The organism is Allobosea sp. OK403, from assembly GCF_900113835.1.
GTDB lineage: Bacteria > Pseudomonadota > Alphaproteobacteria > Rhizobiales > Beijerinckiaceae > Allobosea.
In genome coordinates this window covers 336,954-394,442 of the sequence record NZ_FOQV01000003.1, presented here as the reverse complement: position 1 = coordinate 394,442, position 57,489 = coordinate 336,954, and the positions used below count along the sequence as shown (strand labels likewise).

The 57,489-nt window shown below is 66.4% G+C and carries 48 protein-coding genes (2 of these 48 running past the window's edge); 30 read left to right on the top strand and 18 right to left on the bottom strand.

Features of this window, described 5'->3' with window-relative positions:
- Positions 1–485, top strand: partial view of a phosphatase PAP2 family protein gene (locus BMZ97_RS13135; protein WP_175525543.1) — the 3' portion only. 196 nt of this gene lie to the left of the window's left edge; 485 of the gene's 681 nt are visible here — the last part of the coding sequence; the start codon falls outside the window, past its left edge; it ends in the stop codon at positions 483–485.
- Positions 486–580: 95 nt separating this feature from the next.
- A complete protein-coding gene (locus BMZ97_RS31240) occupies positions 581–733 on the top strand; it encodes a hypothetical protein (RefSeq protein WP_175525542.1) in 153 nt (50 codons plus the stop codon).
- 74 nt (positions 734–807) lie between these two features.
- On the opposite strand, the gene phaZ is transcribed toward BMZ97_RS31240, so the two are convergent.
- Complete coding sequence (phaZ, locus tag BMZ97_RS13130; protein WP_092169894.1) at positions 808–2,022, bottom strand: polyhydroxyalkanoate depolymerase; 1,215 nt, start codon at positions 2,020–2,022, stop codon at positions 808–810.
- A gap of 182 nt (positions 2,023–2,204) precedes the next feature.
- On the opposite strand from phaZ, the gene BMZ97_RS13125 reads away from it, so the two are divergent.
- The 3 genes from BMZ97_RS13125 (at position 2,205) to BMZ97_RS13115 (ending at position 6,534) form a co-directional block, all read left to right on the top strand.
- Positions 2,205–2,861, top strand: a complete 657-nt coding sequence (locus BMZ97_RS13125) for a glutathione S-transferase family protein (RefSeq protein WP_092169892.1) — start codon at positions 2,205–2,207, stop codon at positions 2,859–2,861.
- Between the two features lie 118 nt (positions 2,862–2,979).
- Positions 2,980–4,425, top strand: a complete 1,446-nt coding sequence (locus BMZ97_RS13120) for an aldehyde dehydrogenase family protein (RefSeq protein WP_092169889.1) — start codon at positions 2,980–2,982, stop codon at positions 4,423–4,425.
- Positions 4,426–4,722: 297 nt separating this feature from the next.
- Positions 4,723–6,534, top strand: a complete 1,812-nt coding sequence (locus BMZ97_RS13115) for a chloride channel protein (protein WP_092169886.1) — start codon at positions 4,723–4,725, stop codon at positions 6,532–6,534.
- 80 nt (positions 6,535–6,614) lie between these two features.
- On the opposite strand, the gene BMZ97_RS13110 is transcribed toward BMZ97_RS13115, so the two are convergent.
- Positions 6,615–7,628, bottom strand: coding sequence for a zinc-binding alcohol dehydrogenase family protein (locus BMZ97_RS13110; protein WP_092169884.1), 1,014 nt, complete (start codon positions 7,626–7,628; stop codon positions 6,615–6,617).
- 101 nt (positions 7,629–7,729) lie between these two features.
- On the opposite strand from BMZ97_RS13110, the gene BMZ97_RS13105 reads away from it, so the two are divergent.
- The gene (locus tag BMZ97_RS13105) at positions 7,730–8,086 is read left to right on the top strand and encodes a winged helix-turn-helix transcriptional regulator (protein WP_092169881.1); all 357 of its coding nucleotides are present in this window, start codon (positions 7,730–7,732) and stop codon (positions 8,084–8,086) included.
- A gap of 41 nt (positions 8,087–8,127) precedes the next feature.
- Here the strand turns inward: BMZ97_RS13105 and pobA are convergent, their stop codons facing one another.
- The 4 genes from pobA to BMZ97_RS13085 form a co-directional block, all read right to left on the bottom strand.
- Positions 8,128–9,300 carry a 4-hydroxybenzoate 3-monooxygenase gene (gene pobA, locus BMZ97_RS13100; RefSeq protein ID WP_092169878.1) on the bottom strand — a complete coding sequence of 391 codons (1,173 nt, stop codon included), beginning with the start codon at positions 9,298–9,300 and terminating at the stop codon, positions 8,128–8,130.
- Positions 9,301–9,450: 150 nt separating this feature from the next.
- Positions 9,451–10,329 (bottom strand): transglutaminase family protein, encoded by an 879-nt coding sequence (locus tag BMZ97_RS13095; protein WP_092169874.1) that lies wholly within the window; start codon positions 10,327–10,329, stop codon positions 9,451–9,453.
- Positions 10,326–12,863 (bottom strand): circularly permuted type 2 ATP-grasp protein, encoded by a 2,538-nt coding sequence (locus BMZ97_RS13090; protein WP_244546390.1) that lies wholly within the window; start codon positions 12,861–12,863, stop codon positions 10,326–10,328. Before BMZ97_RS13090 ends, BMZ97_RS13095 begins: the two co-directional genes overlap by 4 nt.
- Before the next feature lie 159 nt (positions 12,864–13,022).
- On the bottom strand, positions 13,023–16,427 hold the full coding sequence (locus BMZ97_RS13085) for a transglutaminase family protein (RefSeq protein ID WP_092169869.1): 3,405 nt from the start codon (positions 16,425–16,427) through the stop codon (positions 13,023–13,025).
- Between the two features lie 255 nt (positions 16,428–16,682).
- Between BMZ97_RS13085 and BMZ97_RS13080 the strand changes: the two genes are divergently transcribed.
- From BMZ97_RS13080 to eda, 8 genes are all read left to right on the top strand, one after another.
- The gene (locus BMZ97_RS13080) at positions 16,683–18,272 is read left to right on the top strand and encodes an ABC transporter substrate-binding protein (protein ID WP_092169867.1); all 1,590 of its coding nucleotides are present in this window, start codon (positions 16,683–16,685) and stop codon (positions 18,270–18,272) included.
- Positions 18,273–18,559: 287 nt separating this feature from the next.
- Complete coding sequence (locus BMZ97_RS13075; RefSeq protein WP_092169865.1) at positions 18,560–19,606, top strand: ABC transporter permease; 1,047 nt, start codon at positions 18,560–18,562, stop codon at positions 19,604–19,606.
- A 9-nt stretch (positions 19,607–19,615) separates the two neighbouring features.
- Positions 19,616–20,506 (top strand): nickel transporter permease, encoded by an 891-nt coding sequence (nikC, locus tag BMZ97_RS13070; protein ID WP_092169862.1) that lies wholly within the window; start codon positions 19,616–19,618, stop codon positions 20,504–20,506.
- 13 nt (positions 20,507–20,519) lie between these two features.
- Positions 20,520–21,383 (top strand): ABC transporter ATP-binding protein, encoded by an 864-nt coding sequence (locus BMZ97_RS13065; protein WP_244546389.1) that lies wholly within the window; start codon positions 20,520–20,522, stop codon positions 21,381–21,383.
- A complete protein-coding gene (locus BMZ97_RS13060; RefSeq protein ID WP_175525541.1) occupies positions 21,380–22,150 on the top strand; it encodes an ABC transporter ATP-binding protein in 771 nt (256 codons plus the stop codon). Before BMZ97_RS13065 ends, BMZ97_RS13060 begins: the two co-directional genes overlap by 4 nt.
- Positions 22,151–22,351: 201 nt before the next feature.
- The gene (gene zwf, locus BMZ97_RS13055; RefSeq protein WP_092169857.1) at positions 22,352–23,854 is read left to right on the top strand and encodes a glucose-6-phosphate dehydrogenase; all 1,503 of its coding nucleotides are present in this window, start codon (positions 22,352–22,354) and stop codon (positions 23,852–23,854) included.
- On the top strand, positions 23,854–24,543 hold the full coding sequence (locus BMZ97_RS13050) for a 6-phosphogluconolactonase (protein ID WP_092169854.1): 690 nt from the start codon (positions 23,854–23,856) through the stop codon (positions 24,541–24,543). The genes zwf and BMZ97_RS13050 overlap by 1 nt, the downstream gene beginning before the upstream one ends.
- Before the next feature lie 40 nt (positions 24,544–24,583).
- The gene (gene eda / locus BMZ97_RS13045; protein ID WP_092169851.1) at positions 24,584–25,228 is read left to right on the top strand and encodes a bifunctional 4-hydroxy-2-oxoglutarate aldolase/2-dehydro-3-deoxy-phosphogluconate aldolase; all 645 of its coding nucleotides are present in this window, start codon (positions 24,584–24,586) and stop codon (positions 25,226–25,228) included.
- Between the two features lie 15 nt (positions 25,229–25,243).
- Here the strand turns inward: eda and BMZ97_RS13040 are convergent, their stop codons facing one another.
- Genes BMZ97_RS13040 through BMZ97_RS13030 form a run of 3 tightly spaced genes read right to left on the bottom strand, consistent with a single transcriptional unit; the run spans position 25,244 to position 28,183 of the window.
- Entirely contained in the window at positions 25,244–25,897 is a 654-nt protein-coding gene (locus BMZ97_RS13040; RefSeq protein WP_092169848.1) for an IMP cyclohydrolase, read from the bottom strand.
- Positions 25,894–27,000, bottom strand: coding sequence for an NAD(P)/FAD-dependent oxidoreductase (locus BMZ97_RS13035; RefSeq protein ID WP_092169846.1), 1,107 nt, complete (start codon positions 26,998–27,000; stop codon positions 25,894–25,896). Before BMZ97_RS13035 ends, BMZ97_RS13040 begins: the two co-directional genes overlap by 4 nt.
- A 7-nt stretch (positions 27,001–27,007) precedes the next feature.
- Positions 27,008–28,183, bottom strand: a complete 1,176-nt coding sequence (locus BMZ97_RS13030; RefSeq protein ID WP_092169843.1) for a M20 aminoacylase family protein — start codon at positions 28,181–28,183, stop codon at positions 27,008–27,010.
- Between the two features lie 414 nt (positions 28,184–28,597).
- Here BMZ97_RS13030 and BMZ97_RS13025 point away from each other — a divergent pair, with 414 nt between their 5' ends.
- Positions 28,598–29,002, top strand: a complete 405-nt coding sequence (locus tag BMZ97_RS13025) for a peptidoglycan L,D-endopeptidase MepK (RefSeq protein WP_175525540.1) — start codon at positions 28,598–28,600, stop codon at positions 29,000–29,002.
- A 242-nt stretch (positions 29,003–29,244) separates the two neighbouring features.
- On the opposite strand, the gene BMZ97_RS13020 is transcribed toward BMZ97_RS13025, so the two are convergent.
- The gene (locus tag BMZ97_RS13020) at positions 29,245–30,384 is read right to left on the bottom strand and encodes a citrate synthase family protein (RefSeq protein ID WP_092171366.1); all 1,140 of its coding nucleotides are present in this window, start codon (positions 30,382–30,384) and stop codon (positions 29,245–29,247) included.
- Between the two features lie 97 nt (positions 30,385–30,481).
- Between BMZ97_RS13020 and BMZ97_RS13015 the strand changes: the two genes are divergently transcribed.
- Complete coding sequence (locus tag BMZ97_RS13015; RefSeq protein WP_092171363.1) at positions 30,482–31,561, top strand: citrate synthase/methylcitrate synthase; 1,080 nt, start codon at positions 30,482–30,484, stop codon at positions 31,559–31,561.
- 326 nt (positions 31,562–31,887) lie between these two features.
- On the opposite strand, the gene BMZ97_RS13010 is transcribed toward BMZ97_RS13015, so the two are convergent.
- The gene (locus BMZ97_RS13010) at positions 31,888–32,823 is read right to left on the bottom strand and encodes a LysR family transcriptional regulator (protein ID WP_092169838.1); all 936 of its coding nucleotides are present in this window, start codon (positions 32,821–32,823) and stop codon (positions 31,888–31,890) included.
- 98 nt (positions 32,824–32,921) lie between these two features.
- Between BMZ97_RS13010 and BMZ97_RS13005 the strand changes: the two genes are divergently transcribed.
- On the top strand, positions 32,922–34,085 hold the full coding sequence (locus BMZ97_RS13005) for a mandelate racemase/muconate lactonizing enzyme family protein (protein WP_092169835.1): 1,164 nt from the start codon (positions 32,922–32,924) through the stop codon (positions 34,083–34,085).
- A 216-nt stretch (positions 34,086–34,301) separates the two neighbouring features.
- Here BMZ97_RS13005 and BMZ97_RS13000 read toward each other — a convergent pair whose 3' ends face one another.
- Positions 34,302–35,873, bottom strand: a complete 1,572-nt coding sequence (locus BMZ97_RS13000; RefSeq protein WP_244546388.1) for an OpgD/OpgG family glucan biosynthesis protein — start codon at positions 35,871–35,873, stop codon at positions 34,302–34,304.
- 697 nt (positions 35,874–36,570) lie between these two features.
- Positions 36,571–37,539 carry a threonine ammonia-lyase gene (locus tag BMZ97_RS12990; protein WP_175525539.1) on the bottom strand — a complete coding sequence of 323 codons (969 nt, stop codon included), beginning with the start codon at positions 37,537–37,539 and terminating at the stop codon, positions 36,571–36,573.
- 228 nt (positions 37,540–37,767) lie between these two features.
- Here BMZ97_RS12990 and BMZ97_RS12985 point away from each other — a divergent pair, with 228 nt between their 5' ends.
- The 7 genes from BMZ97_RS12985 (at position 37,768) to BMZ97_RS12950 (ending at position 46,728) form a co-directional block, all read left to right on the top strand.
- Complete coding sequence (locus BMZ97_RS12985; protein WP_092169827.1) at positions 37,768–38,808, top strand: NAD-dependent epimerase/dehydratase family protein; 1,041 nt, start codon at positions 37,768–37,770, stop codon at positions 38,806–38,808.
- Positions 38,809–38,923: 115 nt separating this feature from the next.
- Entirely contained in the window at positions 38,924–40,075 is a 1,152-nt protein-coding gene (gene argE, locus BMZ97_RS12980; protein WP_244546387.1) for an acetylornithine deacetylase, read from the top strand.
- Between the two features lie 424 nt (positions 40,076–40,499).
- Positions 40,500–42,041, top strand: coding sequence for an ABC transporter substrate-binding protein (locus tag BMZ97_RS12975; RefSeq protein WP_244546435.1), 1,542 nt, complete (start codon positions 40,500–40,502; stop codon positions 42,039–42,041).
- A 150-nt stretch (positions 42,042–42,191) separates the two neighbouring features.
- Positions 42,192–43,169, top strand: a complete 978-nt coding sequence (locus BMZ97_RS12970) for an ABC transporter permease (protein ID WP_092169818.1) — start codon at positions 42,192–42,194, stop codon at positions 43,167–43,169.
- Between the two features lie 391 nt (positions 43,170–43,560).
- Positions 43,561–44,499 (top strand): ABC transporter permease, encoded by a 939-nt coding sequence (locus tag BMZ97_RS12960; RefSeq protein ID WP_092169813.1) that lies wholly within the window; start codon positions 43,561–43,563, stop codon positions 44,497–44,499.
- 206 nt (positions 44,500–44,705) lie between these two features.
- Positions 44,706–45,707: an ABC transporter ATP-binding protein gene (locus BMZ97_RS12955; RefSeq protein ID WP_092171357.1), complete on the top strand. Its 1,002-nt coding sequence runs from the start codon at positions 44,706–44,708 to the stop codon at positions 45,705–45,707.
- Positions 45,708–45,720: 13 nt separating this feature from the next.
- Positions 45,721–46,728: an ABC transporter ATP-binding protein gene (locus BMZ97_RS12950; RefSeq protein ID WP_092169810.1), complete on the top strand. Its 1,008-nt coding sequence runs from the start codon at positions 45,721–45,723 to the stop codon at positions 46,726–46,728.
- 192 nt (positions 46,729–46,920) lie between these two features.
- Here BMZ97_RS12950 and BMZ97_RS12945 read toward each other — a convergent pair whose 3' ends face one another.
- Positions 46,921–48,183 (bottom strand): hypothetical protein, encoded by a 1,263-nt coding sequence (locus BMZ97_RS12945; protein ID WP_092169808.1) that lies wholly within the window; start codon positions 48,181–48,183, stop codon positions 46,921–46,923.
- A gap of 211 nt (positions 48,184–48,394) precedes the next feature.
- Between BMZ97_RS12945 and BMZ97_RS12940 the strand changes: the two genes are divergently transcribed.
- The 4 genes from BMZ97_RS12940 (at position 48,395) to BMZ97_RS31725 (ending at position 50,971) form a co-directional block, all read left to right on the top strand.
- On the top strand, positions 48,395–48,910 hold the full coding sequence (locus BMZ97_RS12940) for a DUF2478 domain-containing protein (protein WP_092169805.1): 516 nt from the start codon (positions 48,395–48,397) through the stop codon (positions 48,908–48,910).
- 34 nt (positions 48,911–48,944) lie between these two features.
- Entirely contained in the window at positions 48,945–49,826 is an 882-nt protein-coding gene (locus tag BMZ97_RS12935) for a formate dehydrogenase accessory sulfurtransferase FdhD (protein ID WP_092169802.1), read from the top strand.
- A gap of 189 nt (positions 49,827–50,015) precedes the next feature.
- Positions 50,016–50,654, top strand: coding sequence for a molybdenum cofactor guanylyltransferase MobA (gene mobA / locus BMZ97_RS12930; RefSeq protein ID WP_092169800.1), 639 nt, complete (start codon positions 50,016–50,018; stop codon positions 50,652–50,654).
- Positions 50,655–50,845: 191 nt separating this feature from the next.
- Complete coding sequence (locus BMZ97_RS31725) at positions 50,846–50,971, top strand: hypothetical protein (RefSeq protein WP_280141740.1); 126 nt, start codon at positions 50,846–50,848, stop codon at positions 50,969–50,971.
- A gap of 98 nt (positions 50,972–51,069) precedes the next feature.
- Here BMZ97_RS31725 and BMZ97_RS12925 read toward each other — a convergent pair whose 3' ends face one another.
- The 3 genes from BMZ97_RS12925 to BMZ97_RS12915 all read right to left on the bottom strand — a co-directional run bounded on the left by BMZ97_RS12925 (position 51,070) and on the right by BMZ97_RS12915 (position 53,076).
- Positions 51,070–51,468: an SRPBCC family protein gene (locus tag BMZ97_RS12925; RefSeq protein ID WP_092169797.1), complete on the bottom strand. Its 399-nt coding sequence runs from the start codon at positions 51,466–51,468 to the stop codon at positions 51,070–51,072.
- Between the two features lie 227 nt (positions 51,469–51,695).
- The gene (locus BMZ97_RS12920; protein ID WP_092169795.1) at positions 51,696–52,820 is read right to left on the bottom strand and encodes an Mrp/NBP35 family ATP-binding protein; all 1,125 of its coding nucleotides are present in this window, start codon (positions 52,818–52,820) and stop codon (positions 51,696–51,698) included.
- Positions 52,821–52,845: 25 nt separating this feature from the next.
- Positions 52,846–53,076 carry a sulfurtransferase TusA family protein gene (locus BMZ97_RS12915; protein ID WP_092169792.1) on the bottom strand — a complete coding sequence of 77 codons (231 nt, stop codon included), beginning with the start codon at positions 53,074–53,076 and terminating at the stop codon, positions 52,846–52,848.
- A 103-nt stretch (positions 53,077–53,179) separates the two neighbouring features.
- On the opposite strand from BMZ97_RS12915, the gene BMZ97_RS12910 reads away from it, so the two are divergent.
- Complete coding sequence (locus tag BMZ97_RS12910) at positions 53,180–54,454, top strand: c-type cytochrome (RefSeq protein ID WP_092169789.1); 1,275 nt, start codon at positions 53,180–53,182, stop codon at positions 54,452–54,454.
- A gap of 182 nt (positions 54,455–54,636) precedes the next feature.
- Here BMZ97_RS12910 and BMZ97_RS12905 read toward each other — a convergent pair whose 3' ends face one another.
- The gene (locus tag BMZ97_RS12905) at positions 54,637–56,676 is read right to left on the bottom strand and encodes a 4Fe-4S binding protein (protein WP_092169787.1); all 2,040 of its coding nucleotides are present in this window, start codon (positions 56,674–56,676) and stop codon (positions 54,637–54,639) included.
- Positions 56,677–56,829: 153 nt separating this feature from the next.
- On the opposite strand from BMZ97_RS12905, the gene BMZ97_RS12900 reads away from it, so the two are divergent.
- A protein-coding gene (locus tag BMZ97_RS12900; RefSeq protein WP_092169784.1) for a biotin/lipoate--protein ligase family protein crosses the window boundary here: on the top strand, positions 56,830–57,489 show its 5' portion. 84 nt of this gene lie beyond the right edge of the window; 660 of the gene's 744 nt are visible here — the first part of the coding sequence; it begins with the start codon at positions 56,830–56,832; its stop codon lies beyond the right edge, outside the window.

Here is a 57,489-nt window from a genome sequence, read left to right as displayed (position 1 = left end):
TCGGCAGCTTCGTCGGCCTCGGCTTCATGACGATCACGGCGAGCCTGGCGCTCTGGCTGTGCGGTTATCGCCGACTGGCGGTGGTGCTCGCTGTCAGCGTGGTTCTGGCGACGCTCGTCAGCACCGGCCTGAAGATCCTGGTCGGGCGGGACCGGCCCGATATCGTCGGGCATACGGCCCTGACCTTCACCGCGAGCTTTCCGAGCGGCCACGCCTTCCTCTCGGCGGTGACGCTGCTCAGCATTGCGGGTTTCGTCGGCCTGGCGGCGCGGCGCGACGACATCACGCGGGTCTGCCTCGGCCTCGCCTGGACGATGATCATCCTGATCGGCTTCAGCCGGGTCTATCTCGGCGTGCATTGGCCGACCGACGTCCTCGCCGGCTGGTGCCTCGGCGTCGCCTGGTCGAGCGTGGCCGTTGCCCTGGTCGGGCGCGGCATGGCTGTCGACGAGCCGGCCGCCGGCGGGGCGCAACTGGCGCGCTGATGCAGCCTGGCAAGGCGCGGCGAAGCGGAACTTTGCGGCGAAAACAGGGTTGTCTGGTCGTCGCCGCCATCTGCGACGCTCATTCAGGATCCATCATGCTCGTTTCGCGTAACCTTCTGGTCGCCCTCGTCGTGCTTCTCGTTGCTGGCCTCGCCGTCACGGGATACGCGCTCTATCAGGAGAAGAAACAGCCCGACGGCGTGCAGATTTCCATCGGCAAGGACGGCTTGCAGATCAAGGAGAAGTAAGGCCCGTCACGCTGGCCGAGAGCCGGATCGATGCGAAAAGCCGGTTCCCACTTTTTCGCATCCTGCTCTGGGGATCAGCTATTGGCGAGGATCATGTTGCGGACGATCGGGTAGATCTGTCCGTCCCATTTCCGGCCGGAGAAGACGCCGTAATGGCCGACGCCGGCCTGCATGTGATGGCGCTTGCGGAAGGGCTTCAGGCCGCTGCAGAGATCATGCGCGGCCGCGGTCTGGCCGAGCGCGCAGATGTCGTCGCGCTCGCCCTCGACGGTCAGGAGTGCGGTCTTGCGGATGGCGCTGCAATCGACCTTTTCGCCGCGATAGGTCAGCGTTCGCGCCGCCAGCCGCGCCTCTTGGAAGATCCATTGCACGGTCTCCAGATAGAACTCGGCCGGCAGGTCGAGCACGGCGAAATACTCGTCGTAGAATTTCTTGATCGTCGCAGCGCTTTCGGTCTCGCCCGTGGCGAGATGGGTGAAGAGGTCGATATGGGCGTTGACGTGGCGCTGCATGTTCATCGCCAGGAATGCGCCCAGCTGGATGAAGCCCGGATAGACCTTCCGTCCCGCGCCGGGATAGCGTGACGGCACGGTTGCGATCAGGTTCTTGCGGAACCACTCGATCGGCTTGTCGTTCGCGAGCTTGTTGACCGCGGTCGGGTTGACGCGGGTGTCGACCGGCCCGGCCATCAGCGTCATGCTGCGCGGCTGGACGGGACTGCCTGCCTGCGCCATCACGGCAGCTGCGGTGAGCACCTGCACGCAAGGCTGGCACACCGCGACGACATGGGTGTCGGGCCCCAGTTTTTCGATGAAGCTGATCAGCGTATCGACATAGTCGTCATAGCCGAAGGCGCCGGCCTCGAGACTGACGTCGCGGGCATTGTGCCAGTCGGTGATATAGACGTCATGGTCGCGCAGCAGCGTCGCCACCGTATTGCGCAGCAGGGTGGCGAAATGACCAGACATCGGCGCGACCACCAGGACCTTGGCCTGAACGGCGTTCGTGTCCTTGCGGAAGCGCAGCAGGCTGCCGAAGGGTAGCGACAGCACGACCTCCTCGGTCACGGCCGCATCGTGATTACCCGTGTGTATGCTGTCGATCTCATAGGCCGGCCGCTCATGCGTCAGCCCGGCCCGTGCGATCATCTCATAGGCGGCGGCCGCGGCGCGGATGTCGACCGGTTGGCCCATCATCGCCTTGGCGCCGAGGGCGGCCAGGGCGGCCTGGGCCATCATGCGGGCGGGATTGATAAGGTCGGACTGGGCCTGGTAGGCGGCATAGAGCATCAGCGTGCGACCTCGAAACGAGCAAAACCCGGGCTACGGCTGGCGGAGATGCCGTCCGCGGCCTGTCCCCGCATCCCTATGTTGCACTGCAAAAGCAATCTTTCGCAAGATTGTTCTAAAGCGATCACACTTTGGAACATCTCTTGCTACGATGATCACCTCTTCCGAAGAGGATGCCTGCCATGACCGCCGCGACCCTGACCATCAGCAGCAAGAACTATTCGTCATGGTCGCTGCGGGGCTGGCTGCTCTGCCAGATGGCCGGGCTCGCGGTCGAGGAGCGCATGCTCTCGGTCGATGATCCCTCCGCCCGGGCTGAACTCCTGCTGCTGTCGCCATCCTTCCTGGTGCCGTGCCTGACGCATGACGAGATCAAGGTCTGGGACACGCTCGCCATCGCCGCCTATCTCGACGAGATCAGCCCGCAGGCCGGCCTGTTGCCCAAGGACGCCAAGGCGCGCGCCCATTGCCGCGCAATCTGCGGCGAGATGCATTCGGGCTTCGCCAATCTGCGCTCGGCGCTGCCGATGAACCTCAAGGCGCATTACCCCGGCTTCAAGATCTGGGCCGGGGCGCAGGCCGATATCGACCGTGTCACCGAGATCTGGCGCGATTGCCTGGAGACCTATGGCGGTCCCTATCTCTTCGGGGACAAGCTGACCATGGCGGATGCGATGTACGCCCCCGTCTGCCTGCGCTTCCTGACCTATGACGTGCCGCTCGATTCCGTCAGCCAGGCCTATTGCCAGGCGATCGCGCAATGGCCGGCGTTGAAAAGCTGGATCGAGGCGGCAAAATCCGAGCCCGAGGAGCTGGAGGAACTGGACGCGGAATTCTGACCCCGCTCGCCCATGATGCGCAAAAGGACTGAAGCGATAGCGACTGCTGCATTGGCCTTCGCGGCTCAAAGGCGTTACCACCACCCACGAAATCCATAATCGCCGTGGGAGGCCTGAGATGACCGAGATGTTCAAGAACCTGATCGCTGGCGAATGGGCCAGCGCCGGCAACGCCTCGCGCAACATCAATCCGTCCAATACCAATGATGTCGTCGGCGAGTATGCGCAGGGCTCCGTCGAGCAGATGAACGACGCGATTGCGGCCGCCAAGGCTGCTTTCCCGGCCTGGAGCCGCTCGGGTCCGCAGGAGCGCTACGAGATCCTGAAGAAGGCGTCCGACGAGATCCTCGCCCGTAAGGAGGAACTCGGCCGCCTGCTCTCGCGCGAAGAGGGCAAGACGCTCGCCGAGGGCATCGGTGAGGCCGGCCGTGCCGGCCAGATCTTCGCCTTCTTCGCCGGCGAGTGCCTGCGCTTGTCAGGCGAGGCGATCCCCTCCGTGCGTCCTGGCGTCGGCGTCGAAATCACCCGCGAGCCGGTCGGCATCATCGGCATGATCACGCCATGGAATTTCCCGATCGCGATCCCGGCCTGGAAGATCGCGCCGGCGCTGGCCTTTGGCAATTGCGTCGTCATCAAGCCGGCCGATCTCGTGCCGGGCTCGGCCTGGGCCCTAGTCGACATCATCCAGCGCGCCGGCCTGCCCAAGGGCGTACTCAACCTTGTCATGGGGCGCGGTTCGGTCGTCGGCCAGGCGCTGCTGCAGCACAAGGACGTGCATGCGATCTCCTTCACCGGCTCGGTCTCGACCGGCCGCAAGGTCGCCGAGGCCTGCATCGCCTCCTCGCCGATGAAGAAGGTCCAGCTCGAAATGGGCGGCAAGAACCCACTCGTGGTGCTGGACGACGCCGACCTCAAGATTGCGGTCGAGGCCGCCGTCACCGGCGCTTATTTCTCCACCGGCCAGCGCTGCACTGCCTCCTCGCGCCTGATCGTCCAGGCCGGCATTCATGACCGCTTCGTCGAAGCCTGCATCGAACGCCTGAAGGGCGTCGTGGTCGATGATGCGCTTAAAAGCGGCACCCATATCGGCCCGGTCGTCGACCAGAGCCAGCTCGACCAGGATCTGAAATACATCCAGATCGCCAAGGACGAGGGCGGCAAGCTCGCCTGGGGCGGCGAAGTGCTCAAGCGCGAGACGCCCGGCTTCTATCTCCAGCCGGCCCTCTTCACCGAGACGACTAACGCCATGCGCATCTCGCGCGAGGAGGTCTTCGGCCCCGTCGCCAACGTCATCCGCGCCAAGGATTACGAGGAGGCGCTGGCCTTGGCCAACGACACCGAGTTCGGCCTCTCGGCCGGCATCTGCACCACCTCGCTGAAGCATGCGACGCATTTCAAGCGCAACAGCGAGGCCGGTATGGTGATGGTCAATCTGGCGACGGCCGGCGTCGACTACCACGTGCCCTTCGGCGGCCGGAAAGGCTCAAGCTATGGCCCGCGCGAGCAGGGCGCTTACGCCAAGGAAATGTATACTACGGTCAAGACCGCCTACACGCTGGCCTAACCCCCCGGAAGGTGCATCGTTGCGAAAGGGCCGCACCTTCCGGGTGCGGCCCTTTTGCTGTCGGCCTGATTGTTTTGGCTGGGTTGACTGGGCCGGGTTGACTTGGCCTGGCGCCGAACCTACAGCGCGGCGAGGCTGAGGATCGCCGGTCTGTCCGTCCGTGAAGTCTCGCCCTTAGAGTGTTTTCGAGCGAAGTGGCTACCGGTTCGCGTGAAGAAAACGCGTAAAACAAAGTGCTAGAGCAATTGAACGATCCAGTTGGGTCGGAAATAGCTCTAGACTGCGGGCCGTGCTTTGATGACGTGCGTTGCCGAAACCCTCAGTATCAGGACCGCCAGCCGGACCCGGTCGCAGCGCCTCCGTCGCAATGGCCGCGCCGCCTATCTTCGCTTCCGGCGCAATCTGCCGCGCCTGCTGCGCAGCGACGACATCTCGCTCGTGCTCCTGGCTGCGCTGATCGGGACCGGGGCGGGGGTGCTCGTCACGGCGATGGTCGGCGTCTCCAAAGCACTGCATGCCGCCTTCTTCGCGACACGTCATGGCGAGGTCAGCGGGGCGGTCCTCGTCGATCCGCTGCGGGCTGTCGGCATGCCGGTTCTGGGCGGTCTGGTGATGGGGGCGATCGGTATCCTCCTGGCCAGCCGCGGCCGCGGCACGGTGGTTGATCCGGTCGAGGCGAATGCGCTCCATGGCGGGCGCCTGTCGCTGAAGGACAGCCTGATCCTGGTGGTCCAGACCATGGTCTCGAACGGCTTTGGCGCCTCTGTCGGCATGGAGGCGGGCTACACCCAGGGCGGCGCTGCCTTCGCGTCGGGCCTCGGGCGGCTTCTCCGTGTCCGGCGGGCTGATCTGCGCATGCTGGTCGGCTGCGGAACGGCGGGTGCGATCGCAGCCGCCTTCGACGCGCCCCTGACCGGCGCCTTCTATGCCTTCGAGCTGATCATCGTGACCTATACGGTCGGCTCATTGGCGCCCGTCGTCGTCGCCTCGATCTGTGCGGTCGGCGTCACCAGACTGTTCCTCACCCCCGTCACCTTGCAATTCGGCTTTTCCGGCCCGCTCTCGGGCTCGGACTACGTGCTGGTGATGATCATGGGCATCCTCTGCGCCGGTCTCGGCATCGTGCTGATGCGCGGCGTCGCGCTCGCCGAGAGCCTGTTCCGCCGCAGCCGGATTCCGCTGGCGCTGCGGCCTGCGGTCGGCGGCCTGCTCGTCGGGTTGATGGCGCTGGTGACGCCGGCCGTCCTCTCGTCCGGCCATTCGGCGCTGCATGTCGGCTTCGATGCCTATTATCCGGCGGGCTTTCTCGTCCTGCTGATCGTGCTGAAGTCGCTGGCATCGGCGATCTCGATCGGCTCCGGCTTTCGCGGCGGTCTTTTCTTCGCTTCGCTGTTCATCGGCGCGATGTTTGGAAAACTCATCGCCGTGATCTGGATCACCGGCTTCGGCCTGCAGACGCCCTCTGTGGTCATCGCCGTCATCGGCATGAGCGCGATGGCCACCGCGGTCGTCGGGGGGCCATTGACGATGTCGTTCCTGGCGCTGGAGACGACGGGCAGCCTGCCGCTCACGGTCGCGGTGCTCGCAGCGTCCGTCCTGTCCTCGATGACGGTGCGCCGGACCTTCGGCTACTCTTTCGCCACCTGGCGCTTCCATCTACGCGGCGAAACCATCCGCAGCGCCGCCGATATCGGCTGGATGCGGGAGCTGAGCGTCGGCCGGATGATGCGTCGGGATGTGCGCACCGTGCCCGCGACCCAGACGCTGGAGCAGTTCCGGCGCGATTTCCCGCTCGGCGCCAATCAGCGCGCTGTGCTCGTCGATGAACTGGGGCGTTATACCGGTATCGTCCTCGTCGCCGATGCCTATGGCGCCGATGTCGCGGTCGAGACGATTGCGGAGCTCGCCCGCAATCGCAAGGATATCCTCTTGCCCCATATGAACATCCGCGAGGCCGCCAGCTTATTCGCGACCTCGCAGACCGAGGAGCTCGTCGTCGTCGACGGCCGCGAAACCCTGCGGGTCCTCGGTCTGCTTACCGAGCAATTCGCCTTGCGCCGCTACAACGCCGAGCTCGATCGGCAGAGCCGCGACCTGACCGGCATCTGACTGGCGCTTGAGTGGCGCAGAGCATGCCGCGAAAAAGTGGGTTTCGGTTTTTCGCAGGAGCAATGCTCTAGCTGTTAGCGTCAGAATCCTTCCAGCACGATCTTGCCCTTGGCGCGGTTGGTCTCGATCAGGGCGTGGGCCCGCTTGAGATTGCTTGCATTGATCGTCCCGAAGGTTTCGGTCAGCGTGGTGCGGATCTTGCCGGCATCGACGAGCCGGGAGACCTCGTTGAGCAGATCGCCCTGCGCCTGCATGTCGGCGGTCTGGTGCAGCGAGCGGGCGAACATCATCTCCCAATGCAGCGACAGGCTCTTGCCCTTCAGCGGCATGACATCCAGCGCCGGAGCATCGTCGATCACTGCAATCCGGCCCTGCGGCGCGATCAGTTTGATGATCTCCGGCAGATGGTCGAGCGTATGGGTGGTGACGAAGACGAGGCCGGGCGCGCCGATCCGCAGCGCCTCGACTTCTGCGGCAAGCGGCTTGCCGTGGTCGATGACGTGCTGGGCGCCAAGCGCGCGAGCCCAGGCCTGCGTCTCCGGCCGCGAGGCGGTGGCGATCACGGTGAGGTCCGTCAGTTGCCGCGCCAGCTGAATCGCGATCGAGCCGACGCCGCCGGCCCCGCCGACGATCAGCAGGGCCTTCGCCGCGCCTGGAACCGCATCCGCGATCTTGATCCGGTCGAACAGGGCTTCCCAGGCCGTGATCGCGGTTAGTGGCAGGGCGGCGGCTTCCGCGAAGCTCAGGCTGGCGGGCTTGATGCCGACGATGCGCTCGTCGACCAGCTGGAACTCGGCATTGGAGCCAGGACGGTCGATCGCGCCGGCATAGAACACGGCGTCGCCCGGCTTGAAAGCCTTCACATCGGGGCCGACCGCCTTGACGACGCCGGCTGCATCCCAGCCCAGCACGCGCACCTCGCCCTCAGCCGGGCGCGCATTCTTGCGGACCTTGGTGTCGACCGGGTTGACCGACACGGCCTTCACTTCGACCAGCAGGTCGCGCCCGGCCGCGACGGGCATGGGCAGGTCGAGATCGATCAGGCTGGTTTCCGAGCTGATGGGCTGCGGTTCACGATAGCCGATGGCGCGCATAGCTTTTGTCTCCTGCGTTGCGATGCAGGCGAGATGCGCCTTACAAACAGGCTGTGCAAGAACGCACAATTTTCGCATATAGTATCGAAAAGGATACTGTCATGCCGCCTCGTTTCCTGAAGCCGTTCAACTCTCCGGCCTGCCCTGTGGAAGCCGCCCTGGGCCTGATCGGAGGCAAGTGGAAGGGGATCGTGCTCTACCATCTGCTCGGTGGCACGCTGCGCTTCAACGCCATTCGCCGCAGCGTTCCCGGCGTGACGCAACGCATGCTGACCGCCCAGCTGCGCGAGCTGGAGGCGGACGGCCTCATTGTCCGCGTCGTCTTTGCCGAGGTGCCGCCGCGCGTCGAATACAGCCTCTCGGCCAAGGGCCGGACGCTGGAGCCGGTCATCATGGCGCTCAGGGCCTGGGGCGAGGAGCATGTGATGCCGTCGGCTGATGCGGAGGCCGCGGCCTGAGGCTCAGTCGGCGGCCTGGAAGTCAGTAGGCGGCCTGAAAATCAGTAGGGAAGACCGACATAGTTCTCCGCCAGCGCCGCCATGGCGTGGTCGGAGGAGACGAGATAGTCGAGTTCGGCGCGCTGCATGCGCTGGGCGAAGGCGCCGTTCTCCGGGAAATAGTGCATCAGCGAGGTCAGCCACCAGGAGAAGCGCTCGGCCTTCCAGATGCGCGCCAGCGCCTTGGCCGAATAAGCGTCGATGCCGGCGCTGGAGCGCTCGACGAAGAACTCGATCAGCGCCTGCGACAGGTAATGCACGTCGCTGGCGGCGAGGTTCAGCCCCTTGGCCCCGGTCGGCGGCACGATATGGGCGGCGTCGCCAGCCAGGAACAGGCGTCCGAACCGCATCGGCTCCGCCACGAAGGAGCGCAATGGCGCGATCGATTTCTCGATCGAAGGGCCCGTCACCAGCGCTTCCGCCGAGGCCGGGTCGAGCCGGCGGCGCAACTCGTCCCAGAAGCGCTCGTCCGACCAGTCCTCGACCCGCTGATCGAGTGCGCATTGCACATAATAGCGACTGCGTGTGGCCGAGCGCATCGAGCAGAGTGCGAAGCCGCGCTCGCCGCCGGCATAGATCAGTTCATGCGAGACCGGCGGCACATCGGCGAGGAGGCCGAGCCAGCCGAAGGGATAGATGCGCTCGAAGCTCGTGATCGCGCTCTCGGGCACACTGGCGCGCGAGACACCGTGATAGCCGTCGCACCCGGCGATGACATCGCAATCGAGGCGCTTGGCGACACCGTTCTCGAGATAGCTGACGAAGGGCCTGTCGCGGTCGAAATCATGCAGCGCGACGTCTTTGGCCTCGAAGACAGTCTGCCCGTTCTGGGCGGCGCGCTGGTCCATCAGATCGCGCGTCACCTCGGTCTGGCCGTAGACGGTGACATGCCCGCCTCCCGTCGCGCGGTCGAGCGCGATGCGGTGGCGCTGGCCGCCGAAGAGCAGATCGAAGCCGTCATGCTTCAGCCCTTCCGCCTGGAGGCGCGCGCCTGCGCCAACCTTGTCGATCAGCCCGACCGTGCCTTGCTCCAGCACGCCGGCGCGGATGCGGGCGAGCACATAGTTGCGGTCCCTGCGCTCGAGGATGACGCTGTCGATGCCGGCCTGATGCAGCAATTGGCCGAGCAGCAGCCCGGCCGGGCCCGAACCAATGATGGCGACCTGTGTGCGCAAGCCGGCGTCTCCTCATGGCGCTGCCCGGCGCGAGCGCCCTCTGGAACGGGGCGCATCGCGAATGGCCGGCGGCGCGGCGGCAGATAAGTTGCCATAGCAACTAACTTCTGGAAAGAGCCTCCTCCAGGCCGTGCCTGACGGCGGGCTGGATCATCCGATGGGGATGACGTCGACAGCGACGCCGACCTTCTGCGATCCGGGCCCGATCAGCACGCCGTCGAGCGGCGAGACATCGGCATAGTCGCGGCCGAAGGCGGTGACGATGTGGTCGTCGGCGACGATCAGGTCATTGGTCGGGTCGAGCCCGACCCAGCCGGTCTCCGGTCCACACCAGAGCATGACCCAGGCATGGCTCGCATCCGAGCCCTCGAGACGCTTCTGGCCCGGCGGCGGGATTGTGCGGATATAGCCGCTGACATAGGCGGCGGGCAGGCCGAGCCCGCGCAGGCCGGCGATCATGATATGCGCAAAATCCTGGCAGACGCCGTGGCGTTGGCGGAAGGCCTCGGCCAGCGGCGTCGTAACCTCGGTCGCATCAGGGTCGTAGGTGAAGTCGGCACGGATGCGCGCCATCAGCTCGGAAGCCGCCTCCAGCACCGGCCGCAGCGGCGAAAAGCTCTTGCGGGCATAGTCGACGACCTCGCTCACTGCAGGCACCAGCCGGCTCGGATAGAGGTGGTGCGTCGGGGAATCGGGGGCGAGGCTCGTCGAGGCCAGGGCCAGCGCGCCGACCTCCTCCCAATGCCGGGTCAGGCCCGGAAAGGGTGGCGCGGGCCGGTTGACCTCAACGCGGGCGCGCATCTCGACCTTCAATTCGCGATGAGCCTTGGAGATCGTCAGCGTCGTCATCTGGTTGCCGAAGAAGCAGATCCCGTCGATGCGCTCGGCCGGGCGCGGCGTCACGACGAGCTCGCTCCTCCTCACCGTCTGGCCGCCATCGTTACGCGGCAGAAGGCGCAGGATGCAACGCGCGAAAGGCACCGGACGGCTATAGCCGTAGGTGGTCAGGTGACGAACGTCGTAGATCACGCGATGCCTGTCAGCCTCGAGCCTTCCGGCCCGCTGTTCTGGAGGAAGTAGCGGTCGGCGATCGCGCTCGACAGCCCCATCAGCAATTGCTCGAATAGCAGGATGCTGGTGCGGTCGAGCCGGCTCGCCTCCGATGTCCGGCATTCGGCCGCAAGCTTCAGCACGAGCCGGCGCGGCGCTTCCAGCATGCCGTCCTCCGTCAGCGACGGAAGATGCGCGATCTCGATGTCGAGGCGATCGACCTGGAAGGCGACGGAGCGAGGATTATAAGGGTCGAGCATGACCAGATCGAGCACCGGCTGCAGGCTCGCGCCGAGCATGTAGCGCGAGCGGTAGGTGATCTGTGAATCGGTCAGGTCGAGCAGGGCGTCGAGGCCGTCGCTCTGGGCCGTCGTCTCGGCGAAATGGCGGGCGAAGCGGCAGGTCGCGATGCCGCGCTCCAGTCGCCGGCCAATGTCGAGGAAGCGCCAGCCCGCGCCGCGCACCATGTTCTCCTGGCTCAGGCCGGAGAAGGCGGCGAGCGTCTTCAAGGCGCGATCGGCAACCTCGTAAACTTCGCCTTCGCTGGGCTGCCGTCCGGGCTCAAGCGTCAGCTGACGCTGCAGATCGCCGAACAGCCGCCAGGCGTCGATCGAAAGCCGCTCGCGGATGACAGAGGCAGTGCGCCGCGCCTCGCCGACATTGGCGCGGGCCGAGCCGTATTCGGCCGCGTCATAGAGCGCGGAGGTCGCCTGCGCCAGAACCGGCGAGCCCTTGGCACCAGCGAGATTGCGGGCTGCCGCGCCTCTCCCTGTCGCGGCTTTGGCCGCAGGTGCCGCGCCCCAGGCGACCAGGAGATTGGCAAGGCGGCGCACTGTGTCGGGCCGGGCGGGATTGGTCGTGTCGGCGTCGATCAGGCGGCCGAGCAAAGCGCGCACGAGCCGGAGTGTCGCCTCCGTCCGCTCGAGATAGCGCCCGAGCCAGAACAGGTTGTCGGCGGCGCGGCTCGGCAAGGTTCCGACGACGCGGCGGATCGCGATGCGGTCGCCGGTGGGCAACAGGCTGACCTGCTCGACCGGCGTATCCGAGGTGACCCAGACATCGCTGGAGCGCACGCCGCTGCGCATGCTGACGGCGCGGGCATCGGGCTCGTCGGAAATGCGGCAGAAACCGCCGGGCATGACCTTCCAGCCATCGGGCGTGGCGGCTGCGAAGACGCGCAAGGTGACAGGGTGCGGCTGCAAATGGCCGTTCTGGAAGACCGGCATGGTCGAGAGCCGCACCACCTCCTGGCCGACATAATCCATCCCGCGCGCCTCGATCCGTGCCCGCAAGGCGGCACGCTCGGCCGCCGGCAGTTCTCCCGCCAGGATCGGATCACTGTCGAGCCCGCTCCCGGCGGAGCGGAAGGCCGGCGCGATGCTCATCTCGTCCAAGCGGTCGAGCACGGCGGCGCGCTCGCGCGGCTGGCCGCACCACCAGGTCGCGACATTGGGCAAAATCATCTCCTCGCCGAGAAGCTGCTTGCCCAATTTGGGCAGGAAGCTCATCAGCGCGCGCGCCTCGACGACGCCGGAACCGAGCCCATTGGCGACATGGACATGGCCCTGGCGCACCGCCTGCACGAGCCCCGCCACGCCCAGCGCCGAGCGCGCATTCAGTTCAAGCGGATCGGAGAAATCGCCGTCAATGCGCCGCCAGATCACGTCGGCGCGCTTGGGGCCGGCGATGGTACGGACATGGATGCGGCCGTCGCGCATCATCAGGTCGCCGCCCTCGACGAGCAGGAACCCGAGATAGCGCGCGAGATAGGCCTGCTCGAAATAACTCTCGTTCATCGGCCCGGGCGTCAGCAGGCAGATGCGCGGCTCGACGCGCCTGGACTTGGCGACGAGCCCGGCGCGGAAGCCCTGGAAGAAGGTGGCGAGCCGCTCGATGTTCATCGTCCGAAACAGGTCTGGAAAGGCGCGCGCCAGCGCCAGCCGGTTCTCCAGCGCGTAGCCGGCGCCCGACGGCGCCTGGGCGCGGTCGCCCAGCACCCACCAGCGCCCGTCCGGCCCGCGGCCGAGGTCGGCGGCGTAGAGCTGCAGGGAGCCGCCATCCGGCGCGTCGTGGAGCGGGCGCAGATAGTCCGGGCTTCCCGTGACGACAGCCGCCGGGAGCAGGCCTTTCGCGACCATTTCGCCGGGGCCGTAGATGTCGTCGAGCAATGAGGCCAGCAATTGCGCGCGCTGCGCGACCCCGGCCGCGATGGTCTGCCACTCCGCGCCGGTCATCACCAATGGCACATGGCTCAGCGGCCAGGCGCGCTCGCCGGCCTGCGGATCGCGCTCGTCGATATCGCCATGGACGCGGTAGGAGACGCCGGTGTCGCGGACATGGCGATCGGCGAGGCCGAAGCGCTGGCTGAGCTCGTCCTGCGAGAGCGCGCTCCATTCCGTCAGGAACGGCTCCCAATGCGGGCGGATGCTGCCATCCTGCGCCATGAACTCGTCATAGGCGCCCGGCAGCGGGCGATAACCGGCCAGCAGAGCGTTGCGCCGCTCCGCTTTCACGCGCGTCGACGGTGATCGGCCCTGCAACGCCATCGCTTGCGTTTATACTCCTCTAGAGCCGGATGATTTTAGGTCGATTCGACCTAGAATCTGAATCCGTCTCTACAACAAAAAACGGGCGCATGATGTCGTCCGAAAACCGGTTTCCACTTTTCGGCATCATGCTCTCGGGCGTCGCAAATCCAGGGTGAGCGGGAATTCGACGCTGCGCTCTTCTGGCGGAATCGCCAGCGCGCCCGGACTATGCCCGATCGCTTCGAAACGCGCGAGCCGGCGCGCCTCCGCTTCGTAGGAATTCACGGGAGGAGTTTCATAATTGCGCCCTCCGGGATGGGCGACATGGTAGACGCAACCTCCGAGCGAGCGTCCGACCCAGGTGTCGACGATGTCGAAGGTCAGCGGCGCATGCACCGGAATCGTCGGATGCAGGCCCGAGCTCGGCTGCCAGGCCTTGAAGCGCACGGCGGCGATCGCCTCACTGGTGCTGCCGCTCGGCGTCATCGGCATGCGGCGGCCATTACAGGTAATGAGGTGGCGGCCGGGCACGAGCCCCTTGGCCTTGACCTGCAGCCGCTCCACGGAGCTGTCGACATAGCGCACCGTGCCGCCGATCGCGCCTTCCTCGCCCATGACATGCCAGGGCTCGAGCGCCTGGCGCAGTTCGAGCTCGACCCCGCCATGCTCGACCTTGCCGTAGAACGGGAAGCGGAACTCGGCCTGCGCCTCGAACCAGACCGGATCGAAGGCGTAGCCGGCGCGGCCGAGATCGGCGAGCACGTCCTTGAAATCCTGCCAGACCAGTTCGGGCAGCATGAAGCGGTCATGCAGTGTCGTGCCCCAGCGCACCAGGCTGCCGCTCTGCGGCTCGCGCCAGAACCAGGCGACCAGCGCCCGGATCAGGAGCTGCTGCGCCAGGCTCATGCGCGCATCCGGCGGCATCTCGAAGGAGCGGAACTCGATCAGCCCGAGGCGGCCGGTCGGCCCGTCCGGCGAGTAGAGCTTGTCGATGCAGATCTCGGTGCGGTGCGTGTTGCCGGAGACGTCGACCAGAAGGTTGCGGAACAGCCGGTCGACCAGCCAGAGCGGGATGCTCGGTGCGCCCGGTCCCGGTACTTGCGCGAGCGCGATCTCCAGCTCGTAGAGCTGGTCGAAGCGCGCCTCGTCGATGCGCGGGGCCTGGCTCGTCGGCCCGATGAAGAGCCCCGAGAACAGGAAGGACAGGGACGGGTGCCTGTTCCAGTACAAGATGATGCTCTTGAGCAGGTCCGGTCGGCGCAGGAACGGGCTATCGGGCGGCGTCACGCCGCCGAGCACGACATGGTTGCCGCCGCCGGTGCCGGTGTGGCGGCCATCGACCATGAACTTCTCGGCGCAGAGCCGCGACTGCCGCGCCTCCTCATAGACGCCGCGCGTGATGTCCACCGCCTCGCGCCAGCTCTTGGCCGGGTGGATGTTGACCTCGATCACGCCGGGATCGGGCGTGACCTTGATGACGTTGAGGCGCGGATCGTTGGGCGGCGAATAGCCCTCGATATGGACGGGCAGGTTCAGCTCCTGCGCCACGGCCTCGACGCTGGCGATCAGCTCCAGATAATCCTCCAGCTTCTCGACCGGCGGCAGGAAGACGCACAGGATGTTGTCGCGGACCTCGAGGCTCAGCGCCGTGCGGACATGCTCGCCGCCGATCTCCTGCTCGGTGCGGTCCTGCGCGCTGCCTTCGCCCTGTGTCTCGACCGGGCGCGACATCTGGTAATGCGCGGGCGGCGCGGCGACCGCAGGCGTGGCTTGCGCGCCGTTCATAGCCGCAGGCGCCGTCCCTCCGCTGCCCAGGCTGGCGGCCGGCGGCAGCGGTCCGCGCGGCTCCATCGGATCCTGCGGGTGGATGTGGGGAAACTCGTCCTTCGGCACGACCGGCAGGGAGCCAAGCGGCAGGCGGTAGCCCACGGGCGAGTCGCCCGGCACCAGGAAGAGCTTGCCGCGCCGGAGCTTCCACTTCTCCGAGCGCCAGCGCCGGTCGCCGGCCTGGGACTGCCAGCGCTGCACCGGAATGACATAGCCGCGCGGTTTGCCCAGCCCGAGCTGGAAGACCTGCGCCATGCGCGCGCGCTCTTCCGGATCGGCGAGGCGCGGGTCGAGCGGGTCGACATTGTCGGGAAGCTGCGCTTCCTTCAGCAGCCAGTGGCCGGTGTCCTCATAGGCCGGCAGCACATAATCGGCGCCCAGCCCCAGTTTCTCCGAGAGGCCGGCCGCCAGCGCCTCGGCGTCGCGGATCGAGGCGGCGGTCTCCAATTCGCGGTCGCCGCCGGTCGGCGCGCCAGGCTCGCGTGCGATCAGCGCGGCGTCGCGCCAGATCGGCTCGCCGTCAGTGCGCCAGTACAGCGCGAAGGCCCAGCGCGGCAGGCTCTCGCCCGGATACCATTTGCCCTGACCGTAATGCAGCATGCCGCCCGGTGCGAAGCGCTCGCGCAGGCGGCGGATCATCACATCGGCGCGCTGGCGCTTGGTCGGGCCGACGGCGGCGATGTTCCATTCCTCGCCGGTCTGGTCGTCGATCGAGACGAAGGTCGGCTCGCCGCCCATGGTCAGGCGGACGTCGCCGGCCTTCAGATCGGCCTCGACCTTTTCGCCGAGTGCGTCGAGCTCGCCCCAGGACGTGTCCGAGAAGGGCAGGGTGATGCGCGGCACTTCATGCACGCGCGCCACGCTCATCGAGAAATCGAATGTGGTTTCGGCGAAGCTTGCCACCCCCGAGACCGGCGCGGCCGAGCGGTAATGCGGTGTCGCCGCCAGCGGCAGATGCCCTTCGCCGGTGAGCAGGCCCGAGGTCGGGTCGAGCCCGATCCAGCCGGCGCCGGGGATGTAGATCTCCGCCCAGGCATGGAGGTCGGTAAAATCCTTGTCGGTGCCGCGCGGGCCTTCCAGCGGGTCGATATCCGCCTTCATCTGGATCAGGTAGCCGGAGACGAAGCGCGCCGCGAAGCCGAGATGGCGCATGATCTGGACGAGCAGCCAGCTCGTATCGCGGCAGGAGCCGGATTTGATGTCGAGCGTGTGCTCGGGCTCCTGGACGCCGGGCTCCATGCGGATGCCATAGGCGATGCCCTGCGCCAGCCGGGCGTTGAGATCGACGATGAAATTGACCGTATTGGTCGGCTCGCGCGGGATCGTCGCGAGATAGGCCGCCAGCAGCGGACCTGCCGGCTCGGTGACGAGATAGGGCGCAAGCTCCGCGCGCAACTCCTCGGGATAGGCGAAGGGGAAGATCTCGGCGTCGGTCTCGACGAAGAAGTCGAACGGATTGATGATCGAGAGCTCGGTGACGAGGTCGACCTCGATGCGGAATTCCTTCACCGGCTCGGGAAAGACGAAGCGCGCCAGCCAGTTGCCGCTGGGATCCTGCTGCCAGTTCACGAAATGCTCGGCCGGTGTGACCTTCAGCGAATAGCTGTTGATCGCGGCCCGGCAATGCGGCGCCGGCCTCAGGCGGATGATCTGCGGCCCCAGCGTGACCGGCCGGTCATAGCTGTAATGGGTGACGTGGTTCAGCGCGGCGATGATGGCCAAGGCTTGGCACCTGCTTGTCGTGGCCCGGCGGGGCGCCGGGCCACGACACGTTAGCGATGCCGGCAAAACCCGCAAAGGCGCAACTTGCGCAAGGGTGCGCCGGCAATCGCGGTGTGTGCGCAAGAATTAGGCAGTTCTCCACAGCGCTTGCCTCTGAGCTCTTCGCAGCACCGCTGGACATCGCCCGGCAACTGGTTCCACATTGGACTGAACGGCCACCCGAAAGGCCGGCGAAATCAAACGATGGGGATTTCCATGCGTCATGTTGCGAAATTGCTGACGGTGTCGGCCTTTACTGCGTTGATGGCGACCACCGCCATGGCCCAGACGCCAAAGGACACGGTCGTGATGGCCAAGCAGATCGACGATATCATCTCGCTCGATCCCGCCGAAGTGTTCGAATTTTCCGGCGGCGAGGTCGTCGGCAATGTCTACGACAAGCTGGTGCGGTTCGATCTGGCCGATCCCTCCAAGCTCTATGGCGACCTCGCCGAGGGCTGGACCATCAGCCCCGACAGCAAGACCTACACCTTCAAGCTCAAGCCCAACGTCAAGTTCCACTCGGGCAACCCGCTGACGGCCGCCGACGTGGTCTACTCCTTCCAGCGCGCCGTCGTGCTCAACAAGTCGCCGGGCTTCATCCTGACCCAGTTCGGCCTGACCAAGGACAACGTCACCGAGATGGTGAAGGCGGTCGACGACAAGACCGTCACCATCACGGTCGACAAGCCCTATGCGCCGAGCTTCTTCCTGAACTGCCTGACCGCCAACGTCGCGGTGATCGTCGATTCCAAGCTGGTCAAGGCGAACGAGAAGGCCGGCGATTTCGGCTATGAATGGCTCAAGCAGAATTCGGCCGGCTCGGGCGCCTATAAGCTGCGCGCCTGGCGCGCCAACGAGCAATACACGCTCGAGGCTAACCCCGACTGGTTCATGGGCGCGCCGAAGGTGAAGCGCGTCGTCGTACGCCATGTCGCCGAGCCCGCCTCGCAGCGGCTGCTGCTGGAGAAGGGCGATGTGGATTACGCCCGCAACCTGTCGAAGGACCAGCTTGATTCGATCAAGAGCAACGCAGACATCGTCCAGCAGGTCGGCGACAAGGGCTACATCCTCTATCTCGGCCTCAACCAGAAGAACCCCAACCTCGCCAAGCCCGAGGTGCGCGAGGCGCTGAAATATCTGGTCGATTACGATTCGATCGAGCGCAACATCGTGGCCGGCACCTACAAGCCGCACCAGGCCTTCCTGCCCAAGGGCTTCCTCGGCGCCATCGACGACCGGCCCTACAAGTTCGACCCGGCCAAGGCCAAGGAGTTGCTCGCCAAGGCCGGCCTGCCGAACGGCTTCTCCGTCACCATGGACACCCGCTCGGTCAACCCGATCACCGACATCGCCCAGGCGGTCCAGGCGAACTGGGCCCAGGCCGGCATCAAGCTCGAGCTGATCCCCGGCGACGGCAAGCAGACGCTGACCAAATATCGCGCACGCACGCACGACATCTATATCGGTCAGTGGGGTCCCGACTATCAGGACCCGCACACCAACGCCGAGACCTTCGCCATCAACGAGAACAACGCCGAGGATGCCCGCTCCAAGACGCTCGCCTGGCGCAACGCCTGGGACATCCCGGAGATGAGCAAGAAGACCGGCGCGCTGGTCTTCGAGACCGACAGCGACAAGCGCAAGGCCGGCTATGAGGCCATTGAGCGCGAGCACCAGAAGGTCTCGCCCTTCGTCATCATGTTCCAGCAGGTCGAAGTCGCCGCCCACCGCAAGAATGTCGACGGGCTGATCCTGGGGCCGGGCTCGGCCGCCAACCTCTACTCGACGCTCAGCAAGAACTGAGATCGGACCTCCGATCGAACCGCCGCGGCCCTCAAAGCCGCGGCGGGGTTCTTGCTTGGACTTGGTCTTCCAGTGGGTGGGATGGTCCCGCGGGCTTCACCGTTCCCACGGCGTGGCACGCGAGCCGGATGATTTCAGATCGGGTCACGAAGTGATCCCAGCTGAAATCTGAATCCGTCTCTCATCGTAAGAGTGAGGGCAGGATGCGAAAGACCGGTTTCCACTTTTTCGCATCCTGCTCGATGACGCGTCTTCGTTGCCGCGGTTTCGTAGAATTGGTCGGGTGAATGACGACTTCAAACATAAGCTGGGGTGGACGGAGCGCAGTCTGGGGTCGCATCGCCGGGCGCGAGCTCAGCACGGTGGCGATCACCTTTTTCGGCCTGCTGCTCGTCACTTTCTTGATTGCCCGCGTGATCCCGATCGACCCGGTGCTGGCGGTCGTCGGAGACAACGCAAAAGCCGACGTCTATGACGCAGCCCGCGCCGCGCTCGGCCTCGACAAACCGCTCTGGCAGCAATTCGCCACCTATGTCGGCAAGGTTTTCACCGGCGATCTCGGCAAGTCGGTGCTGACCTCGAATCTCGTCACCGACGACATCAAGCGCGTCTTCCCCGCGACCCTGGAACTGGCGACGCTGGGCACGCTGATCGGCGTCGCGCTCGGTGTGCCCCTCGGCGTGCTCGCAGCGGTCTATCAGGGCCGCTGGCCCGACCAGCTTGCGCGCCTGATCGGCCTGTTCGGCTATTCCGTCCCGGTGTTCTGGTTCGGCCTGATGGGTCTGCTCTTGTTCTACGCCAAGCTCGGCTGGGTCGCCGGGCCGGGCCGCATCAGCGTCGCCTATCAGGACTTCGTCGATCCGATCACCGGCGTCCTCGTCATCGACGCCGCTCTGCAGGGGGAATGGGAGGCGTTCCGCGATGCCTGGTCCCACCTCATCCTGCCCGCGGCCGTGCTTGGCCTGCTCAGCGTTGCCTATATCAGCCGCATGGCGCGCAGCTTCATGATCACCGAGCTGCAGCAGCAATATGTCATCGCTGCCCGGGTGAAGGGCATGTCGGAGTTCCGGGTGATCTGGCGCCACGCGTTGCGCAACGCCTTCGTGCCGCTCATCACCGTGATCGCGCTCTCCTATGCGCAACTGCTCGAAGGCTCGGTGCTGACCGAGACGATCTTCGCCTGGCCGGGCTTAGGCCGCTACATCACCAACTCCCTGCTGAACGCCGACATGAACGCCGTGCTCGGTGGCACATTGGTGGTTGGTGCGGTCTTCATCGGCGTCAACCTGTTGTCCGACATCCTCGGCCGGCTGGTCGATCCCAGGACACGGTGAGGGCGCGCCATGACCACCTGGACCGACTATCTCACCACCGATTCCCCGAGCTCCCGCCGCCAGGCCAGGCTCGGCCAGCTCTACCGGCAATGGCTCGCCTTCAAGCGCAACCCGCTCGCGGTCGCCGGCCTGGTCATCGTCGTGGCCCTGCTGCTGATCGCCGCCTTCGCGCCGCTGATCGCGCCGCATAACCCGCTCGCGCAAAATCTCGACAAGCGCCTGCTGCCGCCCTCGGCCGTCAATTTTTTCGGCACGGATTCGCTCGGCCGCGACATCTTCAGCCGTATCGTCTACGGCGCGCGCGTCACGCTGGTGATCGTGCTGCTGGTCGTCATCACGGTCGGACCGGTCGGCCTCTTGATCGGCGCGACCTCGGGCTATCTTGGCGGCTGGGTTGACCGCCTGCTGATGCGCATCACCGACGTCTTCCTGGCCTTTCCGCGCCTCGTGCTGGCGCTCGCCTTCGTCGCTGCGCTCGGGCCGGGGCTGGAGAATGCCGTCATCGCCATCGCGATCACTGCCTGGCCGCCTTATGCCCGCGTCGCCCGCGCCGAGACGCTGATCATCCGCCAGCAGGATTATATCGCCGCCGTGCGCCTTCAGGGTGCCTCGCAATGGCGCATCGTCTGGAAGCATGTCGTGCCGCTCTGCCTGCCCTCGCTGATCGTGCGCACCACGCTCGACATGGCCGGTATCATCCTGACTGCGGCGGGTCTCGGTTTCCTCGGCTTGGGCGCGCAGCCGCCGATCCCGGAATGGGGCGCGATGATCTCGGCCGGTCGCGAGCAGATCTTTGACCAATGGTGGGTCGCGACCTTCCCCGGCCTTGCCATCTGCGTCGTCGCGCTCGGCTTCAACCTGCTCGGCGACGGCCTGCGCGACGTCATGGACCAGAGGTGAGATGATGCGCGCCTTGACCACGCCCACCGAACAGCCGCTGCTCGAACTCGACAATCTCCGGGTCAATTTCCACACGCCGACCGGGATCGTGCGCGCCGTACGCGGGCTCTCCTTCACGCTCGGCCGCGAGCGGCTCGGCATCGTCGGCGAGTCCGGCTCCGGCAAGTCGATGACCGGGCGCGCCATCCTCGACCTCATCCCCTATCCCGGCGAGGTCCTGGCCGATCGTTTGGTCTATCGCGGCCAGGACCTGCTCACCATGGACAAGCGCACGCGGCGCAAGCTGCGCGGCCGCCATATCTCGATGGTGATGCAGGATCCGAAATTCTCGCTCAACCCGGTCCAGACCGTCGGTGAGCAGATCGCCGAGGCCTATCGCGTCCATCATAAGGCGAGCGTGCGCGAGGCCAGGGAGCGCAGCCTCGTCATGCTGGAGGCCGTGCAGATCCGCGAGCCGGGGCGCGTCTATGAGCTCTACCCGCACGAGGTCTCGGGCGGCATGGGCCAGCGCGTGATGATCGCGATGATGCTGATCGCCGAGCCCGACATCCTGATCGCCGACGAGCCGACCTCGGCGCTCGACGTCACTGTCCAGCTCCAGATTCTCAAGATCCTCGACGATCTCGTCACCGAGCGCGGCATGGGGCTGATCTTCATCAGCCATGATCTGCATCTGGTGCAGTCCTTCTGCGACCGCGTCATCGTGATGTATGGCGGCAAGGCGATGGAGACGCTGCCGGCCGCCGAACTCGCCGACGAAGCCGCAAGGTCGCAGCGCCATCCCTATACGCTGGGCCTGCTCGGCTGCCTGCCGGACCTCGACCATCCCAAGGCGAAGCTCGCAACTCTCACCCGCGACCCGGCATGGCTGGCATGACCACACAACCCGCCATCGCTCTCGACAAGCTCAACGTCTCCTTCGGCGAGGCCCATGTCGTGAAGGACCTCAGCTTCACGGTCCTGTCCGGCGAGAGCTACGGCATCGTCGGTGAGTCCGGTTCCGGCAAATCGACCGTGCTGCGCGTTCTCGCCGGGCTGAACCGGGATTGGAGCGGCGAGATCGCCATCCTCGGCAAGGCGCAGCCGAAGATCCGCGACAAGGCCTTCCACCGCCAGGTCCAGATGGTCTTCCAGGATCCTTACGGCTCGCTGCATCCCAAGAAGACGGTCGACGATGCGCTGGCCGAGCCGCTGACCATCCACGGCATCCGCGACGCCGAGGCCAGGATCGGCCGCGCCATGGCCGATGTCGGCCTGCCGCCTTCCTTCCGCTTCCGCTATCCGCACCAGCTTTCCGGCGGGCAGCGCCAGCGTGTCGCGATCGCGCGCGCGCTCGTGCTGGAGCCGACGATCCTGCTGCTCGACGAGCCGACCTCGGCGCTCGACGTCTCGATCCAGGCCGAGGTCTTGAACCTGCTCCAGGCGCTGCGGCAGGAGCGCAAGCTCACCTATATCCTGGTCAGCCACGACCTCGCCGTCGTCGCCCATATGTGCGAGCGTCTGCTGGTCATGCAGTTCGGCCGCGGCGTCGAGGAGATGACGGCCGCAACGCTCGCGGCGCGTGCGCCCCAGACCGCCTATGCCCAGCAGCTCCTCACTGCCAGCGAAGGCTTCAAGCGCCAGGCTGCGACCATCCCCGCCTGAGGACTCTCATCAAAGAGTTAGAGCAGGATCAGTGCGAAAAACCGGTTCCCACTTTTTCGCATCCTGCTCCAGCGGTCCGGGCGGGGCGGCTGCGCGCTGATCGCGTTTGGCAAAGCGACGCCGACGCCTCATTCTTGTCGCAGCCCGCATGCTCTAAGCTTTGGCGGAGCCGGATCACAGGCCAAGACGGAGTCGACCCCTATGGATGCCATCGCCGATCGCGCGTTGCGGCCCGAAGCCGCGCCCGAGCGCACCCCGGTGCCGCCCTTCGATCTGGTGATCTTCGGAGCCGGCGGCGATCTCGCCTTGCGCAAGCTCTTCCCCGCGCTGGCGCAGCGCAACCGGGAGGGCGTGCTGCCGGAAGAGAGCCGCATCCTCGCCATCGTCCGCAAGCCGGAGGACCTCGAGGGGCTGCCCAAACAGGTCGCCAACCGCCTCAATGAGGAAGGCCTCGCGGCCGAGCAGGTCGCGGCCTTCCTGCGCCGTCTGACGGTGGTCCAGGCCGATGCGCTCAAGCCCGAGACCTTCAGCGCGCTGAAGACGGCGCTCGGCGAGACCGATCGCGTGCGCTCCTTCTATCTCTCGACGCCGCCGGAACTCTTCATCCCGATCTGCCAGAACCTCGCCAAGGCCGATATCCTCACCCCGACCTCGCGCGTCATCCTGGAGAAGCCGCTGGGGCACGATCTCGCCTCGGCTCGCGAGATCAACGACGCCGTGGCGGCGATCCTGCCGGAAAGCCGGACCTACCGGATCGACCATTACCTCGGCAAGGAGACGGTGCAGAACCTCCTGGTGCTGCGCTTCGCCAACACGCTGTTCGAGCGCTCCTGGTCGAGCCGCGACATCGACAACGTCCAGATCACGGTCGCCGAGACCGTGGGCCTCGAAAGCCGTGCCGGCTATTACGACAAGGCCGGGCATATGCGCGACATGGTCCAGAACCATCTCATGCAGCTGCTCACCCTCTTCGCCATCGAGCCGCCCAATATGCTGGAGGCCGGCGCGGTCCGCGACGAGAAGATCAAGGTGCTGAAGGCGCTGCGCCCGATCGTCGGCCCCGACGTCCAGCGCTACACCGTGCGCGGCCAGTACGGGCCGGGCCAGATGGATGGTCAGCGCGTGCGCGGCTATACCGACGAACTCGGCTTTGCCAGCAACACCGAGACCTTCGTGGCGATCCGCTGCGAGATCGACAACTGGCGCTGGGCCGGCGTGCCGATCTATCTGCGCACGGGCAAGCGCATGGCGCAGCGCTATTCCGAGATCGCCGTCACCTTCAAGCCGGTGCCGCATTCGATCTTCGGCGGCGGCAGCTGCGACCGGCTCGATGCCAACCGGCTCGTCATCAGGCTTCAGCCCAATGACGGCGTCCAGCTTCAGCTGATGATGAAGGTGCCGGGCTCGGGCCGACTCAAGGTCGTGCCGCGCCAGCTCGACCTGCGCTATTCCACGGCCTTCGACGAGCGCACGCCCGATGCCTATGAGCGCCTGCTGACCGACGTCATCCGCGGCGACCAGACCCTGTTCATGCATCGCGACGAGGTCGAGCAGGCCTGGGCCTGGGTCGATCCGATCATCGCCGGCTGGCAGGAATACAGCCTGCATCCGCATCGCTATACCGCCGGCTCCTGGGGCCCCTCGCAGGCGATCGGTCTGATCGAGCGCGAAGGCCGCTCCTGGGCCGATCCGGACCTGATCTGATGATCGCGTCGGGGCCATTGATCTGGCATCGTTTCGAGACGCTGGCCGACGCTTCCGAGGCGCTGGCGGAGGCGGTCGCGGTAAGGCTGCGCGCCGTCATCGCCACACAAGGGTCCGCGCTCCTCGCCGTGCCCGGCGGCACCACGCCGGCGCGTTTCCTGGCGGCGCTCGGCGCGCATGATCTCGCCTGGGACAAGGTCACGCTGCTGCCGACCGATGAGCGCTTCGTCTCAGCCGACGATCCCGCCTCGAACGAGCGCATGATCCGTGCAGCCTTCGCGCCGCTCGGCGAGGGCAGGGCGCGCTTCCTCTCCTTTCATCGCGCCGCCGGCGATCTCGATGCCGCGGCAAGCGCGGTATCAGCGGAGCTCTCAGGCCTGCCGGCGCTCGACATCCTGGTCAGCGGCATGGGTTCGGACGGCCATGTCGCCTCGCTCTTTCCAGGCGAGCCGGCGGCCGCGATGACCGGGCGCGGTCTCCATGCGGTCGCGGCCCATCCCGCCGGCCTGCCGGCGCGCATCTCGCTCTCGCCGGCAAGGCTTGCTGGCGCGGCCTGGGCGTCTCTCCTCGTCTCCGGTGCGGAGAAGGCAGAGGTGCTGACCACGGCGCAGGCGCTGCCCGGCGCTTATCCTGTCGGATTGCTGCTTGGCCGGCCGCAGGGGCTCGACGTCTACTGGGCGAAGGCCTAGAGGGCTTCTACGCGAGCCCGAGCTTCACGGAGTGTCACCCATGTCGAATGAACCCGAAATCGCGCGGCTCGCCGCCTGCGGCGTCGTGCCGGTCGTGGTGATTGAGGACGTGCATCTCGCCGTGCCCTTGGCGCGCGCGCTGCTGGCGGGCGGCATCGACGTGATTGAGGTCACCTTGCGCCGCCCAGCCGCGCTGGCGGCGCTGGAGACGATCGCGCGCGAGGTGCCCGAAATCCTGAGCGTCGCCGGCACGGTGGTGACGCCGGCCCAGGTCACCGAAGTCAAGGAGGCTGGCGCCCAGGCCGTGGTCAGCCCCGGCTTCAGCGAGGCGGTGGATGACGCCATGCGCGCGGCTGGTCTGCCCTGGCTGCCCGGCGTCGCCACGGCTTCCGATTGCATGCGCGCGGTTGCGGCTGGACGATTGACCTGCAAGTTCTTCCCGGCCGAGCAGGCCGGTGGCACGTCGGCGCTCAAGGCGCTGTCGGGGCCGTTCCCGCAGATGAAATTCTGCCCGACCGGCGGTGTCGGCCTGAACAATCTCGCCGATTATCTGGCGCTGAAGCAGGTCATCTGCGTTGGCGGCTCCTGGCTCGTGCCGGCGGACGCGATCGCCAACCGTGACTGGGCGCGGGTGACGCAGCTCGCGAAAGAGGCGCGCGAGCGCGTCAAGGCGTTGCGGGGCTGACGCGGACTTAAGTGCTCAAGGGTTGAGGACGGCGATATCGACGCCTGCTTTGCTGGCGACACAGGCAGTTGAGCAGACAGGGTTGTCGAAGCGCGAGAAGACCGAGCCGTCGATCACATGCCGGCAGGCCTGTAACGCCGTCGTTGCTGCGAAGGCGGGGTCGGTCTGGTCTGAGGCCGGCAACGGGCTTCCATAGGTCGAGATATAGGCCATCGTCCCCGGGCGCAGGCCGACCGGCATGACGGAGAGGGCGTCTGCGGTCACGCTGGCGAGATAGGCCACGTCGCTGCTTCGATCGAGAACGGCGCAGATCCGTGGCGTGTCGTGGGAGTCGAACTCTCTGTCGAGGCCGGCGAGGACGGCCACGAGCGCATCCCTGACGGTGTTGCCTGCCTTGAGACGCTCGAAAATCGGCCTCGTCTGCGTGCCATTGCTCGCGACGATATGGCGCTCGTTCCAGAGCAGACATTCATAGGCGATGTAGGGGCTGTCCGACGCTGCATCCGCCGAGCCCGCGCGCAGCACGATCCGAACCGTATCGCCGATGCGCTCCGCGTGCCGATTCGGGAAGGAGCGGCTGGATACGCGGTAGGCGACGGTGAGGTTTCCGTCAGGCGTCCGCCCGGCGCCGATGATCCGCCCGACATAGGAGGAAGCGGCCCGGCTCATGCCGCCAGCCTCTCCACCACCATCTCCGCGATGGCCAGCGAACTCGTCAGCCCCGGGCTCTCGATGCCGAGCAGGTTGACCAGATTGTCGACGCCATGGACCTGCGGCCCGTCGATGCGGAAATCCGGCATCGGTTCACTTGCCGAATGCAGCTTGGGCCGGATGCCGGCATAGTCGGCGACGAGCGCACCGTCCGCCAGGCCCGGCCAATAGGTCCGGATCGCGGCATAGAATTTTTCGGCGCGCGCCGGGTCGACCACCAGGTCCTGATCATCCGCGACCCATTCGACATCGGGCCCGAACTTGACCCGTCCGGCCATGTCGATCGTGGCGTGGATGCCGAGGCCCGCCGCCTCCGGTACCGGATAGACCAGATGCGAGAAGGGCTGCTTTCCCAAAAGCGAGAAATAATTGCCCTTGGCGAAGTGCTGGACCGGCACATGGCTTGCCGGGAAGCCTTCGAGCTTGCCAAGCAGGCGCGGCGCGCCGTGTCCGGCCGAATTGACGATCGTGCGGGCCGTATAGGTCGCGGGATCGTCGCCGCCGAAATCGACGCTGAAGCCTTCCGCCTCGCGTCGCCAGCCCAGGATCGGCGTGTTGAGCGCCAGCGAACCGCCGGCCGCCTCGCATTCGCCGAGCAAGGACAGCATCAGGGCATGGCTGTCGACGACGCCAGTCTCGGGCGAGAGCAGGGCGATCTCGCAGGCGACCTCCGGCTCCAGCGCCCTGGCCTCGCTCGCATCGACCCAGCGCACGGTCTCGACGCCCGAGGCCTTGGCCCGCGCCAGGATCGTCTCCAGCGCCGGGCGCTGGCTGGCCGAGGTCGCGACGATCAGCTTGCCGCAGGCCTTATGCGGCAGGCCCCGCTCCGCGAGATAGGCGTAGAGGCGCTTGCGGCCCTCGACGCAGACCTTGGCCTTCAGCGAGCCCGGCGGATAATAGATGCCGGCATGGATGACCTCGCTGTTGCGCGCCGAGGTCTGGGTGCCGATGCCCTCAGTCGCCTCCGCGATCACGACCTCGCGGCCGGCGAGCGCAAGCGCCCGCGCGGTGGCGAGGCCGACGACGCCGGCCCCGATCACCAGGCAATCGATGTCGCTCATCGCAGGCTCAGGCGGCCCGTTGCGGCATGGAGATTTCGATCAGGCTCGCCCAATAGGTGACGCCGACCGGGATCGCCGTGTCGTTGAACTCATAGGCGGGGTGATGCAGCCCGGCGGAATCACCATTGCCGATATTGATGAAGGCGCCCGGGCGCTCCTCCAGCATGTAGGAGAAATCCTCCGAGCCCATCGTCGGCGGCACCTCGGTATCGATCGCATCCTTGCCGAAGACGTTCTTGGTCACGCTGGTGACGAAATCGGTCTGGCCGGCATGGTTGACGGTGACGGGATAGCCGAGATGGTATTCGAGGTCGTACTTCATGCCGAAGGCCTTCATCAGCCCGTCGGTGATCTCGGTGACGCGCTTCTGCGCCAGCTCGCGCATCTCGCGCGTCAGTGTCCGGATCGATCCTTTGATCTCGACATTCTGCGGGATGACGTTGAAGGCCTCGCCGGCATTCACCGCCGTCACCGAGACGACGACGGAGTCGAGCGGGTCGGCATTGCGCGAGGAGATCGTCTGCAGCGCGGTCACCAGCTGGCAGGCGGCGACGATCGGGTCGTTGACGCGGTGCGGCGCTGCAGCGTGTCCGCCCTTGCCCTCGATCTTGATGTGGATGCGGTCGGCAGCGGCCATGGTCGGCCCCTTGCGGATCTCGAACTGTCCGATCGCCAGCCCTGGCTTGTTGTGCATGCCGTAGACTTCCTGGATGCCGAAGCGGTCCATCATGCCGTCGTCGATCATCGCCTTGGCGCCGGCGCCGCCCTCTTCGGCCGGCTGGAAGATCAGCACGGCGGTACCGTCGAAATCGCGGGTGGCGGCGAGGTATTTCGCGGCGCCGAGCAGCATGGCGGTGTGCCCGTCATGGCCGCAGGCATGCATCTTGCCCGGCACGGTCGAGCGGTGCTCGAGATTGGTCTCCTCATGGATCGGCAGCGCGTCCATGTCGGCGCGCATCGCGATGACCTTGCCCGAGTTCTGGCCCTTGCCCTTGATTACGCCGACGACGCCGGTCTGGCCGACGCCGGTCACGACCTCGTCGGCGCCCCAGGCCTTGAGCTTCTCGGCAACGATGCCGGCGGTGCGGTGGACGTCGTATTGCAGCTCGGGATGACGGTGGAAATCGCGACGGATCGCACTGATCTCGGGGGTGAGCGCGGCGATGAGTTCGGATTTCGGCATCATATCCTCGAAAGGGTTGCGGGGCCCATCGCAGGAAACGGGTGGCCCAAGCGTGCAAGCTAGCGCGGCTCGCCTGCCCCGTCCAAGCCGTTTGCGGCATGAGGGGGCGGAGGTGGCGGCATGGTGAATGCGCGAGCCGGATGTCAGCTCCTGCCGTAGTCCCGCCGCCCGGATTCTGAAGTCGAAATCCCGCTGCCCTTAGCGGCGTCATGACTATTTCCGAGCGAGGCGCAATCTGTCGGAAGGCCGCTGGAGCGATCTGTTAAGATAAGATCGGGCGGCGCAGCCATGATTTGGCCTTATCGACAGAATAGGTCCGCAATCACATGCTCTGCCAGACCAGAATTTGGTGGCTTGAGCCTTCCCATCATCCCCAATCGTACCTGGTAGATTATGCGTCGTTTGATCTTGGCTGTGTCTCTCACAGCTTGCGTACCTGTGGCCGCCTGGGCCAACCTTCCCATCGAGAAAATTTCCTTCCAGCCGCAGGTCAAAGGGCTTGGTTGCCTGAAGCCCGAAACGCTGGCGATGATCAGCGAACTCGTGGCCAAGATCGGCCCGATCCAGATCACCTCGACCTGTGGCGGTCGCCATGCCCGCCACTCCCAGCACTACAGCGGCAAGGCTGTGGATTTCAGGCCGCTCGCCACCTCGACGCGGGCCGCAGTCGCGGCCGCCAAGGCGCTGGAGAGTACCGGCGGTGTGGGCTCCTATCCGGGCGGACTCGTGCATGTTGATGTCGGTGATCGCGAGGCCTCCTGGTACGGCCACAAGCGCGCAAGGCGCCAATACGCGCAGCTGGCGCAGCGGCGGCGCTGAGGTTCTTCCCTTCTCCCCTCGGGGGAGAAGCTACTTAAAAACCAGCAAAGCGCGGGGAACCCTCTCCCATAGGGAGAGGGTAGGGTGAGGGGTCGGCCGTTTGACGCTTTGGCCGCGACCTCACCGCTGCCACACTGTGAATTCGGCGCTCAACTGGTCCAGGGGCCTACACCTCACCCCTGCCCCTCTCCTTACAGGAGAGGGGTTCCCCGCGCCTCCTGGGAGAAGGGAAGAACCCCCCCTCATCCCGGTTCCGGGCCGATATAGCGGGCGCGGGGGCGGATCAGGCGTCCGGTCTGGAACTGTTCGAGCGCATGGGCGATCCAGCCGGTGCAGCGCGCCGTCGCGAAGATCTGGAACGGCGCGTCCTCGGGAAGCGCCAGCACGGAGGCCAGGGCCGTGAGCGCGAAATCGATATTCGGCAGCGCGCCGGTGATCGCCTCGATGGCGAGGCGGACCTCCTCGTAATGAGCCGGCAGGGCGAAGGCCGCCATCAGCGCCCGCGCTCGCGGGTCGCCCTCCGGATAGATCGGATGTCCGAAGCCCGGGATCGGCACGCCGAGGGTCAGGCGTGCGCGGATCGCGGGCTCGATGCCGTCGCGCCGGCATTCCTCGAGCAAAGCGCGCACGCGCGGCGCCATGCCGCCATGCAAGGGGCCAGACAGCGCCGACAGACCAGCCAAAGCGCAGGCGGCGAGCGAGGCGTGGGTCGAGGCGGTGACGCGGACGGCGAAGGTCGAGGCGTTCAATTCGTGGTCGGCGAGCAGGACGAGGCTGCGGCGGATGAGATCGGCGCCGGTCGCGTCGCAGGCCCAGGCTGTCGCGAGGCGCTCATGGATCGGGCCGTTGCCCGAGCCGCCGGCGACGGCGTCGACGAGCGCATCGAGGACGGCTGCCGCCTCGAAATAGAGCGATTTCAAGGTCCGGCCGCCAATGACCGGATCGGTGGCGGCACGGGCTGCGATCGCGGCGAACATGCGCTGATTGCCGCTGCCGGGCGCGATCGCGTTGCATTGCGTCGGGAAGCGCGCATCGCCGCAGGCCCAGAGCAGGCGCGCGATGTCCTCGAGCCGCGCCGTTTGCGCCAGGACCTCGGCGTCCTGCCCGCGATACCAGAGGCGGCCATGGGCGATCGTCGTGATGCTCGAGGCAAGGACGGGCTCGCCCCAGGCGATCGTATCCTCTGCGATCGCCGCATTGCGCCGCCCGCGCGCCTTGCGATGCTCCAGCCGGGAGACATCGGCCGCCCGATAGAGGCTGCGTCGCGGCTCGTCGGGGTCTTCCTTCGCTTCGATGCGCCCGCGGCTGACATAGGCGTAGAGCGTCTGCGGCTTGAGCCGCAAACGGGTCATCACCTCCTGCGCTGTCAGCCAGTCATTCATCGCGATACCATGCATCTCGATATGTTGATTATATTGTTCAAGATTGATTATGTTGCATCGCAGCGCGATCCTCAAGGCCTTGTTGATGGAGGATCCGATGTCGGATGGACTTGATGATGTTGTCGCTGCGGAGACGATCCTGTCGGATGTCGATGGGGCTGCCGGCCGCCTGATCATTCGCGGCCATCTCCTCGACGACCTTGCCGGCCGCACCAGCTTTGCCGAGGCCGCCGAGCTTCTGCTGGACGGCTTCTTCGACGACCTGCCGCGCGGCGCGGCTTTTGCTGCGGCGCTCGGCCAGAGCAGGCTCGAGGTCTTTCGCGAGGTCGCGGGCCTCGATGCCGGGCTTCTGCAGCGAACTCCGGTCGAGGCGATGCGGGCGCTGACGGCGCGGCTGGCGGATGGCGACGATGTCGCGACTGCGCTGCGATTGATGGCGGCGCCGGCGGTCTTCACGCCCGCCGTTCTCCGTATGCAGCGCCATCTGGCGCCGGTCGCGCCCGATCCGGCGCTGCCCCATGCCGCCGATATCCTGCGGATGATGCGCGGCGAGGCCGCCGATCCGGCGCAGGCCGCAGCGCTCGATAGCTATCTCGTGACGGTCTGCGATCATGGCCTCAACGCTTCGACCTTCGCGGCGCGCGTCGTCGCCTCGACGCGTGCCGGTTTGACCTCCGCGGTCCTGGCGGGAGTGAGCGCCCTGAAGGGGCCGCTGCATGGCGGCGCGCCGGGGCCGGTCATCGAGATGCTCGACGAGATCGGCGAGGCCGCCAACGCCCGGGCCTGGTTGGAGGCGGCGCTGCAGCGAGGCGACCGGTTGATGGGCTTCGGCCATCGCATCTACCGCGTGCGCGATCCCCGTGCCGATGCGCTGAAGCGCGCGATCCGCAGGCTCGATCCGAATTCCGGCCGCCTCGCCTATGCCGAGGCGGTCGAGGCCGCGGCTCTCGCGATCCTGCGCGAGCGCAAGCCCGCCCGCTCGCTGCAGACCAATGTCGAATTCTACACGGCGCTCCTGCTGGAAGCCCTGGCCTTCCCGCCGGAGAGTTTCACCTGCGTCTTCGCGATGGGCCGCGTCATCGGCTGGATCGCCCATGCGCAGGAGCAGCTCGCAGGAGGACGGCTCATCCGCCCGAAATCGACCTATATCGGTCCCGAGCCGAGGCAGGCTGCTTGAGGGTAGCGCGACGCTTCTTCCCTTACCGAGACAAGCACGGGGAACCCTCTCCTGTAAGGAGAGGGCAGGGTGAGGTGTCGGCCGTTTGACGTTTTGGCCGTGACCTCACCGCTGCTCCATCGTCTTTGCGAGCGTAAGCGAAGCAATCCAGGAGGGCTCGCTCTACGTTCCCTGGATTGCTTCGCTACGCTCGCAATGACGGCAAGGTCCTCACGTCACTGGTCCAGGGGCCTGCACCTCACCCCTGCCCCTCTCCTTACAGGAGAGGGGTTCCCCGCGCCTTTCCTCCTCATGCGTGGCACGGCCGACCACGAGCCGGACCCCGCTCACTCCGCCTGCAGGCTCGCCCATAATTCGTCGGCGGCGTCGTTGCGGCAGTCGGGGCTGCGGAAGAGCCTGATCTCGATGGGGATGTCGAAACGCTCCGGCCCGGCCCGGACCAGGCGGGCGCGGGCGAGGTCCTCTTCCGCCAGGGTGAGCGGCAGCCAGGCGATGCCGTGCCCGTCCCGCGCCATGGTCAGCAAAGTCGCCGCCAGATGCGAGGTGAAGACGGTTGCCATGCCGGCAGCGTCGCGCGCCAGCGCGGTGTTCTGCGCGAGCGCCGCGTCTTGCGCCAACGCCATCTGGGCCGAGAGGATGCGGCCGAGCCCGGAGGCCTGGCTATAGGCGAGGAGCCGCGCCGGTCGCTCGCTTGTTCCCGGGAGCGGCCAGAGGGGCCGACCCTCGGCATCGGGCGCGCAGAGCGGCACCAGCACGTCGTCTCCGACCTGGATGCTCGGGAAGCGCTCGGCTTCGAAACGCGTCGGTGCCTGCGCATGATGGTGACAGAGCAGGAAATGCACCTCGCCACCCAGCATGATCTGCTCGCAAGCCTCCAGGCTGTCCGAGATCAGGTTGAGCGTGCCGAGCGCCTCGAACCGCATGTGCCGGCGTATCCAGCCCGGGAAGAAGGTGAAGGAGAGCGCATGCGTCGCCGCGATCGACAGCGCTCCCTTCTCGCGCTCGCCGACGGCCCTGGTCTCGCGCTGCAGATGCTGCAGGTTGCGCAGCAGGTCCTGGGCGAGGGGTTGGAAATAGGCGCCGGCCGGGGTCAGCGTCGCGCCCTGGGCGCCACGCAGGAACAGCGGCACGCCGATCCAGTCCTCGAGCGCGCGGATGCGCCGGCTGAAGGCCGGCTGCGTGACGTTTCGAACCTCGGCTGCGCGCGAAAAACTCTTCTGCTCGGCCAGCGCCAGGAAATCCTTCAGCCAATCCAGATCCATGATGCCGCTCGCGCATGGGGTGAACCGATCTTGGCATTGGCCGATCGGCAGGGTCCAGACGTAGAGGACGGCGCATTGCCGCCCCGAGGGAAACCGCCATGCGCATCGTCGACGTCCGCGAGATCACCAAGCCGATCGCCTCGCCGATCCGCAACGCCTATATCGACTTCTCCAAGATGACGGCGAGCCTCGTGGCGGTGGTGACCGATGTGGTCCGCGACGGGCGGCGCGTGGTCGGCTACGGCTTCAACTCCAACGGCCGCTACGGCCAGGGCGGCCTCATCCGCGAGCGCTTTCGCGGCCGCATCCTTGAGGCGTCCCCCGAGAGCCTAATCAATCAGAGCGGCGACAATCTCGATCCCCACAAGATCTGGGCGACGATGATGACGAATGAGAAGCCGGGCGGCCATGGCGAGCGTTCGGTGGCGGTCGGCACGCTCGACATGGCCGTCTGGGACGCCGTCGCCAAGATCGCGGGCAAGCCGCTGTTCCGCCTGCTGGCAGATGGGAAGGGCCGCGAGGCCGATCCCCGGGTCTTCGTCTACGCGGCGGGCGGCTACTATTATCCCGGCAAGGATGACAGTGCCCTGCGGGCCGAGATGCGCGGCTATCTCGACCGCGGCTACACTGTCGTGAAGATGAAGATCGGCGGCGCAGGCCTCGCTGAGGATCAGCGCCGCATCGAGGCGGTGCTGGCCGAGATCGGTTCGCAGGCTCAGCTTGCCGTCGATGCGAATGGGCGCTTCGACCTGGAGACCGGCATCGCCTACGCCAAGATGCTGCGCCACTACCCGCTGTTCTGGTACGAGGAGGTCGGCGATCCCCTCGACTATGCCCTGCAGGCGGCTCTCTCGGAGTTCTATCCCGGCCCGATGGCGACAGGCGAGAATCTGTTCTCGCATCAGGATGCGCGCAATCTCCTGCGCTATGGCGGGATGCGGCCCGATCGCGACTGGCTGCAATTCGACTGCGCCCTGTCCTATGGCCTCGTCGAATATCTGCGGACGCTCGATGTGCTCGCGCAGTTCGGCTGGTCGCCGTCACGCTGCATCCCGCATGGCGGCCACCAGATGTCGCTCAACATCGCGGCCGGCCTCGGGCTCGGCGGCAATGAGAGCTATCCCGACCTGTTCCAGCCCTATGGCGGGTTTCCCGACAGCGTTCGCGTCGAGAACGGCCATATCGTGATGCCCGAGCTTCCCGGCATCGGTTTTGAGGGCAAGTCCGACCTGATCAAGGTCATGCGGGAATTGGCGGAGTGAGGTAGCGGGGCCGGCGGGCGAGCCGGGGCTGGTAAGGACACTCCGGCACCACACCGTCATTCCGGGGCAGGCCGTAGGCCTGAGCCCGGAACCCAGAACCGATGCGCCCGACATTTGAGGCTCGCCATGCGAGCACCTCATGGAGAATCCGCATCGGCTCTGGGTTCCAGGCTCGATCCTTCGGATCGCCCCGGAATGACGCCGGCATCGGCACAATCAATCCTTGCTGACGACCGTTGGGCTTGAAGGCGGAGCCGCGACCTTCGGCATCGACCAGGACGTCGTCCAGGTTTCCGTCAGGGTGCGGGTTCGCGATTTCAGGAAGATGCGCAGTTCGGCGGTTTCGCCGGCGGGCAATGTCGCGTCGACGATGGCGCGGAAGCCTTTCGCTTCCGGGTTCGCATCGACGATCGTCGCGGCGATGGTTCCGGCCGTGGTCGATGCGACGATTTCGACGCGCTTGGGGTCGGACAGATAATATTCGAGATCGCCATCGCTGAAGTCGACGATGAAGCGCTTCTTGCCGACGTCCTTGGCTCCGCTATCCTCGGTGTTTGAGCCATCGAAGCTGTTGCGGACCTGCCCGTAGGGGTGCAGAGCCTTCGTCGTCGAGAGAGCCGAGATGCGATAGCTGAACTGGCTGGCTTTCCTGGGCTCGAGCGGCGTGCTCGGCGTCCAGCAGGCGACGATGTTGTCGAAGGCTTCGCCGGTCGTCGGAATCTCGATGAGATCGATGCGTCCCTCGCCCCAGTCGCCGGCGGGCTCGACCCAATATCCCGGCCGCGCGTGATACTGCGCTTCGAGATCCTGGTAATGGCCAAATTCACGGTCGCGCTGCATCAGGCCGAAGCCGCGCGGATTATTGTCGCCGAAGCTCGAAATCCGCAGCGATTTCGGGTTCCGGATCGGCCGCCAGACCCATTCGCCGCCACCGGTCTTGAGCATCAGCCCATCTGAATCATGGATCTCGGGTCGGAAATCGGTGCGCTGGCCGAGGTCGCCTTCGCCCGCGAGGAACATCGAGGTGAGGGGGGCGATGCCGATGCGGGGGATTTTTACGCGCGGAATGATCGTGGCCGTCACGGCAACGCTGGTCTGCTGTCCCGGCGTGACGACAAACCGGTACGCACCGGCGACGGACGGCGAATCCAGCAGGGCGTAGATCACGAGATCGGTGCTGTCGCGCGTCGGCTCCTCCAGCCAGAGCGCCCTGAAGAACGGAAACTCCTCCGGCTGCTCGCCACCGACATCCAGCGCCAGCCCACGTGCCGACAAACCATAGCGATGGCCGCGCCCGATCAGGCGAAAATAGCTCGCGCCGAGAAAGGCGATCAGCTCGTCCTGTACATTCAGCGCATTCAGCGTCGTCGTCACGGCAAAACCGGCGAAGCCCAGCGCAGGCGAAAGCTGCTTGGGAACAGGAACCTTGCCGTATTCGAACAGGCTCGTCGTGAAGGCGAGCGGGATGGCGCTGCCATCCCTGATGACGTGCAATTGCACCGGTTTGTCGTGAAGGAACCCGAGATGGAAGGGATGGAGCCGGAAGTCGGAGCCGCCATCCCGCCAGAACGCCTTTTCCCTGCGGAAGCGGATCTCCCGGTAGCTGTCATAGGTCAGCTTCGACAGTTCCGGCGGTATCGTCAGCCCCTCGGCATCGAAGGCGCGCTCTCCCAGCGCCCGAGCCTGTTCGACGACATCGTCATAGCTGAATGGCCCGCCACGAGGCGATGCCGGCGGCGCGGCGGAGCCGGGCTTGGCTGTGGCGAACAGAGCTGTCGATGCGAGCATGGCCAGGGCCGTGCGGCGCGAATGAAGCCGCCCGGCATGGTGATCAGAAAATGCGTCTCTCGGTTGGATCATGCTGGCACGCCGCGATTGGGGCATCGCGTGCAGGGGGACGGCGCGATTGCGCGCATCCTGCGCCTGGCGACCATCGTCGCCGTCGGCGCTCCAGCACATCTCATTCGCGTTTTCATCGTCGATCCGCCCCGTGATGCCTTGTGCACCGTGAACCGGTCAGCGTCGCGAATGTTCCTCGGTCCTGGGCGGTCCGGGTTGTCGGAGTAGGTCATTGCGAGGAGTAGTTTCGATCCGTTGCGGACCAAAAGCACCCGAGCTGGCCGAAATTTGGGTTCCGACGCGCCCTGCCTTCGAACTAGCGCCTCGAAGTAAGCCACCAAAATCCAAGGCAGCCGACAGCCGTGATGAACATCAGAATTTTGCTGCCGATCGGTGCGTTATTCGCCGCATGCATCATCCAATTTTGCCACTGACCTGACTTGTGGGCGAGCCAGAACATAAAGACGCTGATCACGACGAGGGCCGCGATAACTAAGATCTCCATTTGGCCTTAACTGCCCCACCTTGCCGAGCTTAGTAACCGTGCTTCATTTGCAGAGCTCGGCATTTCCGCTCCCAACGCCATAGCTGCCATCGCAAGCGATCCAGCTGAAGGGTCAGGCCGGCCCCAAACCAACGCCCGATCTCACACTCCGAACTGCGTCCGCCAGGCGGCGATGTCCTCCAGCGCGACATTCGAGCCGCAGAGCACGAGGCCGACGCGCTCGTCCGGCTTGAACTTGTCCTTGCTTGCGATCGCGGCCGCGACGACGCAGGCTGCCGCCGGTTCGAGCAGGACGCGCCCGTTCTGCAGCACCCAGACGATCTCGCGCACCGCCTCGATATCGGGCACGACGACGATGTCCTCCAGGAATTGCCGTGCGGCCGCCATCGTCCGTTCGGTCGCGAAGGGGGCGTTCAGCGTGCGGGCGATCGAGGTCGGGCGCAGCGGCACGGGCTTTCCCGCGGCGAGCGCCTGCGTCATCGTCGTGGCGCCCTCGGTCTCGACGCCATGGATGCGCACGGCCGGGTCGAGCCCCTTTAGCGCTGCGCCGACGCCGGCCGAGAAACCGCCGCCGCCGATCGAGATGAAGACATGGTCGAGCCGCCCGCTGGCATCGCTGGCGAGTTCGAGCCCGAGCGAGCCATGGCCGGCGATGATGGCGGGATCGTCGAAGGAATGGATGTTGGTCATGCCCTGCGCGGCATAGTCCGCCGCCTTGGCGAAGGCCTCGATCGCGTCCTCGCAGAGCTCGACCTCACCGCCGGCGCCTTTCGTTAGCGCGATGTTCAGCGGCGCGACGTCCTTCGGCATCAGCACCAGCGCGCGCGTGCCCATTGCGCTCGCGACCATCGAGACGGCGATGGCGTGGTTGCCGCCCGAAACGGTGACGACGCCGCGCGCGAGCTCCGCCTCGCTCAGGCCCATCAGCTTGTTGAAGCAGCCGCGCACCTTGAACGAGCCGCCAAGCTGCAGCGCCTCGACCTTGACCACGGTCTCGACCCCGAGCCGGGCCGACAAGCCCGCGCTGTGATAGGTCGGGGTGCGCCTGATCTTGCCGGCGATCCGGGTCGCTGCGGCCTGGATGTCTGCGAGGGTGACGTCGAAATTCATGGGCATCCGCCTTTTTGCTGGGCCGCTGCCGTTATAGGCGATCAGCGGCTGCGGGCGAGGGGGCATTTGCAGATCGCTCACGCGCTGCGCGACTGAGCCGGCGCGTCGGCGCGTGGCCGGCTTGCCACGAGCGGCTACGCGCCAAGCCATGCAAAGATCAACCGGATGGCTCCGATTCGGCCGAGATAGTCACGGGCCCCGGAGCAGAACCGGAATCCGGGGAAAACCATGTCTCGGCGCGCTTTCATTATCGGTGGAACCGGCCAGATCGGCCGCGCGGTTGCCGATGAGCTGCTCACGCATGGCTGGGAGGTGATCCTGTCCCATCGCGGCCACCGTCCTCTTCCCGAGGAGATGGCGGCGAGGGGGGCGAAGCTCGCCGTGCTCGATCGCGATGAGCCGGGAGCCCTGGCGCGCGCGCTCGCCGCGGGCGCGGATGCGGTCATCGATACGATCGCCTATACCGACGCACATGCCGACCAGTTGCTCGAGATCGAGCGCGGCACAGGCGCTTTCGTCGTGATCTCGTCCTGCAGCGTCTACCGCGACGCGGCCGGCCGGACGCTCGACGAGGCCCGCGCAGGCGGCTTTCCGGATCTGCCCCTGGCCATGACGGAAGACCAGCCGACGGTCGATCCCGGTCCAAAAACCTATTCGACCCGCAAGGTCGCGCTGGAGCGCCGCCTGCTCGACAATGCCAGGCGGCCAGTGACGATCCTGCGGCCATGCGCCATCCACGGCCCGCATTCCGTGCATCCGCGCGAATGGTGGTTCGTCAAGCGCATGCTCGATGGGCGAGACGCAATCCCGCTGGCCTATCGCGGCGAGAGCCGGTTCCACACCTCGGCAGTCGTCAACATCGCCGCTTTGGTCCGCAGGGCGCTGGAGGTTCAAGGAACTGGCATCCTCAACGCAGCGGATCCCTCGCCCCCGACCGTCGCCGAGATCGCGGCGACGATCGCGGGCCATCTCGATTACCAGGGGACGTTGCTGCCGGTGGACGACGACAGCTATCCGCCGCTGATCGGGGCGACGCCATGGTCGGTTCCCGCGCCGTTCACGCTCGACACCAGCGCCGCCCTCGCCTTGGGCTACAGGCCCGTCGCGACCTATCGGGACGCGAGCAAGGCTGCCTGCGACTGGCTGGTGAAAACCGCGCCCTCCAACTGGCGGGAAGCATTTCCCGTTCTCGCGGCCTATTCGCGCGATCTCTTCGATTATGCCGGCGAGGACGCCTATTTCGAGCGGGTCGCGCAGGGCAGGTCCTGATCCCTGCGTCGGGCTCGGCCCCGCCCGCCACGGCGCGCGATTGACCCGGCGCTCCAGCAGCGTAGCCTGCCGGCACGAAACCTGCCTCTCGCCCGATCTTTGGAGACTGTGACCCGTGACCCTGACGCCTAAGGAGATGCTCGCCAAACTGGTTTCGTTCAACACGGAATCGCAGCGCAGCAATCTCGAGTTGATCCATTTCTGCCGCGACTATCTCGCCTCGCTCGGTGTCGAGAGCACGCTGGTGCCCAGCGAGGACGGGGAGAAGGCCAATCTCTATGCGACGGTCGGGCCGAAGGTTGAGGGTGGCGTCGTGCTGTCGGGCCATACCGATGTCGTGCCGGTCGCTGGCCAGGACTGGACCTCCGATCCCTGGACGCTGACCGAGCGCGACGGCAAGCTCTATGGCCGCGGCTCCTGCGACATGAAGGGGTTCGACGCCATCGCGCTCGCCCTCGTGCCGGAGATGCTCAAAGCGCCGCTGAAGCGCCCGGTCCATATCGCCTTGTCCTATGACGAGGAGGTCGGCTGCCTGGGCGCGCGCATCTTGGTCAAGGCGATGGCGGCGGCCGGCATCAAGCCTGCGGCGGTGATCGTCGGCGAGCCCTCGATGATGCAGGTCGTCACCGGCCACAAGGGCGGCACCCGGATGCGCACCACGGTGAAGGGCCATGCCGTCCACTCCAGCCGCGTCGATGTCGGCGTGCCCGCCGTCATGATCGCGGGCAAGCTGATCGAGTGGCACAACCAGACCATGGCGGAGAACAAGGCGCGGGCGAGCAACGAGAACCCCTTCGAGCCGCCCTACAGCACCTTGCATGTCGGCGTCGTCCAGGGCGGCACGGCGGTCAACATCACCGCCGAGCATTGCGTCTTCAGCCATGAGGTCCGTGTCGTTCCCGGCGATGAGGGCGTCGATTTCGTCGGGCGCTACAAGGCCAGGGTCGCCGAGATCGAAGCCGAGATGAAGGCGATCGCGCCCGAGACGGGCATCACCGTCGAAATCACCTCCGCCACGCCGCCGCTCGGCCCGGAGAAGGACGGCGCGGCTGAGGCGCTGTCGCGCCGCCTGACCGGCGATAATGGCAGCCATGTCGTCGCCTACGGCACCGAGGGCGGCCTGTTCCAGGGCGAAGGCTGGTCGACCGTGGTCTGCGGCCCCGGCGACATCGCCCAGGCGCATCAGCCCGACGAGTTCATCACGATAGCCCAGCTCGAGGCCGGCACGGCTTTCGTGCGCGGCCTGATCGCCGATCTCTCGCGCTGATTGTAGTCGCGCCGGTTCAAGGCACGGCGATTGCATCGCTGGTGACGCAAGGATGATGGCCGGGGCGCTCGAATAAAAGTTCAATCTGGAACGAAATGGCGGCGTCAGGCTGGACGCCGCTGCCAGAGCGTCTCTCGATCGCGTCGCATTCGGACGTTTCCGTCCGAATGCGAAAAACGTGATCGATTATAAAAGTTTAGAGCATTGCTCATGCGAAAAACCGGTACCCACTTTTTCGCGCAATGCTCTAAGCTATTGTCTTCTTCGGATCGTCCGCCAACGCATGTGGACGGTCTGAAAACCGCTCCCGGGAGGGGTGGGCGTCTTGGAGCTCCGGTTCCATTCGGAGCTCTTAACCAAAGGGGAGCAACCGGTCATGTCGTTCAAGACGAAATGCCTCGCCGCCGTGGCGGGCCTGGCGCTGATGTGCGGCGCGGTCCAGGCGCAGACCTTGCGCTACGCCAACCAGGGCGAGCTCAAATCGCTCGATCCCTACACCGTCAACGAGACGACGACGCATGCCCATCTCGGCCACCCCTATGAGGGGCTGATCCGGCGCGGCAAGAACCTCGAGATCCTGCCCGGCCTCGCCGAGAAATGGGAGGTCTCGGCTGACGGCCTGACCTGGCGCTTCTTCCTGCGCAAAGGCGTGAAATTCCATGGCGGCGAGGATTTCACCGCCGACGACGTGGTGTTCTCGGCCGATCGTTCGCGCGCGCCGGGCTCCAACGTTCAGACCCGCGTTCCCACCGGCGCCAAGGTCGTCAAGATCGACGACTACACCGTCGACTTCCAATTGCCCTCGCCCAACCCGATCCTGCATTACCAGTGGGACACCTGGTACATCATGTCGAAGAAATGGGCCGAGGCGAACAACTCGACCCAGCCGACGCCGGCCAACGCCACCACCCCGACCTTCGCCTCGCTCAACGCCAATGGCACCGGCGCCTTCAAGGTCGAGAGCCATCAGCCGGGCGTCAAGACCGTCTACAAGGTCAACGAGAACTGGTGGAACAAGAACCCGGAGCACAATCTCAAGGAGATCATCTTCACGCCGATCGCCTCGGACGCCACGCGCGTTGCGGCGCTGCTATCGGGCGAGGTCGACGTGATCGAGCCGGTGCCGATCCAGGATATCCAGCGCGTCAACGCCTCCGGCAACGCCCAGGTGCTGACGGGGCCGGAACTGCGCACGATCTTCCTCGGCATGGACCAGGCCCGTGACGAATTGCTGGAGTCCAGCGTCAAGGGCAAAAACCCGTTCAAGGATGTCCGGGTCCGCCAGGCCTTCTATCAGGCGATCGACATCGAGACGATCAAGAGCCGCGTCATGCGCGGCCTCTCGACGCCATCGCCCCTGATGATCGCGCCGGAACTCTTCCCCAGCACCGGCTTCACCCGCGCCAAATTCGACAGCGCCGCCGCCAAGAAGCTGCTGGCCGATGCGGGCTATCCCGACGGTTTCGAGCTCGGCATGGACTGCCCCAATGATCGCTACGTCAATGACGGCGCGATCTGCCAGGCCGTCGTCGGCATGCTCGCCCGCATCGGCGTCAAGGTGAACCTCAACGCCCAGCCCAAGGGCCAGTATTTCGGCAAGGTGCTGAAGCCCGGCGGCTACAAGACTTCGTTCTATCTGCTCGGCTGGACGCCCGGCACCAGCGACGCCCACAATGTGCTCTTCGACATCATGGGCTGCCGTGACAACCCGGCCTCCTCGCGTGGCGAGTCCAATGTCGGGGGGTACTGCAACAAGAAGCTGGACGCGCTGACCGACAAGATCCTGGTCGAGGTGGACAAGGCCAAGCGCGACGCGATGATCCGCGAGGCGTTCCAGCTCTCGATCGACGATTTCGCCTACATCCCGCTGCACCAGCAGGCGCTGGCCTGGGGCGTGTCGAAGAAGGTCAAGCTGCCGCAGCGCGCCGACAATGCGGTGAACTTTCAATACGCCATCAAGGAGTGAGCGGGAGCGCGTTGTCGCGCATCGCTGCCGCCCTACCCCGTCATTGCGAGCGTAGCGAAGCAATCCAGAGGATCTCGCCGTACGGCTCATGGATTGCTTCGTCGCTCCGCTCCTCGCAATGACGGGGAGCGCGTTCCCTGTAAGGCGTTCATGCTCGCTTTCATCCTGCGCCGGCTCTTCCAGTCGCTCATCGTCATGCTGAGCGTGGCGCTGATCGCCTTTGCGATGTTCCGCTTCGTCGGCGACCCGGTGAACCAGATCGTCTCGATCGACACGCCGCAGGCCCAGGTCGCCGAGATCAGGCGCTCGCTCGGGCTCGACGACCCCTTCCTCGTCCAGTTCGCCCGCTACATTTACAATGCGGCGCGGCTCGAATTCGGCGTGTCCTATCAGTTCCGCCTGCCGGTGATCTCGCTTCTGGGCGAGCGCGCCCCGGCGACGCTGGAGCTTGCCTTCTGCTCGGCGCTGTTCTCGCTCGCGGTCGGCATTCCGATGGGCGTCTATACGGCGCTGAGGCGCGAAAGCCCGCTCGCCAAGCTCTTCCAGGCGATCTCGCTTGTCGGCATCAGCCTGCCGACCTTCCTGATCGGTATCCTGCTGATCTACCTGTTCTCTGTCACGCTGGGCTGGCTGCCCTCCTTCGGGCGCGGCGAGGTCGTCAAGATCGGTTCCTGGTGGACGACCGGGTTTTTGACCGGCTCGGGGCTGAAGGCGCTGATCCTGCCCTCGATCACGCTGGGCCTGTTCCAGATGACGCTGATCATGCGGCTCGTCCGGGCCGAGATGCTGGAGGTGCTGCGCGCCGACTACATCAAATTCGCCCGGGCGCGGGGATTGAAGACCCGCGCCATCCATTTCGGTCATGCCCTGAAGAACACGCTGGTGCCGGTCATCACCATCGCCGGCCTGCAGCTCGGCTCGATCATTGCTTTCGCCATCATCACCGAGACCGTGTTCCAGTGGCCGGGCATGGGCCAGCTCTTCCTGCGCTCGGTGCAGAACGTCGATATTCCGATCATGGCGGCCTATCTGATGCTGATCTCCTTTCTGTTCGTCAGCATCAATCTCGCGGTCGACCTGCTCTATGCGCTGGTCGATCCGCGCCTGCGCGCCACGGTCGGCGCGTGAGGAACGGGGAGGGGAGCATGTTTGCGGTGACGATAGAGCTTTCTCCTTCATGGCCCGGTTTGTGCCGCAGCTGTGACGCGAAGGCCCGGAGGAAGGGCGCGGGGAACCCTTCTCCCGTGTGGGAGAAGGGCAGGGATGAGGGCCTGCCCTCACCGAAGAAGGTCGCAGCGGCTCGGTTGCACCTCTATAATCAGCGGCACACCCTCACCCCTGCCCCTCTCCCCCATCTCGGGCCTGCCCGAGATGGGCATCCAGAGTGCCAAAGTCGGCAACAGCCGACTTTGGTCGGGAGAGGGGTTCCCCGCGCCGGCCTGGAAGACGGTGTTCAAGACGTGGATGCTCGCCACAGGGGCGAGCATGACGGCGTGGCGGCGGCTTGCGGAGCGATGCCATGAGCGCGGCTCCGCCCGAAAAAGCCCCCTCGCGCTGGAGCCGTTTTCGCGACAGCGACATCCTGGCGAGCTTCCTGAAATCGAAGGTGACGATGGTCGCGGGCCTCGTCGTGCTGCTGCTCTTCCTTGGCGCGGCCTTCTCACCCTGGCTCGCACCGACCAACCCGTTCGACCCTGCGACCGTCTTCCTGGCGGATTCGATGATCCCGCCCGCCTGGCAGGATGGCGGCGAGGCGCGCTTCATCCTCGGCACAGACGACCAGGGGCGCGACCTCTATTCCGCGATCCTCTACGGCATGCGCGTCTCGCTGATCGTCGGCGGGCTCGGCTGCCTCCTAGCGGCCTCGATAGGCATCACGCTGGGGCTGCTCGCGGGCTATCTCGGCGGCCGTACCGACGCGTTCATCATGCGCATCGCCGATGTCCAGCTCACCTTTCCGGCGATCCTGATCGCGCTTCTGATCGACGGCGTCGTCCGCGGCGTCTTCCCCAAGGCCTCGCGCGAGGACACCGCGATCTATGTGCTGGTAATCTCGATCGGGCTGAGCTTCTGGGTGCAATATGCCCGCACCATTCGCGGTTCGACGCTGATCGAGCGCAACAAGGACTATGTCATGGCGGCCCGCCTCGTGGGACTGCCGGCGCCCTTGATCATGCTGCGCCATGTCCTGCCCAACGTCATCGGGCCGGTGCTGGTCATCCTGACGATCAACCTCGCGCTCGCCGTGATCACCGAGGCGACCTTGTCCTTTCTCGGCGTCGGCCTGCCGGCGACGCAGCCCTCGCTCGGGACGTTGATCTCGATCGGCAACAAATACCTGTTCTCGGGGGATTGGTGGATCGTGACCTTTCCCAGTGTGACGCTGGCGGCGCTGGTGCTGGCGGTCAACCTGCTCGGCGACTGGCTGCGCGACGCCCTCAATCCAAGGCTGAGGTGACGCGATCGCATGACATTCTCCATCCGGCTAATCCCTGACCGTGTCATCCCGGACAAGCTGCGCAGCGGCGCCGATCCGGGATCCATGCCTGAGCCTATCCGATCGGTGTTCCGGCATGGATCCCGGGTCTCCCTGCGGTCGCCCGGGATGACCGCTCTTTATCTTGGAGCCAGGTTAGGAGGCGGGACGACATGATGCCTCAAGACCTGGTGCCCCCCGTCCTCTCCGTCCGCGACCTCACGGTCGAATTCGTCACCCGGCGCGGCACGCTGCGGGCGCTCGACGCCATCTCCTTCGACATTGCACGCGGCGAGGTGCTTGGCGTCGTCGGCGAATCCGGCGCCGGCAAATCGGTCACCGGCTCGGCCATCATCGGCCTGATCGACCCACCCGGCCGCATCGCCGGCGGCGAGGTGGTTTTGTCGGGCGAGCGCATCGACAATCTGCCGCCCGACGCCATGCGCAAGGTCCGGGGCAAGCGCATCGGCATGATCTTCCAGGACCCGCTGACGAGCCTGAACCCGCTCTATCGCATCAGCGAGCAATTGATCGAGACGATCCGCACCCATACCGATCTCAACGCGGCGGACGCGCGCAAGCGCGCCATCGCGCTGCTCGACGAGGTCGGCATTCCCGCGCCTGAGCGCCGCATCGACGGCTATCCGCATGAGTTCTCCGGCGGCATGCGCCAGCGCGTGGTGATCGCGCTTGCGCTCTGCGCCGAGCCCGAATTCATCATCGCCGACGAGCCGACGACGGCGCTCGACGTCTCCGTGCAGGCGCAGATCATTGCGCTGATCAAGCGGCTCTGTAAGGAGCGCGGCACCTCGGTGATGCTCGTCACCCACGATATGGGCGTCATCGCCGAAACCGCCGACCGGGTCGCGGTGATGTATGCCGGGCGCATCGTCGAGATCGGCCCGGTGCGCGATGTCGTCAAGCAGCCGCTGCACCCTTACGCCAAGGGGCTGATGGGCGCGATACCCTCGCTCGAGGGCGATGCCGAGCGCCTGGTGCAGATCCCGGGCGCGATGCCGCGCCTCCAAGCGATTCCTCCGGGTTGCGCCTTCAATCCGCGCTGCGAGAAGGCGTTCGCGCGCTGCCATGTCGAGCGGCCGGAGCTGGTCCAGCTCGGCGATCGCAAGGTCGCCTGCCATCTCTATGACCAGCCGCAATCCTCGCGGGACAAGGCGGAGATCGCAGCATGAGCCGAGGTCCCGCATGAGCCAAGGTCCCGCTGAGCGCCCCTTCGTCCAGGTCCGCGACCTGCGCCGCATCTTCGACGTCTCGAAGCCATGGCTCAACCGCGTGCTGGAGCGCGCGCCGCGCCAATATCTCAAGGCTGTCGACGGCGTCTCCTTCGACATTCGCCGGGGCGAGACTTTTGCCTTGGTCGGCGAGTCAGGCTCGGGAAAATCGACCGTCGCGCGCATGGTCGTCGGCCTGCTGCCGCCCTCGGACGGCACGGTCTCGATCGCCGGCATCTCGATGAACGATGTCAATGTGGCGCAGGAGCGCCAGCGCCTGCGCCGGCGCATCCAGATGATCTTCCAGGATCCCTATGCCAGCCTCAATCCGCGCTGGCGCGTCGGGCGGATCATCGCCGAGCCGATCCGCGCCTTCGGCATCGTCCATGGCGAGGCGGACATCACCGGCCGCGTCGGCGAGTTGCTGACGCTGGTCGGCCTGCATCCCGACGATGCCGGGAAATTCCCGCATGAATTCTCCGGCGGCCAGCGCCAGCGCATCGCGATCGCCCGCGCGCTCGCCTCCAATGCCGAGTTCATCGTCTGCGACGAGCCGACATCGGCGCTCGACGTCTCCGTCCAGGCCCAGATCCTCAACCTGATGCGCGATCTGCAGCAGAGATTCGGGCTGACCTATCTGTTCATCTCGCACAATCTCGCGGTCGTCAGGCACATGGCGACGCGCATCGGCGTGATGTATCTCGGCCGCCTCGTCGAGGTCTCGGAGGGCAAGCAGCTCTTCTCGCATCCGCGCCATCCCTATACGCGCATGCTGCTCGACGCGGTGCCCGACCTCGCCATGGTCGGCAAGGCGCGCGAGGGCGTGAAGGGCGAGATCCCGAATCCGATCAGCCCGCCCTCGGGCTGCACCTTCCATCCGCGCTGCCCCTTGGTGTTCGAGCGCTGCCGCATCGAGAGCCCGCCGGTGATCGACGGGGTAGCCTGCCACGCGGTCAATCAGGGCCGCATTGCTGCGGCTTGAGCTTAGAGCTCGCTGTCTTTGCTGGGAAACGCGCCGTCATCCCGGATCTGCGCGGCTTCGCCCAGGATGACGGCGCGTTTCCGAGCATAAGCAGCATATTTCAAAGCAGGCAGGCCGCGATCAGGCGAAATCAAGCGGCTTGTCCGGGATGATCCGGCCGTTTCAACTTCAATGCAAAAGAGCTTGGCCGGCTCAGTTCTCGGGAGCGGGCGCCAAGGGCCTGTCGTTCTTGCGCCGGTTCTGCACGTCGGCCGGCAGGGGCGCGACCGGCCGCTCGGTGCGGTATTGCCCGCGCGCGATTGCCGCAAACAGCAGGACCACCGCCGCCAGCGTCATCAGCCACCAGGGCTGCAGCGTTGCAAAGCCGAGCGCGGTCAGCGCGAAGGCCGTCGTATAGGCAGCGACTCCGCCCGCCGCCAGCGCAACGGGCATGTGGCGGGCCGCGCGGATGGCGAAATACAGGCACGTCGCCGCCGCCGCGGCTCCGACGATGCCGAGCTCGTACCAGGTCTCGAAGAGCAGCGTCGTCGGCGTCGTCGTCGGCAGAGCGCCGGTCACGCGGCCGCGCAGGACCGTGTCGAGGCCGTGGCCGGTGATCAACTGGACCGGCTCGCGGCCGACGACATCGGCCCAGATGCCGAGCGCCTGCACGAAGTCGCTGGTGCTCTCCGGAAAGCGTGAGACGATCGGGATCAGCAGGAAGGGCAGGATCGGCGCGAGCAGCATGACGCCGCCGATCAGCGCGGCGATGATCGGGACAGCCTTCTCGCGATTGGCGCTGACGGCGCCGAAGGCGACCGCGCCGCAGATCATTGCGACGGCCTCGCCATCCTCGAAGCGCGTCAGCGCGAGCAGGCCGACGACGAGGGCAAGCCCAAGCGCGCTCAAGCCCCGTGCGCGCGACAAAAGCCAGGCCAGCGCCGGCCAGGCCATGATCAGCACGACGCTGATGCCGCGCTCGACGCTGCCGATCTCCGTATCGGAGCGGCGCAGCGCCGCCACGACGATGAGCGCGAGCGCGAAGATGGCGGCCAGGCCCGTGCCGAGTGCCGCGAGATTGAGGTTGGAGGCGCGCATGCGCTCGGGCAGCGCGGAGGTGCCGCAGAAGCCGAGCGTGACCGCGAGCACGAGATTACCGGCCTTCTCCGTCGCCGAGGAGGTATAGGGGCTCCAGATCAGCGAGAGCACCGACCAGGCGACGAGGCCGACCAGGATCATGCCGGGCCGGCTCAGCAAGGCGCGCTTGAGCGTGCCGGTGAACCAGCCGGGCTCCTCGACCAGCGAGGAGATGACCAGCAGGACAACGCCGATCGGCACGAGCACGACTGCAGCGCGGCGCGACACCAGCGAGGCCAATGGCAGCGCGAGCGCCAGCGTCGCGAAGCCGATCCGGCGCAGCAGCACGGCGGCATCTACGGCGGGGTCGCGCGGTCCTTGAGCATTACGGCGGATCATGACGATAAACCAGCAGCCAGCCTCGTCCGGAAAAAGCGCCGGACATCAACCTGTCCGCACCCTAGCGGGCCGCCGGGCATGCGGCTGTAGGTGCGGCGCAACACTAAGCCGGCATCTCGGCCCGCATCTCGAAGACCCGCTCCGCTGGCCTGGCCGCTCCTGCGACGAAAGCACGCTGGCCTTGGACGGGCCTTTCGTGGGATGAATCGGCATGACTTTGCTTGCGGCCATTCCCTATTCTCAGGGCTTCCCGATCGACGGCTTCATGGCCGGCCTCGCGCGCCGCCTGAAGGATCGTGGCGTCAGGCTCGGCGGCGTCGTGCAGCTCAACACCGATGACTGCGAGAGCGGTTGCGCGGCGATGATGCTGGAGGATCTGGCGAGCGGCCGGCATTTTCCGATCAGCGAGGCTCGCGGCGCGGGCTCGGTCGGTTGCAGGCTCGATGCGACCGGGCTCGCAGCAGCCGGCGGCGCGATGGCGTCGGCGCTGGCTGGTGGGGCCGAGCTGGTGATCGTCAACAAATTCGGGCGGCAGGAGATACTCGGGCAGGGCTTGCGACAGGAGATCGCCGCTGCCTTGCTGGCCGGCCTGCCGCTGCTCATCGCCGTCCGCCGCGATTTCCTGCCGGCCTGGCGCGATTTCGCCGGCGAGGACTGGGTCGAGCTCGCGCCCGAGGAGGCTGTCGTCGAGGCCTGGGCCGCTGCGCAAGCGCGCATCGCGGCCTGACGAAACCGCCGGAGCAAGCGCAGTGGCGCAGGATATGAGCTTCCTCGACGATTATCTGGTGCGCCCGGACCCTGCCGCGCCGCGCCTGGGCGCAACCGTCTCCGGCATCGACCAGACGGGGGCGACCGTCGAGACCCGCGTCGTCACCGAGCGGGCGCTGACGCTCTATCTGAACGCCCAGGAGATCGTCACCATGATGACGATCGGGGATCATCCCGACTATCTCGCGCTCGGCTATCTCCTGAACCAGAACATGCTGAAGCGTGGCGATGTCGTCGAGGCGGTGGATTATGACGAGGAGCTCGAAGTCGTGGTGGTGCGCACGCCGCAGCGCACCAATTTCGAGGCGAAGCTGAAGAAGAAGACGCTGACCTCCGGCTGCGCCCAGGGCACGGCTTTTGGCGACCTGATGGAGGCGATCGACGAGATCAAGCTGCCGAAGGCGCAATTGCGCACGAGCTGGCTCTACGCGTTGACCCGCAAGATCAACACCACGCCCTCGCTTTATCTCGAGGCCGGCGCGATCCATGGCTGCGTGCTCTGCGAGGCCGACAGACCCCTGGTCTATATGGAGGATGTCGGCCGCCACAACGCCGTCGACAAGGTTGCCGGCTGGATGTTCAGGCATGATGTCGATCCCGCGAAGATGATCTTCTACACCACCGGCAGGCTGACCTCGGAAATGGTGATCAAGACCGTGCGCATGGGCATCCCCGTGCTGGTTTCGCGCTCCGGCTTCACCGAATGGGGCGTCGAGCTCGCGCGCAAGGCCGGGCTGACCCTGATCGGCCGGGCGCGCGGCAAGCGCTTCGTCGCGCTCGCCGGTGAGGGCAACATCGTCTTCGACCAGGACCCCGAGAGCGTCGAGGAGGAGGGCGGCAAGAGCCGGCGGAAGGGGGCGGAGCGTGATGACTGAGCCTACATCCCCCTGTCATTCCGGGGCTTCGCCCTCGGGTCCGACCTTTGGTCGGCCCAAGGATAAACTCCGCGAAGAACCCGGAACCCACGACTGGGCGCGTACCGAAACAACGTCTGCACGACCGGTCTCTCCCGGTCGTGGGTTCCGGGTTCGCCGCTTTGCGGCGCCCCGGAATGACAGGGGTGGATGCGGATGAATACGCCCCCCACTCTCGGGCTGCTCCTCGCCGGCGGCCTTGCGCGCCGCATGGGCGGTGGCGACAAGCCGCTGCGGATGATCGCCGGCCGGACCATCCTCGCCCATGTCGTCGAGCGGCTCGGCCCGCAATGCGAGAGCCTGCTGATCAACGCCAATGGCGATCCGGCGCGCTTTTCCGATTATGGCCTGCCGGTCGTCGCCGACAGCGTGCCGGATTTCGCCGGCCCGCTCGCCGGTATCCTCGCCGGGCTCGACTGGATGGCGCAGCACCGGCCCGGATTGAGCTGGATGATCAGCGTCGCCGCCGACACGCCCTTCATCCCGCGCGACCTCGTCGCCCGTCTGCACCAGGCCCGCGTGGAGCTGAATGTTCCGCTCGCCTGTGCGGCATCGGGCGGCTGGACGCATCCCGTCATCGGGCTCTGGCCGCTGGCACTGCGCGAGGATCTGCGCCATGCGCTGACCGTCGAGGACGAGCGCAAGATCGACCGCTGGACGGCGCGCCATGGCTGCGCCAGCGCGGAGTGGCCGGTCGATCCGGTCGATCCGTTCTTCAACGCCAACCGGCCGGAGGATCTGACCGAGGCCGAGCGGCTTTTCGGGAGCCTTTCGTCAAATGGCAGCTGAGACTTCGGCCTCTCGACACCGTCATTGCGAGCGCAGCGAAGCAATCCAGGCGACGTAGTGCGAGACCTCTTGGATTGCTTCGTCGCTGGGCTCCTCGCAATGACGGCTGCCATCGGCTTGATAGATGTACCGCGTCTGACTATGTCTCGTGATAAGAGCTGCTTATCGCTGCCGCGCCTTGGGGGAAGATCGTGAAAGCATTCATCGCCGCCGTCATCTTCGCCGTGGTCGCCGCTTTCGGGGCGAGCCTCGTGCTGAACGACTTCTTCCAGAAGCCGGTGGAAACAGCCTATTCGACCGGCAGCGTCAGGCTCTAGCGCACTTCCGCGTTTCTCTGAAACGCAGAAATGCTCTAGCTCCTTGTTTTGACACGTTTTCTTCACGCGAACCGGTGTCCACTTCGCTCGAAAACGCTCTAACCCCCCAGCAGCGCCTTCAACGCCGCCAAGTCGCGCGCCACCATGCCGGCGTCGCGCGCCATTTCGTCGTCGGACATGTCGCGCTGGAACAGCGTGAACACGATCTCGCTGCCGTCGCCATTGGCCATGACGCGCATCGGATTATGCATGGCGTCGCCATTGTCGGGAATGACGGCGTGGTCGAGCACGCCGTAGCGGTTGGGCTCGCTGAACAGGATCCGCATCCGGCCCATCGGCGTCTCGGCGACCCAGGTCATGCCCTCGACATGGCTGAAACTATGCCCAAGCCCCTCGGCCCATTTCGGAAAGTTCAGCGGTTCGGCCAGGAAGGCATAGACCTCGTCCGCCGGACGATCGATACCGATCCCGATATGGCGTGCGTGGCTCACGGGCATGGGCCGCTCCTTCGGTTCGTGAAGAACAAAAGAAGAACATTCAAACAGTGATGTCAAGAGGCGCCGTCATTCCGGGCGCAGCGAAGCGGAGACCCGGAATCCATCGTAGAGCCGGACCCGTCAAAGGATTGGCCCTTCGATAGATTCCGGATCGGCGCGGCTTCGCCGCTTGTCCGGAATGACGGCTGTTTTCGGGTGGATGCGGCACCGTCACATCGCCCGCGCGCTCACTCTATGACGATGCGGGGCGCTGCCCTGACCGCGCCGCTAAGCCCCGCCTGCACTTGCCGCGCGATGGCGAGATAAGCCTTGGCATGGGCGCTGTCGGGGTCGCTGGCGACGATCGGGCGACCGCTATCTGAGGTCTCGCGGATCGACATGGCGAGCGGCACCTCGCCGAGGAAGGGCACGCCGAGGCGTTCCGCTTCGTGTCTCGCCCCGCCATGGGCGAAGATGTCGGAGCGGTGGCCGCATTCCGGGCAGATGAAATAGCTCATATTCTCGACCACGCCGAGGATCGGCACCTCGACCTTGCGGAACATCGCGACGCCGCGGCGCGCATCGAGCAGCGCCAGATCCTGCGGAGTCGAGACGATGACGGCACCCGCCAGCGGCGTCTGCTGCGCCATGGTGAGCTGTGCGTCGCCGGTGCCCGGCGGCATGTCGACCACGAGCACGTCGAGCTCGCCCCAGGCGACCTCGCGCAGCATCTGGGTGATGGCCGAGATCACCATCGGCCCGCGCCAGATCATCGGCGTTTCCTCGTCGATCAGGAAGCCGATCGACATGATCTTGAGGCCATAGGCCTCCATCGGCGCGAGCGTCCGACCCGAGATCAGCTTCGGCTTGCCGGTGATGCCGAAGATTTTCGGCACGGAGGGGCCGTAGATGTCGGCGTCGAGCACGCCGACCTTGAGGCCCAGCACGCTGAGCGCAACGGCGAGATTGGCGGTGGTGGTGGATTTGCCGACGCCGCCCTTGCCGCTGGCGACCGCGATGATCTGCTTCACGCCGGGAACGCCGGCAGCCTTGGGCGGCGGCCCGCCCGGGCCGGGTGCGGGGCGATGCGCTTGGCTGCGCGCCTGGGCCGCGGCCGAGGAGGGCGCCTTGTCGGCGGTGAGGCCGACCAGCACCTGCGTCACGCCCGGCAGGCCGGAGACGGCGCTTTCCGCCTGTTTGCGCACCGGCTCCATCGCATCGGCCTCGGTCGCGTCGATGCCGATCGCGAAGATCACCTTGCCGCCATCGATCAGGATGTTGTTGACGCGGCCGGACGCCGCGAGCGATTGCCCGCTCGCCGGCAGCTTCACCAGTTCGAGCGCGCGCAGAATGTCGGCTTGGGTCAGGGCCAATTCGGCAACTCCAGTCGGTGCGGCGTCAGGCCGCCGCCTTGCGGATATGAAAGACGAGGAGGTCACCCTCGCTCGCGCTGCGTTCGATCGCGTCGCCGGTCTCGCGCATCAGATTGGGAATGTCGATCGCCGCCATCGGGTCGGTGCATTCGACCACGAAAAGCGCGCCGGCCTCAGCGCCCTTCAGCGCCTTGCGCACCCTGAGCGCGGGCAGGGGGCACTTCAGGCCGCGCAGATTGAGCGGGATCGGGGTCATGGAACCTGGAACTCGGCGAAAGGGCTGCGCTTCATATGATGGCTGATCGGGCTGGGGCAACTGTGCGCCTTGCCAATCCGCTTCGCCGTTACATGATAACAGCATGCACTTCATCGGCCTCGCCTGCCTCGGTCTCGCAACGCTTGCCGCACCCGCTCTCGCCCAGGAGCTGCGCGGCCATGGCGGGCCGGTGCGCGCGGTCGCGGTCTCGACTGACGGGCAGTTCGCGCTGACGGGCTCCTTCGACCAGTCGGCGATCCTCTGGCGATTGAGCACGGGCAGCGCCGAAAAGGTGCTGCGCTTCCACCAGGGCGCGGTCAATGCGGCTGCGACCGTGAACGGCCTCGGCTTCGCCACCGGCGGGGAGGATGGCCGCATCGCGCTCTGGCGCGGCGAGGCGAACGAGCCGGCGCGGGTGATCGAAGGGCATAAGGGGCAGGTCTCGGCGCTCGCGGTCTCGCCAGATGGCATGAGCATCGCCTCCGCCTCCTGGGACGAGACGCTGCGTGTGACCTCGCTCGCGGACGGCTCCGCGCGTGTGTTGGAGGGGCATAAGGGGCCGGTGAACGGCGTCGCCTTCGCGCCCGGCGGGGCCGTCGTCAGTTCCGGCTACGACGCGACCTTGCGGGTCTGGCCAGCGGGCGGCGGGCCGGCCAGGATCGTCACGCTGCCGGCGCCGCTCAACGGCGTCGTGGTCGCGCCCGATGGCGAGATCGCGGTCGCCGCCGCCGATGGCAGGCTCAGGCTGTTCGGTCCCGAGGGAGAGGCCCGCGCCGAGATCGAGATCGGCCAGACGCCGTTGATCGCGCTGGCGCTCTCAGCCGATGGCGCAACGATCGCGGCGGGGGGCCTGCGCGGGCAGGTTGCGCTGATCGACCGCAAGACGCGCACGATCCGGGCGACGTTGCTCGGCCCCGGCTTGCCCGTTTGGTCGCTGGCCTTCCTGCCCGGTGGCAAGGAACTGCTCTCGGGCGGCGCGGACCGGCTGGTCCGGCGCTGGAACGCGGTCACCGGCGAACATATCGGCGCTGTGGTTCCGCGCGCGGGCGAGGATGTGCTGGCGGCCTTCCAGGGCGAGCGCGGCGCGCAGGCCTTTCGCGCCTGCGCCGCCTGCCACACCCTCACGCCTGCGGACGGCAACCGGGCGGGGCCCACGCTGCATGGCCTCTTCGGACGCAGGATCGCGACCGCGCCCGGCTACGCTTATTCCGACGCCTTCAAGACGATGGACATCGTCTGGAGCAAGGAGACGGTGGCGAAACTCTTCGAGCTCGGGCCGAATACCTACACGCCGGGAACGAAGATGCCGGAGCAGACGATTGGCTCGGCCGAGGACAGGCAGGCTCTGGTGGAGTGGCTGGAGAAGGTGACGCAGTGAGCCGTTTGTCATTCCGGGGCATCGCCCTCGGGTCCGACCTTTGGTCGGCCCAAGGATAAACTCCGCGATGAACCCGGAACCCACGACCGGGCGAGCGACACACAACAGCGGAGGCAGGGCACACCCGGTCGTGGGTTCCGGGTTCGCGGCATTGCCGCGCCCCGGAATGACAGATCGCGTTCCTACTGCAACGGATCCTCGCCCCGCTCGGCCCGTTCGCGCAGATAATCGTCCGTGGTGCGCACGGGTGGGCGCTGCGGCGAGAGATGTGGGTCGAAGCTCTCATTGACCACGACCTCGACGCGGCAATCCTCGCACATCCTGATCACCGAGATGCGCTTGGCGGCGTCGCCCGAGAACATCCAGTGCTTGTTCTCCAGCTTGGCCACGATCTTCTCGATTGTGCTCCTGACGCCGAAGGGCTTTGCGCAGTTGATGCAGTGGAAGGGCTCCTCCTGCTTCAGCACGCGCTTGCCGCCGGCCCAGGCGTCGAAATCGATGCGCGGCTCCAGCGTGATCACCTTTTCCGGACAGGTCGCGGCGCAGAGCCCGCATTGCACGCAAAGGTCTTCCTGGAAGGCGAGCGTCGGGCGATCGGGATTGTCCGAGAGCGCCTGCACCGGGCAGGCGGAGACGCAGGCCAGGCAGAGCGTGCAGCCCTCACTGTCGACATGGATCGTCCCAAAAGGCGCGAGCGGCGGCATCGCCACGGCCGCGATCGGCGTCGGTGCGGCGGCATGCAGTTCCCCGATGGTCTGGCGCAGCAATGGCCGGCCATCGCCCATCGGGCGGAAGCGGGCCGGCGTCGTGCCCGTAGTGCCGGATGCGATCCGCGCCAGCGCCTGCGCCAATTGGTCGGGGTCGTCGGTTTCGATCAACCCGGCGCGACCCTCGCCATAGCCGAGCGCGCCTGCGAGCGCGTTGGCGTAGTCGAGATTGCGGGTCAGGCCGGAGAGGTCGTGCTTGGGTTTGGCGCGGCCGAGCACGCGGATGGCCGACGCCCCGAAAGCCAGCGCCGCCGCATGGGTCTCGAGCCCGATCTGGGTGATCTCGTTGACGCGCAGCGGCAGCACGCGTGCCGGCAGGCCGTCGCCGAAGCGAGCGAGCGCGTCGATCAGCGCCTCGCCATGCTCGCCATCATGCAGCAGCAGCACGGCCTCGCGGCCGCCGGCCTCGGCATAGGTGGTCAGCAGGGTGCGCAGGCGGCGCAGCAGCGCGTCGGTCGGCGGCAGGGCGTAGGTCACGGCGCCAGTCGGGCAAACGGCCGCGCAGGCGCCGCAGCCGGCGCAGATCTCGGCCGAGATCGCGACATGGTCGCCCGCTGGCGTGATCGCACCTGTCGGGCAGAGCTCGAGGCAGCGCGTGCAGCCGATCTTGGACGAGCGCGAATGGGCGCAAAGATCCTGGTTCAGCCGGACGTAAGCCGGCTTGTCGAATTCGCCGACGAGATGGCCGGCTTCCCCGATCAAGTGCTCGACCGCCGCTTTGTCGCGCGGGTCGGCGCGCAGATAGCCGGCACGCAAATCGCCGGCCGGGAAGAGCGGCGCACCTCCGGAAACGTCGATGACGATGTCGCATTGCGAGTTCGCGCCATTGCGCGCTTCGCCGAAGACGAGCTTGCTTCGCGAGGAGGGGGAGGGCGCGGCGTAATCGTTGACCGTCAGATCGAAGGCGCCAAGCCAGCCGGTCGCGGCGACGATCGTGCCCTTCAGCACCGGAATGTCGGAGAGGCGCGGCGGCGTGATCTCGCCAGGCCGCGACAGCAGAATGGTGACGTCGAGATGCTCTGCCAGCCTCTGCCCGACCGAGAGCGCGACCTCGTCATGGCCATAGACCAGCGCCACGCCCTTGCTTTCCAGCGTGGTGAAGCTCGCCGGCGGCATCGGCTCGGCTGCGGCCGCCAGCAGAGCCGCCATCTTGGGGCCGGCGGACTTCGCCTCGCGCGCCCAGCCGCCGGTTTCACGGATATTGGCGAAGACGAGATCGCCGGCATAATCGAGGTCGGCAGCGATTTCCTCAAAAAGCGGGGCTTCCTGCGTGCAGCCGACGGTGATGGCGTCGCGCTCACCGAGCAGCTTCGTGAAGATCTCCGTCTGCGTGCGGCAGAGATGCCGCGCGGTCCTGATCTCGCCGCCCTTGCAACCACGCGCCAGCGCCTCGCCATCGAGCGGCATGGTGTCCTCGCAGGAGCAGACCATCAGCGTGCGTGCGGTGCCGGTCATTACGTTCACTTCCTTGGCGTTCTCGTCCTTGGCCGATCTGCCGGGAGCGTCTTTTCGTCTCCCTTGCGACAATCGAGGCTTATATGGAATTGGACGGGTTCAAAAGAAACCGGCGATGAGCAATTCGTCGCGCCACCGGGGAGCAGGAGGTCGATGGCGGTGAATGTCCCGCGCCCTGACGATCTGCGGCGGGAGCCTGTCCTGCCGCCGGGCTTCTCGCTCGTGACCCTGCGCGAAGCCGGCGACGCCTTCGCCCATGCCCAGGCGATCGCCACCGAGGCGGGGGCTGCGACGCTGGTCTGGGTGCGCCGCTTCGACATCGTCGAATTCGCCGTGGTGCTGGAGCCCGACGCCGTGCTCGGTGAGGCGCGGCTCGCCCACTACCTCGCGATGAATGCGCTGGCCGACGCGCTGGCCGTGCATTGCCCGCCGGAGCGGCCGGTCCTATTCCGCTGGCCTGATGCGCTGATCTACGACCATGGCCTGATCGGCGGCGGCCGGCTCGCCTGGCCGCAGGGTTGCGGCGAGGGCGATGTGGCGGATTGGCTCGTCTTCGGCGCGATGTTGCGCGCCACCACCATGGCGCCCTTCGCGATCGAGCAGACCGGCGTCGGCATGGCGGAGGAAGGTTTCGAGGAGGTCGATGCGGTCGATCTGATCGAATCCTTCGCGCGCCATCTCATGCTCGGCGTCACGCATTGGCAGAGCGATGGGCCCAAGGCCGTGGCCCGCCGCTGGCTCGACCGGCTCGACAAGGTCGTCGGCACCCGCCACGGCATCGAGGCGAATGGCGATCTGGTGGCGACCTCGCAG

Excerpts from the sequence above, each read along its gene's own strand:
- BMZ97_RS31240 (WP_175525542.1), top strand. The coding sequence starts at position 581 with ATGCTCGTTTCGCGTAACCTTCTGGTCGCCCTCGTCGTGCTTCTCGTT.
- phaZ (WP_092169894.1), bottom strand. The coding sequence starts at position 2,022 with ATGCTCTATGCCGCCTACCAGGCCCAGTCCGACCTTATCAATCCCGCC.
- BMZ97_RS13125 (WP_092169892.1), top strand. The coding sequence starts at position 2,205 with ATGACCGCCGCGACCCTGACCATCAGCAGCAAGAACTATTCGTCATGG.
- BMZ97_RS13120 (WP_092169889.1), top strand. The coding sequence starts at position 2,980 with ATGACCGAGATGTTCAAGAACCTGATCGCTGGCGAATGGGCCAGCGCC.
- BMZ97_RS13115 (WP_092169886.1), top strand. The coding sequence starts at position 4,723 with ATGACGTGCGTTGCCGAAACCCTCAGTATCAGGACCGCCAGCCGGACC.
- BMZ97_RS13110 (WP_092169884.1), bottom strand. The coding sequence starts at position 7,628 with ATGCGCGCCATCGGCTATCGTGAACCGCAGCCCATCAGCTCGGAAACC.
- BMZ97_RS13105 (WP_092169881.1), top strand. The coding sequence starts at position 7,730 with ATGCCGCCTCGTTTCCTGAAGCCGTTCAACTCTCCGGCCTGCCCTGTG.
- BMZ97_RS13080 (WP_092169867.1), top strand. The coding sequence starts at position 16,683 with ATGCGTCATGTTGCGAAATTGCTGACGGTGTCGGCCTTTACTGCGTTG.
- BMZ97_RS13075 (WP_092169865.1), top strand. The coding sequence starts at position 18,560 with ATGACGACTTCAAACATAAGCTGGGGTGGACGGAGCGCAGTCTGGGGT.
- nikC (WP_092169862.1), top strand. The coding sequence starts at position 19,616 with ATGACCACCTGGACCGACTATCTCACCACCGATTCCCCGAGCTCCCGC.
- BMZ97_RS13060 (WP_175525541.1), top strand. The coding sequence starts at position 21,380 with ATGACCACACAACCCGCCATCGCTCTCGACAAGCTCAACGTCTCCTTC.
- zwf (WP_092169857.1), top strand. The coding sequence starts at position 22,352 with ATGGATGCCATCGCCGATCGCGCGTTGCGGCCCGAAGCCGCGCCCGAG.
- BMZ97_RS13050 (WP_092169854.1), top strand. The coding sequence starts at position 23,854 with ATGATCGCGTCGGGGCCATTGATCTGGCATCGTTTCGAGACGCTGGCC.
- eda (WP_092169851.1), top strand. The coding sequence starts at position 24,584 with ATGTCGAATGAACCCGAAATCGCGCGGCTCGCCGCCTGCGGCGTCGTG.
- BMZ97_RS13040 (WP_092169848.1), bottom strand. The coding sequence starts at position 25,897 with ATGAGCCGGGCCGCTTCCTCCTATGTCGGGCGGATCATCGGCGCCGGG.
- BMZ97_RS13035 (WP_092169846.1), bottom strand. The coding sequence starts at position 27,000 with ATGAGCGACATCGATTGCCTGGTGATCGGGGCCGGCGTCGTCGGCCTC.
- BMZ97_RS13030 (WP_092169843.1), bottom strand. The coding sequence starts at position 28,183 with ATGCCGAAATCCGAACTCATCGCCGCGCTCACCCCCGAGATCAGTGCG.
- BMZ97_RS13020 (WP_092171366.1), bottom strand. The coding sequence starts at position 30,384 with ATGAATGACTGGCTGACAGCGCAGGAGGTGATGACCCGTTTGCGGCTC.
- BMZ97_RS13015 (WP_092171363.1), top strand. The coding sequence starts at position 30,482 with ATGTCGGATGGACTTGATGATGTTGTCGCTGCGGAGACGATCCTGTCG.
- BMZ97_RS13010 (WP_092169838.1), bottom strand. The coding sequence starts at position 32,823 with ATGGATCTGGATTGGCTGAAGGATTTCCTGGCGCTGGCCGAGCAGAAG.
- BMZ97_RS13005 (WP_092169835.1), top strand. The coding sequence starts at position 32,922 with ATGCGCATCGTCGACGTCCGCGAGATCACCAAGCCGATCGCCTCGCCG.
- BMZ97_RS13000 (WP_244546388.1), bottom strand. The coding sequence starts at position 35,873 with ATGCTCGCATCGACAGCTCTGTTCGCCACAGCCAAGCCCGGCTCCGCC.
- BMZ97_RS12990 (WP_175525539.1), bottom strand. The coding sequence starts at position 37,539 with ATGAATTTCGACGTCACCCTCGCAGACATCCAGGCCGCAGCGACCCGG.
- BMZ97_RS12985 (WP_092169827.1), top strand. The coding sequence starts at position 37,768 with ATGTCTCGGCGCGCTTTCATTATCGGTGGAACCGGCCAGATCGGCCGC.
- BMZ97_RS12975 (WP_244546435.1), top strand. The coding sequence starts at position 40,500 with ATGTGCGGCGCGGTCCAGGCGCAGACCTTGCGCTACGCCAACCAGGGC.
- BMZ97_RS12970 (WP_092169818.1), top strand. The coding sequence starts at position 42,192 with ATGCTCGCTTTCATCCTGCGCCGGCTCTTCCAGTCGCTCATCGTCATG.
- BMZ97_RS12960 (WP_092169813.1), top strand. The coding sequence starts at position 43,561 with ATGAGCGCGGCTCCGCCCGAAAAAGCCCCCTCGCGCTGGAGCCGTTTT.
- BMZ97_RS12950 (WP_092169810.1), top strand. The coding sequence starts at position 45,721 with ATGAGCCAAGGTCCCGCTGAGCGCCCCTTCGTCCAGGTCCGCGACCTG.
- BMZ97_RS12945 (WP_092169808.1), bottom strand. The coding sequence starts at position 48,183 with ATGATCCGCCGTAATGCTCAAGGACCGCGCGACCCCGCCGTAGATGCC.
- BMZ97_RS12940 (WP_092169805.1), top strand. The coding sequence starts at position 48,395 with ATGACTTTGCTTGCGGCCATTCCCTATTCTCAGGGCTTCCCGATCGAC.
- BMZ97_RS12935 (WP_092169802.1), top strand. The coding sequence starts at position 48,945 with ATGAGCTTCCTCGACGATTATCTGGTGCGCCCGGACCCTGCCGCGCCG.
- mobA (WP_092169800.1), top strand. The coding sequence starts at position 50,016 with ATGCGGATGAATACGCCCCCCACTCTCGGGCTGCTCCTCGCCGGCGGC.
- BMZ97_RS12925 (WP_092169797.1), bottom strand. The coding sequence starts at position 51,468 with ATGCCCGTGAGCCACGCACGCCATATCGGGATCGGTATCGATCGTCCG.
- BMZ97_RS12915 (WP_092169792.1), bottom strand. The coding sequence starts at position 53,076 with ATGACCCCGATCCCGCTCAATCTGCGCGGCCTGAAGTGCCCCCTGCCC.
- BMZ97_RS12910 (WP_092169789.1), top strand. The coding sequence starts at position 53,180 with ATGCACTTCATCGGCCTCGCCTGCCTCGGTCTCGCAACGCTTGCCGCA.
- BMZ97_RS12905 (WP_092169787.1), bottom strand. The coding sequence starts at position 56,676 with ATGACCGGCACCGCACGCACGCTGATGGTCTGCTCCTGCGAGGACACC.